The organism is Guyparkeria sp. SCN-R1 (genome assembly GCF_003932495.1).
Classification (GTDB): domain Bacteria; phylum Pseudomonadota; class Gammaproteobacteria; order Halothiobacillales; family Halothiobacillaceae; genus Guyparkeria.
Genome location: NZ_QZMT01000004.1, coordinates 1 through 57,317, shown reverse-complemented (window position 1 = coordinate 57,317; position 57,317 = coordinate 1). Strand labels below are relative to the sequence as shown.

Here is a 57,317-nt window from a genome sequence, read left to right as displayed (position 1 = left end):
CGGGATCTGCTCGAGAAAGCCCGCGCCGGCGATCAGGTCGACCTGGTTGGTGACCGCGGTCGGGAACAACTCCGGATCGTCCAGTGGTTCGTCCAAGTCCGGGATCACCAGAGAGGCGCTCAGGATCGGCGCGTCAAGGGCCTCGAGAATGGCGCGCAAGACCACCTGGGAAGGCACCCGCAGGCCGATCGAGCGCTTCTTCTCGTGCTGCAATCGCCGTGGAACCTCGCGTGTCGCCGGCAGAATGAAGGTATAGGGACCGGGGATGTGGGTCTTGAGAAAACGAAACTGAACATTATCCACCTTGGCATAGACGCCCAGCTCGGATAGATCGCGCACCGACAGGGTCATATGGTGGATGCCATCGTCACGACGAATCTGCCCGATGCGCTCGATCGCGTTCTTGTCCTCCAGGCGGCAGGCAAGCGCGTATCCCGAGTCGGTCGGTACGACCACGATCTTCCCGCGAGCGATCGCGTCGGCGGCCTGCTTGACGAAGCGTGGCTGGGGGGTCTCGGGATGGATGTCGAGCATTTTGGTCATGGCTGACCCTCGTGGCGTCGGATGGCAGTGGCGGCGGGCCCGGTTGATGGCTTGGGGGAGCGGGTCGCCAAACGGCTCGCTCCCCGCGCCCTCACGCCCATGTTAGTGTACTGCAAGCGGCCGCGGGCACGTCCTGCCGCCCTCGATTCCAGGCTCCTTACCGTTACGCGAGACACGATGAAATTCCTGTTCGACTTCTTCCCCATCCTGCTGTTCTTCGGTGCCTACCACCTGGAGGGTATCTATGTCGCCACCGCGGTGGCCATGGTGGCCTCGGTGGTGCAGATCGCCGCCGGCTGGCTGATGTGGCGCAAGGTCGAGCGGATGCACTGGGTTTCGGCCGGGTTGATCGTCCTGTTCGGCGGCATGACGCTGATCCTGCACAACCCGCTGTTCATCATGTGGAAGCCCACCATCCTCAACTGGCTGTTCGCGCTGGTGTTCCTCGGCAGCGCGTTCATCGGCAAGAAGCCGCTGGTCCAGCGGATGATGGAGCACATCATCCAGGTACCCAAGACCATCTGGCACCGGGTCAACTGGGCCTGGGTAGGTTTCTTCGTGTTGTCGGGGTTGGCCAATATCCTGGTCGCCTACCAGTTTTCCGAGGCGTTCTGGGTCAACTTCAAGCTGTTCGGCTTGATGGGCATGACCTTCGTGTTCATGATCCTGCAGGGGCTCTATCTCGGCCTGTATGCCGAACGCCCGGCCGAGGTCGAGGCGGAGACCGGCCCTCAGGACGGTGACGAACGCCCCTGATCGCTCCCGGACGGCAACAGAGGACGCACCGCCAATGCAATGGTTTATGATCGTGGCCAATGACGTGGCCGACAGCGCCCCGCTGCGGGCAAAGCACCGCGACGCCCACCGTGCGCGCATCGAGTCGATGACCAGCGAGGGCCGCATCCTCACCGCCGGCCCCCTGCCGATCGACCCCGCCGACCCCGAACGGGGGCTGTCAGGCAGCCTGATCGTCGCGGCCTTCGAAAGCCTGGATGCGGCTCGCGCCTGGGCCGAGGCCGACCCGTTCCACGCCGGCGGAGTCTACGCCTCGGTCGACGTCCGACCCTACAAGCCGATTTTCGGTGCCACCGGCTAGCGCCAGACGGCACCACCCAACAAAACGAACAACGAACCACACCAAAAAAACCAAAGGACCCTCTCATGGATAGCAACCCGACCACCGATCGCATCCCGCACCGTCGCCACCGCCTCGCGATCGCGCTGAGCGCGGGGCTGTTGCTCAGCGCCGGGGCGATGACCGGCTGCAGCGACGACCGCCCGCAGTCCGCCGAGAAGACCCCGCTGGGCCAGCAGAGCGCTCCGGCCGGCTCGTTCGACACCATCGAAGGAGGCGAGGTGATCGCCCGCATCAACGGCTCACCGCTCTACCGCGAGAACCTCGAGGTGGTGAAGGAGAATCTAGGCGCCGAGGTGCCCGAGGATCGGCTGGTAAGCCGCATGGTCGAACTACGCCTGCTGGCCAACCGCGCCCGCGAACAGGGCCTCGACAGTGACCCGCGTACCCAGGCGCGCGTTCAGAACGCGATCGACAACCAGCTCGCCAACGCCTATCTCATGAACTACATGACCGAGATGGAATTGAGCGAAGCGGACGTCGAGGCCGCTTATGAGCGCGAACTGGAGGCCCTTGGCGAAGAGACCCAGTACCGCGCCATGCACATCCTGGTCGAGGACGAGGAAACGGCCCGCGAGCTGATCGCGGAGCTCGACGAGGGCGGCGATTTCGGCGAGCTGGCCCAAGAGCACTCCAAGGACACCGGTTCGGGTGAGAATGGCGGCGATCTGGGCTGGTTCTCCCTCGACCAGATGGTCGAACCGTTCGCCGAGGCCGTTGGTTCCCTGGAGCCGGGGCAGCGTGCCGAGGACCCGATCGAGACGCGGTTTGGCTGGCACATCGTGCAGCTCGAGGAAACCCGCCCGATGCCCCAGCCGACGCTCGAGCAGATGCGTCCGGAGCTGGAAGATCGGGCCCGGCGTGATGCCATCAACGACATGATCGCCGAGCTGCGTGAATCGGCCAATGTCGAGATTCTCACCAGCGACGTCCGGTCGATGGTCGAGCGCGACGGCAATGAGGCCCAGGTGGACGACGATACCGATGCCGCTGAAGAGGCCGAGGACGACGCCAGCGAAGAGGCCGCGGACGACGCCGAGAAAGCCGGAGATGACGCCGACATGGGCAATCTCCCGGCCGAGCCGCTCAAGGCCATGCCCTGAACCGCGGGCTACGCCCATCCGTCAAACGGCAACAGGAAAGACCATGACGAAACAAGTCGTAAACGGCGAGGAGCTCAAGCAGACCGCGCTGGGCCAGGAACTCAACGATGATCAGTGCCGCCTGCTCGCCAACGTATGCACGCGTCGTGCGGTGGCCAACGGCGAGATACTGTTCGAGGAAGGCCACAGCAGCAACACGCTGTTCGTCGTCGTCCAGGGGCGATTCGCGGTCAGCCGTGATACCGGCCGCGGATTCTCCGACACGCTGCACCTGCTCGAGACCGGGCAACTCGCGGGCGAGTCGGGCTTTCTCGACGGCACGCCGCACAGCGCAACCCTGCGCGCCGTCGGCGACGCGCACGTGGTGATGCTCGACCGGGCTCACCTCGAGTCGTTGCTGGTCGACCATCCGATTCTGGTATACAAGGTGATGCGCGCGATCGTGCACAGCGTGCGCGAGATCATTCGGCGCATGAACCGTCAGCACAGCGAACTGTTGAGCTATATCAACCCGAGCATCGGCCGGTTCTGACCCGGCCGGACATCCGGATGCAGAAAGGGCCGTGATCCGACGATCACGGCCCTTTTTTCTTGTCGGGAGGCGAGCGCGCGCCGAATGTCAGGGGCTGCCGAGCGACTCCCTTAATGCCTCGTCCCACCGCACGGCATCGAGATAGCAGTTCGGGGCCACCTCGTTGAGCGAGGAGACCGCGGTCTCGCCATCGGCCTCGAGCCACTGGCCCTTCTCGTAGAAGCGAACGTACTCGAGCAATTCCCCGAGACTTCCCTGCCCTTCCAGCAGGGCCTTCGCGATGTCGTCGGTCAGCGGCAACTCCTCGATCAACTGCGCGAGTGGCTGGTTGTAAAAGGCATCGAGATTGGAAAACAGCCCGACCAGGAAGGCGGTCGGCGGATTCGCCAGCCGGCTTTGTGCCGCCAGCAGTTCGGCAAAGCGCGCCCGGATCATGGTGTTGTGGATCAAAGCCGGCGGCTTGCCATCCACGCCCGTGAGCGCCGATAGGTAGACCAGGCTGCGCACCGCCTTGAGCCCCAGCAGACGCACCGCCTCCTCGACCGAGTCGACCTGGCGACGCAGGCCGATGGCGGCCGAGTTGACCAGCCGCAACAACCGATAGCTCAAGGCCAGATCGGTGTTGATGCGTTCGACGATCTCGCCCATGGAGGCCTCGTCGTCCTGCAACAGGATCAGCAGCCCCATCAGGTTTGCTTTGGAGGCACGCACGGTCGGCCGCACCACCACCTCGGGCCGGGAGACGAAATGCCCCTGGAAGTAATCCACCCCGGCCTCGCGCAGCCGATCGTAGACGTCCCACTCCTCCACCTTCTCGGCGATGACCTTGACCCCGACCCGGCGCGCAGCGGGCAATGCCGCAATGATCCGGTCAACCCCCACCTCCAGCACGTCGAACTTGACGTAATGGCACTCGGCCACGCAGGGCTTGTCGATCAATTCGGGCGAGAAATCATCCAGGGCGACGCGGTAACCGGCCTTCTTCAGGCGCTTGATGGCCTCGGCAGTCTGCTCATCGCACTCGATCGTCTCGAGGACCTCCAGCACCACCGACGGGGCGACGATCCCTTCCAGCACCTCACTGAAGAGCATCTTCCCCGGCACGTTGATGAATGCCTGCTTGCCACCGACCAGGCTGTCGAGACCGATCTCGCTCAGGGCGTTGAGTACGGTCGACGCCGTCGCCTGGTTCGAATTGCCGATTCGGGCCACCTGGTCCGCATCCGCCGCCCGATAGAGCAGCTCGTACCCGATGGTGTTGAGATCGGCATCGACGATCGGCTGGCGCGCGAGGCGCACCGACTGAACGATCCGTTGGACCGCCTCGTCGCTGGGGGGATTGTGATCGGCCTGTTGTGCCATGACGGTGCTACGACTTGTCTCGTGGGCGCCCGACGTATCGAATTCCGGGCATGATAGCCATCATACCCGCAGCCAACCTATGCGGAGAAACGCATGGTCAGGCGCAGGCGTCCCTGCCGATCGACCTCGAGCAGCTTGACGTTCACCTCGTCGCCCTCGTTGACGATGTCAGTGACCTTCTCCACCCGACCTTCGGCCATCTCGGAGATGTGCAGCAGGCCGTCCTTGCCCGGCGCGATGTTGACGAACGCCCCGAAGTCGACCACGCGCACCACCTTGCCGTGATAGACCTTGCCCACCTCGAGCTCCGCGGTCAGTTCCTCGACCCGGCGGCGGGCCTCTTCGGCGGCCTCGCCGTTGGGCGCGGCGATGGTGACCAGCCCGTCCTCGCTGATGTCGATCTGGGTTCCCGTCTCCTTTGTCAGCGCCTGGATGGTCGAGCCGCCCTTGCCGATCAGGTCGCCCTTGCGCTCGGGATTGATGCGCACAGTGATAAAACGCGGTGCGTGCGAGGACAGATCCGTGCGGGCCTCGACCAGCGCCTCGTTCATGCAGCCGAGGATGTGACTGCGCCCGGCCCGTGCCTCGCGCAACGCCTCTTCCATGATCTCGCGGTTGATGCCCTCGATCTTGATGTCCATCTGCAGGGCATTCACGCCCTCGGCCGTGCCCGCAACCTTGAAGTCCATGTCGCCGAGGTGGTCCTCGTCGCCGAGGATGTCGGTCAGCACGACGAACCGCTCGCCTTCCTTGATCAGGCCCATGGCGATGCCGGCCACCGGCGACTTCATCGGCACGCCGGCATCCATCATGGCCAGCGAGGCACCGCAGACGGAGGCCATCGAGGACGAGCCATTGGACTCGGTGATCTCTGAGACGACCCGGATGGTGTAAGGAAACTCTTCGGCCGGCGGCAAGGCGGCCATCACGCCACGGCGAGCGAGGTTGCCGTGACCGATTTCGCGACGCTTGGGTGCGCCGAAGCGGCCGGTCTCGCCCACGCAGAACGGCGGGAAGTTGTAATGGAACAGGAACGGCTCCTTGCGCTCGCCACCCACTGCATCGATCAGCTGCGCGTCGCGCGCGGTGCCGAGCGTGGTGACCACCATCGCCTGGGTCTCGCCGCGGGTGAACAGCGCCGAGCCGTGGGCACGCGGCAGAAAGCCGGTGCGAATGCTGATCGGTCGGACGGTACGGGTGTCGCGCCCGTCGATGCGCGGCTTGCCGGCGAGGATGTCGCCTCGGACCACGTCGGACTCGATGCCCTTGACCAGGCCATCGATCGTCTTCTCGGTGACCGGCGGCTCGACCGTCTCGTCGACGAACCGCTCTCGGATCTGGCCGCGCAACTGCCCCAAACGCCCACCGCGCTCGGCCTTGTCGGCGATCTGGTAGGCCGACTCGATCTCCGAGCGGAAGGCCGACTCGATCTCGGCGGCCAGCGCCGAGTTGTCGGCCGGCGGGGTCCATTCGATCGTCGGGCGACCGGCCTCGGCGGCGAGGGCCTCGATCGCCTCGATCGCCGCGTGCATCTGCTCATGGCCGAACATGACCGCATCGAGCATGACGTCTTCCGGCAGCTGGTCGGCCTCGGACTCGACCATCAGCACGGCCTTGTCCGTGCCGGCAACCACCAAGTCCAGGCGTGACTCGGTCAGCTGCGCCGGGCTGGGGTTGAGCACGAACTCGCCGTCGATATGCCCGACTCGTGCGGCACCAATCGGGCCGGCAAACGGTGCCCCCGAGAGCGACAGGGCGGCCGAGGCGCCGATCAGGGCCGGAATCTCGGAGTCGACCTCGGGGTCAAGCGAGAGCACCTGAGCGATGACCTGCGTCTCGTGGGTGAAGCCCTTGGCGAACAGCGGGCGCACCGGACGGTCGATCAGGCGTGCAACCAGGGTCTCTCCCTCGGTCGAGCGACCCTCGCGGCGGAAGAAGCTGCCCGGCACCCGTCCGGCCGCGTAGAACTTTTCCTGGTACTCGATCGTCAGGGGCAGGAAATCCTTGGACGGATCCGCGGTCGGCGCGACCACTGCGGTGACCAGCACCACCGTCTCGCCCATGGTGACCATGACCGCCCCGCTGGCTTGCCGGGCGATTTCGCCGGTCTCCAGGGTGACGGTGTGTTGACCGTACTCGAAGGATTGCTTGCTCACTGCCACGCTTGGCTCCTGACGTATCAAATGTATTCGATGGGCGGCGAGACGATCGGCTGACCACCTCGCAAACAAAAAACCCGCCGCAATGCGACGGGTTTAGGGAAACTCTGCACGAATGCCATGCCGCTCTGCGCGTCTTGAGCCGGGCAGATGCAAGGCGTTCGTCCGCCGCGAAAGAGTGATCCTCTTTCCAAGGACGACAACATAGCAGATGTCCGGCTCAAGATGCGCCCTCCGGGGCCTGGCGAGCAGCCCGTGCTCCGCGTTGCGCCGTCTTGACGTGGCCACCGGCACGCCAGCGACGACGCGCCTTGATCACGAACGGCTCGACAGGCCAGAGCGGCATGCCATTCGTGCAGAGTTTCCCCCAGTGTAACCGGGATGCGCTTACTTGCGCAGGCCCAGCTTCTTGATCAAGTCCTGGTAGCGGGTCAGGCTCTTGGACTTGAGGTAGTCGAGCATCTTGCGACGCTGGTTGACCAGCTTGAGCAGGCCACGGCGGGAGTGGTGATCCTGCTTGTGGGTCGCAAAGTGCTCGGTCAGGTGCGTGATCCGCTGGGTCAGCAGCGCGACCTGGACTTCCGGGGAGCCGGTGTCGTTCGCGTCTTTGCCGAACTCGGCAACGATATCAGCGGTAGTCTTTTCGTTCAGGGACATGGGAACTCTCCTATCTGCCTGGGTGAAGCTTTAAAAGTCCATCACGGGTCAGTCGTTCAAGCCTGTTGCCTGAAGGCCACCGTCCCGCAATGCGTTTGGGCGCTTGCGCCCCTTACAACGCCGCGAACAATCGTCGCGGCGCGGTTCGCCCGTCATCCAGCACTTCCCCCATACCCAGGAAGAGGTCGTCAGGTGCATAGAGTCGAAACCACCCGGTTTGTGGCGCGTTGGGCACAAACACCGGATGACCATGGCGAATTGGTGTGACACTGGTCGCGTCCAGCACGACGGCCGGATAGGCGCCCAGCGCCGAATCGATCGGGAGGATAACACGATCGAGGGCCTCGAGCCCGCCCTCGGCGGCGATCGCCTCGAGGTCCTCCAGCCGGTAGGTCGACTGCTCGTCCATCGACCACGGGCCTAGCCCGATGCGGCGCAGTTCGGCGACCACCGCCCCGCAGCCGAGCGCCTCGCCAATGTCCTCGACCAGCGTGCGAATGTAGGCGCCCTTGCTCGAGTGCACCCGCAAGGTGAACTCGGTGGACGAGAGCGCCTCAAGCGTGATCTCGTGGAAATCGATCGTGCGCGCCTTGCGCTCGACCGTCTTGCCCTCGCGGGCCAGTTCGTAGAGGCGCTTGCCCTCGTGCTTGAGGGCCGAGTACATCGGCGGCACCTGCTCGACGCGACCGCGAAAGCGGCCTAGCACCGCTTCCATCGTGTCATTGTCGATGGGCGGCACCTCGCGGGTGTCGATAACTTCACCCTCGAGATCGCCGCTGTCGGTCCGCGTGCCCAAGCGACCGGTCACCCGGTAGGTCTTGTCGGCGTCGAGCAGCAATCCGGAAATGCGCGTCGCCTGACCGAAGCAGACCGGCAGCAGCCCGGAGGCCGCCGGATCGAGACTGCCGGTGTGACCGCCCTTGGCGGCATCGAACAATCGGCGGACGCGCTGCAGCGCCTGGTTCGAGCTCAAGCCCAGGGGCTTGTCGAACAGGACGATGCCATTGATCTCGCGACCGCGACGTTTGCGTGCCATACGACGGACGAGACCGGCTCAGCGCCGGTCGTCTTCCTCGGACCCGTTCCGATCGGCACCATGCTCGTCGGCGCCGTCCTCGGCATCCCCATCCTTGTCGCGCACGGCCCGAATCAGGGCATCCATCTGCATGCCCTGCTCGATCGAATTGTCGAAGATGAAGGTCAGCTGCGGGACGATGCGCAGGCGCATGCGGTGGCCCAGTTCGCCACGCAGGAAACCAGCCGCCTCGTTGAGCCATTGCTCGGCGATCGGCTGTTCATCGGCGTTGAGCACGCTGTAGAAGATGCGCGCGTGGGCGAGATCGCGAGATACCTCGCAGTCCGTGACCGTCAACATGGTCAACGGCGCATTCGCCCCGCTGTCCACGCCGGAATCACGGATCAGTTCGGCGATCTCGCGCTTGATCTGGCCCGCCACGCGTTTGTGGCGCTGAAAACCCTGTGCCATAACGTCTGCCTTACAGGGTCCGCTGGACCTCGAAGCGCTCGAAGACCTCGATCTGGTCGCCGACCTTGACGTCGTTGTAGTTCTTCACGCCGATGCCGCACTCCATGCCGGAACGGACTTCCTGGGCATCGTCCTTGAAGCGACGCAGCGACTCGAGTTCGCCCTCGTAGATGACGACGTTGTCGCGCAGGACGCGAATCGGGTTGTTCCGCTTGACCACGCCCTCGGTGACCATGCAGCCGGCGATCGCGCCCAGCTTCGGCGAGCGGAACACGTCCCGCACCTCGGCCAGACCGACGAACTTCTCCTGGGTCTCGGTGCCCAGCAGGCCGGTCATGGCCGCCTTGACGTCGTCGAGCATCTCGTAGATGACCGAGTAGTAACGGATCTCGACGTCCTGCTCGCCGGCTGTCTTGCGCGCAGCGGCGTCGGCACGGACGTTGAAGCCGATGACGATCGCGCTTGAGGTGGCCGCGAGGTTGATGTCCGACTCGTTGATCCCACCGACGCCGCTCATCAGGACATTGACCTTGACGTCATCGGTCGACAGCTTCTGCAGGCTGTCGCGGATGGCCTCGGCGGAGCCCTGTACGTCCGCCTTGACCAGCACGTTCAGCGACTCGACCTCGCCTTCCTTCATTTGGTCGAACAGGTTCTCGAGCTTGGCCGCCTGCTGGGCCGCCAGGCGCGAATCGCGCTGCTTCGCCTCGCGGAATTCGGCGATCTCACGCGCCTTGCGCTCGTCCTCGATCACCACCAGTTCGTCACCGGCTTCCGGCGTGCCGGACAGACCGAGCACGACCACCGGGATGGACGGGCCGGCCGACTTGACCTGCTTGCCGTTCTCGTCGAGCAGGGCACGCACCCGGCCGTATTCCTTGCCCACGACCACGGTATCGCCCTTCTTGAGGGTGCCGCTCTGAACCAGGATCGTCGCGACCGGACCGCGGCCTTTCTCGAGCGAGGACTCGACGACCGTGCCGATGGCGTGGCCCTCGACCGGTGCCTTGAGCTCCTGGAGCTCGGCCTGAAGGAGAATTGCCTCGAGCAGCTGGTCGATGCCTTCACCAGTGTGCGCGGAGACGTGCACGAACTGCGTATCGCCGCCCCACTCCTCGGAAATCACTTCTTCCTGCGAAAGCTCGGCGCGCACCCGCTCGGGGTCGGCGCCTTCTTTGTCGATCTTGTTGACGGCCACCACCATCGGCACGTTGCCGGCACGAGCGTGGTGGATCGCTTCTTTGGTCTGCGGCATGACGCCGTCATCCGCCGCCACGACCAGCACGACCACGTCGGTGGCGCTCGCCCCACGGGCACGCATGGCGGTGAACGCCTCGTGTCCCGGGGTATCGAGGAAGGTGACGGTGCCGCGCGGCGTGTCGACGTGATAGGCGCCGACGTGCTGGGTGATGCCACCGGCTTCGCCGGCGGTCACCTTGGCGCGACGGATGTGGTCGAGCAGCGAGGTCTTGCCATGGTCGACGTGACCCATGACGGTCACGACCGGCGGCCGCGGCATGGCTTCGCCCTGCTCGACCTGCTCGAGCGCCTCGTCCTCGATCGCGGTCTCGGACTCGGCGTGCGGCGTGTGCCCCATTTCCTCGACCACGAGGATCGCGGTGTCCTGATCGAGCACCTGGTTGATGGTGGCCATCACGCCCATGTTGAACAGGACCTTGACCACGTCGACGCCCTTGACGGCCATGCGCTGGGCCAGTTCCTCGACCGAGATCGATTCGGGAACATTGACGTCGCGAACGACCGGGGCGGTCGGCTTCTCGAAGGTGTGCCGGGTAGCCACGGCCGTCTTAGAGGCCGCGCCCTTCTTGCCTTTCTTGCGGCGACGACCGGCGCCGGCACCGAGGTGCAGTTCTTCGCGGGCATTCTCGCGGGCATGACGGCCCTTGCCGCCATGCTTGCCGCGCTTGGGCTTGCCTTCGTCGGCAGAAACCGGGATGCCCGGCGCCTCTTCCGGCATCGCCACGATGCGCAGACGCGACTTCTTCTTGCCGTCGTCCTTGTCTTCGCCTTCGCCTGCAGCCGCTTCCTCGGCGGGAGCGCTCTCCTCGGCCGCCGGCTCTTCAGCCGGCTTTTCCTCGGCAGAGGGCTCGACCGGCTCGGCAGCCGCCGGCTCCGGCTCGGCAGGCGACTCTTCGCGCTCGACCGGCTCGGCCTCGGCGGTCGTGCTCGGCGCCTCTTCGACCGGCGACGCGGCCTCGGCGACCGGCTGCTCTTCCACCGGTGCTGCCTGGGTCACTTCCTCGGCCGGCTGCTCGGCTTGTTCGGTCTCTTCGGTCGGCTCGACCTCATCACGCGAGACGTAGGTCTTGCGGCGACGGTATTCGACCGCGACGGTCTTGCCGCCACGGGCACCGCCGCCGACCTTTATCTCCTGCTGGGAGCGACGCTTGAGCGTGATGCGCGAGGACGGCGACTTCGCCTCTCCCTCACCCGACGAGCGCGACTTGCGCAGATGGGCCAGCAGCTTCATCTTGTCGTCGTCACTGACACTGGCATCCACGGAGGCGACCGTCACGCCCGCTTCAGCCAGTTGCTCAAGCAGCCGTTCGGGGGTGGCGCCTACCACTTTTGCCAAATCTTTAACCGTGACCTCGGACATTAACGACTCCTGTGGTCCTGCAAACTATCGAATAGAGATTTCACGCCTCGGCACCTGCCGATGGCGACGGGTCGGTCTTCGCCGACCAATTAGGCGAACCAGGGTGCGCGTGCGGCCATGATCAGCCGCCCGGCAAGCTCCTCGTCCACGCCTTCGTATTCCGTCAACTCATCAATGGAAAGCTCGGCAACGTCTTCCGAGTCCTTGATGTTGTTCTCGCGCAGATTGGCGGCCAGTTCGGCCGTCATCCCGTCGAGCTCCTCGAGGGCCAGCGCCTCGCCGGAGGATTCGGTTTCCTCCTCGGCCTCGCCGCCACCGGCAATCGCCATGGTCAGCAATGCATCGCGTGCCCGGTTGCGCAGTTCCTCGACGATGCCCTCGTCGAAGCCCTCGACCTCGAGCAGCTCCTCGGTGGGCACGTAGGCGATTTCCTCGATGGTGGTGAAACCGGCCTCGACCAGCACCTCACCGACTTCCTGGTCGACGTCGAGCGCCTCCATGAACTGCTCGACGATGCGGCGCGTCTCGGTCTCGCCCTTCTCGATCGCCTGCTCTTCGCTCATGACGTTGATCTGCCAGCGCGTCAGCTGGCTCGCGAGCCGGACGTTCTGGCCACCGCGACCGATTGCCTTGGAGAGGTTCTCCTCGCTGACCGCCACGTCCATGCTGCCGGTGTCCTCGTCGACGACGATCGAGACGACCTCGGCCGGCGACATCGCGTTGATGACGAACTGGGCCGGGTTCTCGTCCCAGACGATGATATCAATCCGCTCACCGGAGAGCTCGTTGGTCACCGACTGGACCCGCGAGCCACGCATGCCCACGCAGGTGCCGACCGGGTCGATGCGCGGGTCATTGGAGAGCACCGCGATCTTGGCACGCAGGCCCGGGTCGCGGGCGGCGTTGACGATCTCGATCAGCCCCTGGGAGATCTCCGGCACCTCAAGCTTGAACAGCTCGATCAGGAATTCCGGCGCGGTGCGCGAGACGAAGATCTGCGGGCCGCGCGGCTCGTGGCGCACGTCGGTCACGTAACCTCGCAGGCGGTCGCCGGGACGGACGGCTTCGCGGCCGATCATCTCATCACGCGGGATCATCGCCTCGGCATTGCCGCCCAGATCCAGGATGACGTTGCCGCGATCGATGCGCTTGACCAGCCCCATGATCAGGGTGCCCTTGCGATCTTCGTAGGCTTCGACCACCTGGCGGCGCTCGGCCTCGCGCACCTTCTGCACGATCACCTGCTTGGCGGCCTGGGCGGCGATCCGGCCGAACTCCGCCGACTCGATCTCTTCCTCGATGTAGTCGCCGAGCTGCACTTCCGGGTCGTCCATCTGGGCGGCCTCGAGAATCATTTCGCGCTCGGGATGCTCGGAGGTTTCGCCCTCGACCACCAGCCAGCGACGAAAGGTGCGATAGCTGCCGTCTTCGCGGTCGATCTCGACGCGCGTCTCGATGTCACCGCCGTGACGCTTGCGCGCTGCCTGGGCAAGCGCGGCCTCGATCGCCTCGAAGATCACGTCGCGATCGACGCCCTTCTCGTTGGAAACCGAATCGACGACAAAAAGGATTTCTTTGTTCATGTTGCTAGCCAGATCGCTCTATTTCCGCGCCGTGCGCCGCTTCTTGCGCTTGTTGCGGCCACGCTTGGTGTTGTCGGCAAATTCATAGACGAGGTGGGCCTTCTCGGCTTCCTCGAAACGGAAGACCAGTTCACCCACCTCGTCGACCAGGACCGTGATGTCCTCGCCATCGACGCCCTGAATGACGCCTTCGAACTTCTTCTGCTGCGCCACCGGCTTGTACAGCCGCAGACGCACACGGTGCCCGACGAAACGGGCGAAATCCTCGGTACGGAACATCGGCCGCTCGACGCCCGGCGAGGAAACCTCGAGCCGGTAGGCGCCCGGGAACGGGTCTTCGACGTCGAGTTCGCCCGCCAGGGCACGACTCACGTCGGCACAGTGTTCGAGCGTCATGCCATCCGGGTGGTCGATGTACACGCGCAGCAGGCCAGACGGGCCGCCGCGGAACTCACCGCCGACCCACTCGAAACCGAGGTCCTCGACCACCGGTTTGAGCATGTCTTCGATCGCCGCCGGGATTCTCTGCACGTCTGCCTGCACCCTCTGCTGGTTTTGCCCGCCCTTTTCGCAAGACCGGGAGCCGGGAAAATAAAAAAGCCCCATATGGGGCCCGGCATCACTCTTAAAGCCAATGTTCGCGGGAACCGGAATATAAAGACAACGCCTGCCAAAGTCAATCCGACCCCGGGATACACCATGGCTTCAACGAGCGGCCATGCCGTCCCGTTTCACCCCGGTCCGCGCGAGGCCTCACTTGGACCGAGGGCCCTGGGGCCGGGCCAGACTCAGGGGCCCGTTTTTCCCTGAACGCGGGGTACCCCGCTACCGGCCAACGGCAACGGTCAATCGCCTCGCAGATCGTCGAAGAACCGCTTGACCGAATCCAGGAACGAGTGCTGTCGCGGCCGATGCTTCTTGGCCACGCCGTCGCCCTCGCCGCTGCCCAGTGAGCGCTCGAAGGCCTCGAGGAGCTCACGCTGCTCGTCGTTGAGCTTGACCGGCGTCTCGACATGGACGGTCACCAGCAGGTCGCCCTGCGTGCCGCCGCGCACCGGACGCACGCCCTTGCCGCGCAGCCGGAACACCTTGCCGGTCTGCGTCTCGGCCGGGATCTTGAGGCTCACCTTGCCATCGAGCGTCGGCACCTCGATCTCGCCACCCAGGGCGGCGGTCGTGAAGCTGATCGGCATGTCGCACAGCAGGTCCGCGTCGTCGCGGCGGAACAGCGGGTGCGGCTTGATATCGATCAGGATGTACAGATCGCCCGGAGGACCACCCTTCTCGCCCGGCGCACCCTCACCCGAATGGCGGATGCGATCGCCGGAGTCGACCCCGGCCGGGATCTTGACCGAAAGCGTCTTCTGCGTCTCGATGCGGCCTGTGCCACCACAGTCGGTGCAGGGGTCCTCGATCTTCTGACCCTCGCCGCCGCAGTCCGGGCAGGGCTGCTGGATGGAGAAGAAGCCCTGCTGGATGCGCACCGCGCCCTGACCACCACAGGTCGAACAGGTGGTCTTGCCGGTGCCCGGCTTGGCGCCGCTGCCATCACAAGTCTCGCAGGGCTCGGTGGTCGGGATGCGAATCTCGACGGTGGTGCCGCGCACGGCCTCCTCGAGCGAGAGCCTGAGGTTGTACTGCAGGTCGGCCCCACGCGAGGCACCGCCACGGGCTCGGCCGCCACCAAAGATGTCACCGAAGACGTCACCGAAGATATCGGCAAAGCCGGCACCTCCGCCGAAGCCGCCACCAAAGCCACCGGCACCCTGGCCATCGACCCCGGCATGACCGAACTGATCGTAGGCCGACCGCTTCTGCGGGTCGGAGAGCACCTCGTAGGCCTCCTTGGCCTCCTTGAAGAGGGTCTCGGCCTCCTCGTCGCCCGGATTGCGGTCCGGGTGATGCTTCATCGCCAGACGGCGGTAGGCCTTCTTCAGTTCGTCGGCCGAGGCATTCTTGCTGACCCCCAGCACCTCGTAGTAGTCACGTTTTGCCATGGTCGATCTCTAGGGCTGTCTTCGTTTTCGCCCGCCCGGCAACGCCGTACGGGACTGAATACGGTGACAGGCCGCACCACGAAAGTGGCCGACCCATCTTGGAAACTTGGGTGCCACGCGAACGAATCGCGAGGCACAAAAAATCATCCACCCCGAGGGGCGGATGATCCACTGGTCAGGATGTCGACGACTTATTTCTTGTCGTCGTCCTTGACCTCTTCGAACTCGGCGTCGACGACGTCGTCGTCCTTCTTCGCCTGCTCGCCACCGGCGGCCTGCTCGGCACCACCTTCCTGGCCGGCGCCCTGGGCCTTCTGCATCACCGTGGCGGAGGCCTGGGACAACGCCTCGATCTTGGCGTCAATGTCGGCCTTGTCGTCGCCCTTCATCGACTCGCGCAGCTCGGCGATCGCGTCCTCGACCGGCTTCTTGTCCTCGTCGGTCAGGGCATCACCGGCGTCGGTCATCGCCTTCTCGATGGTGTGGATGATGCCGTCGCCCTGGTTGCGCGCCTCGACCAGCTCCTTCTGCTTCTTGTCCTCGTCGGCATGCGCAGCGGCGTCCTGCACCATACGCTCGACTTCTTCCTCGGACAGACCGGAGCTCGCCTTGATCTCGATCTTCTGCTCGCGACCCGTGCCCTTGTCCTTGGCCGAGACATTCAGGATGCCGTTGGCGTCGATATCGAGGGTCACCTCGATCTGCGGCTGACCGCGCGGTGCCGGCGGGATCTCGGTGAGATCGAAGCGGCCCAGCGACTTGTTGCCCGAGGCCATCTCGCGCTCACCCTGCAGCACGTGCACGGTCACCGCGGTCTGGTTGTCCTCGGCAGTCGAGAACGTCTGGCTCGCCTTGGTCGGGATGGTGGTGTTCTTCTCGATCAGCTTGGTCATCACGCCGCCCATCGTCTCGATACCGAGCGAGAGCGGGGTAACGTCAAGCAGCAGCACGTCGTTGACGCCGCCGGAGAGCACGCCGCCCTGGATCGCGGCACCGACGGCCACGGCCTCGTCCGGGTTGACGTCCTTGCGCGGGTCCTTGCCGAAGAACTCGGCGACCGTGTCGCGGACCTTCGGCATGCGGGTCTGGCCGCCGACCAGGATCACGTCGTCGATGTCGGAGGCCGATACGCCGGCATCCTTGAGCGCCATCTTGCACGGATCGATGGTGCGCTTGATCAGCTCCTCGACCAAGGATTCGAGCTTGGCACGCGTGATCTTGATGTTCATGTGCTTCGGACCGCTCTGATCCGCCGTGATGTACGGCAGGTTCACGTCGGTCTGCTCGGTCGAGGACAGCTCGATCTTGGCCTTCTCGGCGGCTTCCTTCAGACGCTGCATGGCCAGCGCGTCGTTGGAGAGATCTACGCCCTGCTCCTTCTTGAACTCGTCGACCAGGTGATCGATCAGGCGGTTGTCGAAGTCCTCGCCACCCAGGAAGGTGTCACCGTTGGTGGACATGACCTCGAACTGCTTCTCGCCGTCGATGTCGGCCACCTCGATGATCGACACGTCGAAGGTACCGCCACCCAGGTCGTAGACCGCGATCTTGCGATCGCCGCCTTCTTTCTTGTCCATGCCGTAGGCAAGCGCCGCCGCGGTCGGCTCGTTGATGATCCGCTTGACCTCGAGACCTGCAATCTGACCGGCGTCCTTGGTCGCCTGGCGCTGGTTGTCGTTGAAGTAGGCCGGCACGGTGATGACCGCCTCGGTGACTTCCTCGCCCAGGTACGCCTCGACGTCCTTCTTGATCTTCATCAGGATGCGGGCGGAAACCTCCGGCGGTGCCATCTTCTTGCCGTTGGCCTCGACCCAGGCATCGCCGTTTTCCGCCTTGATGATCTTGTAGGGCATCAGTTTGATGTCCTTCTGCACCGCATCTTCGTCGAAGCTGCGGCCGATCAGTCGCTTGACGGCGTACAGGGTGTTTTCCGGGTTGGTGACGGCCTGGCGCTTGGCCGGCTGACCGACCAGGATCTCGCCGTCATTGGTGTAGGCGACCACCGACGGGGTGGTGCGTGCGCCCTCGGCGTTCTCGATTACCTTGCCGGACTTGCCGTCCATGATGGCGACGCAGGAGTTGGTCGTCCCCAGGTCGATACCGATTACCTTACCCATAAATCATGTCTCCAGAGTTCTGTCGTGAATGCGAAATTCGGTTGGCGTGGCCCGCGGCCTCGAAGGCCACCGGACCCGCTCTTGTGCTTGGACTTGCGGGCGAGCCGTGATTTTTCAAGCCACCCGCGGAAAATCCGCCCTCGAACCCCTTACTTGGGCTTCGAAACCACCACCAGCGCCGGGCGCACGACGCGGTCCTTCAAGAGGTAGCCCTTCTGCATCACGTCGACGACGTGGTCCGGCTCGCCGTCGTGCGGCTGCAAGCTCATCGCCTGGTGGTGATCCGGGTTGAAGCGCTCGCCGATCGGATGGACGGCCTGAACGCCGAACTTCTCCAGGGTCTGGATCAGCATCTTGAGGGTCATCTCGTCCCCCTCCTTGATCTTCTCCAGCGTGGCGTTTTCCTTCTCGGTCGCCTGAATACCCAGTTCCAGCGAATCGACGACCGGCAAAAGCCCCTCGACGAAACGCTCCAGGGCGAACTTGCGGGCCGATTCGATATCTCGCTCGGCGCGGTGACGCACGTTCTGCATCTCCGCTGCGATACGCAGGAGCTCCTCTTCCTTCTCGGCCAGTTGCGCCTTGAGTTGCTCGACCTCGCTCTGCTCGCCGGCATCGCCCGCCTGAGCCTGAGCGCCGTCCTCGACGGGCTGCTCCGGCTGTTCCTGGTTCATGTCGTCGTGATCGACCGGCTTGTCCGTCATCGAAACTCTCCTGAAAAGCGGATGGAAATTGGCGCTGAAACCATTGGCTGAAAGCGGCAATGCCCCGGTCGCCGGGGCTGCCACTCCAAGTCAACGGCTTCGATTGATGCCCGGAGTCTTGGGGCATCCGTCATCTTTTCAAGGGGAAGGAGTCCGGCTTGGGGAACGACGATCTGGCTGGGGAGGCTTACTGGCGGGACAACGCGCTCGAGAGCAGGCGCGAGGTGACATCGACGATCGATATCACCCGGTCGTAGGGCATCCGTTTGGGACCGATCACGCCCAGCACGCCGACCACCTCGTCATCGACACCATAAGAGGCCCCCACCACGCCACATTCATCGAAGGTGGGCGAGCCGGACTCGCGGCCGATGAAAATCTTCACGCCCTGGGCGCGCTCGCACTGATCAAGTAGGGAGACTAGTTCGCGTTTCTCGGCAAAGGCATTGAATAGCCGCCGCATGCGATCGACATCGCCCAGCTCGTCGGTGCCCATCAGATTGACCTGGCCGGCCACGGCCACGCCAGCCTCGTCCTCGACCGCCTCGACGGCCGACTCGGCCAGGGTGATCGCCTCGGAGAGATTGCCCTCGATCTGCTCGCGCGTGCTCTTGAGTTCGGCCACCAGCGTCTCGCGTAGCCCCTGGATGGACTGGCCGTTGAGCCGCTCGTTGAGGAAGTTGGCGAACCGCGTCAGCTCGTCCTGACTGTAGGGCTTGTCGGGGTGGATGATGCGGTTCTGCACCCCACCGTCATTGGTGACCAGCACCATCAGCACCCTGCCGGGCGACAGCGAGACGAAGTCGATCTGGCGAAACAGGGCGCGGGCCCGCGACGGAATGGTAACCACGCCGGCGAACTGCGTCAGGCTCGAAAGCAGGTTGGAGGCGGTATCCGCCATCTGCTGCGGGTCATCCTCGGCCGCCTCGCGCAGGATGCGCTCCAGGCGACGGGCATCCACAGGCGCCTTGCCGGGCGCGGTCAGCAACGAATCGACAAACAGGCGATACGCGAGCTCAGTCGGCACACGTCCGGAGGAGGTATGCGGCGCACGCACCAACCCGAGGTCTTCGAGATCGGCCATCACGTTGCGCACCGTCGCCGGGCTGAGATTGAGATCGGACATGCGCGCGAGCGCACGCGACCCGATCGGCGCGCCCTCGTCGGTGTAGCGATCGATCAGTACCCGCAGCAGGGTCTGTGCCCGCTCGGGAAGTGCACTCCAGGCGTCAGTCATACGCGAACTTGAAAACCTCTGGCTTGTTGGCGGCAATCGCGCGGGTCCGCTCAAATGGGTTTCTAAACTAGCACTCGCCCAACCAGAGTGCCAAGCGCGCCGCGCGGCAGTCGGATTCAAACGCGGGTTCCTTTGCTAGACTGGGCCGACTTTCGCATCCCGCCGGCCGATCGCCGGCTCACGACGGACGCGACCTAACGGATTCGAGGATCACACCACGGCATGAACGCCTGGCTCATCTTGTTGGCCGCCGGCCTGTTGGAAATCGTCTGGGCAACCGGGCTGCGCTTTACCGACGGCTTCTCCCGCTTGGTGCCGTCGGTTGTGGTTCTGGTCATCGCCTGGGCCAGTTTCTACCTGCTTGCCCTGGCCATGCGCGAGATTCCCATGGGCACCGCCTATGCGATCTGGACGGGCATTGGCGCGACCGGCGTGGCGATCCTCGGCATCCTCTGGTTCAAGGAACCGGCCTCGCTCGCGCGACTGGGTTTCATCGCCATGATCGTGGTGGGCATCATCGGACTGAAGTGGTCCTCCGGCAATCATTGAGTCGTCAGGCAGAAAGAGCGCACACGCCATGAATCCTTCCTCCTCGTCAGCCAGCGAACAGCCGGACGGTGCCCCCGCCTTCTCGCGTCTGGGCATCATCATCAAGCCCAACGGTGGCGAGGCGCTGGCCGAGGTCTACCGCAACCTGGTCGAGGTCGCCGAAGCTCACGGCGTCGACTGGGCGCTGGAGGAAGACGCCGAAAACCCCGCCCCGTCGATCACGGCGGCGCGCTTTTCGCGCGACCGGATCGATCGCGACCTGATCGTGGTGATCGGCGGCGACGGCACCATGCTCAATGCCGCGCGTTCGCTGTGCCTGCACGACGTGCCGATCCTGGGCGTCAACCTCGGCCGCCTGGGCTTTCTCGCCGACGTCAGCCCGGGCGAGGTGCAGCGCCACCTCTCGGCCATTCTCAAAGGCCGTTACAGCGAGGAACGCCGATTTCTGCTGCAGGGCAGCCTGATGCGCAACGACACGCGCATCATGGAATCGGTCGCACTCAACGACATCACCTTCAAGATGCGTGACCCGGCCCGAATGGTCGAATTCGAGATGTGTATCGACGGCACCCTGGTCAACCAGCAGCGTTCCGACGGCGTGGTGGTCTGCACCCCGACCGGCTCGACGGCTTATGCACTATCGGCCGGTGGCCCGCTGATCGCCCCCGACCTGCACGCGGTCGGGATCGTCTCGATCTGCCCGCACACGCTGAGCTACCGACCGATCGTGGTCGACGCCCGTCACCAGATCGAGATCCGCCCGGTGGCCGGTTCGCGCGGCGGCGGCGTGGTCAGCTTCGACGGCCAGCTCAACCAGCCGCTGGAATGCGGCGACGTACTCGTCATATCAAAATACGAGCACGATATCCGCCTGATCCATCCGGCCGGTCACGACCATTACTCGCTGTTGCGTGACAAGCTCTGCTGGAGCGAGCAGAAGTTCTAGCCCGGATATTTCATGAAATCCACACGCCCTCGCTTGCCTCTTGTCCGTTCAAAGAATTTTCCTCAGTCGGCCGTAATCACCGATACGCCGCTCTTTCGGAAAATCCCTTGTACGATCAATATACTGCGCGATCATCGCGCGGCTTCATGAAACATCCGGGCTAACCGGGCAAAGGAATCCGCCTGACATGCTGACCACCCTCTCGATCCGCCAGATCGCCCTGATCGACCAGCTCGAGCTCGATTTCGCCGCCGGCATGACCGCGCTCACCGGCGAAACCGGGGCGGGTAAGTCGATCCTGATCGACGCGATCGGCTTGCTGCTGGGCGATCGGGCCAACATGAACCTGCTGCGCGCCGGTTGCGATCAGGGCGAGGTCTCCGGCGAGTTCCTGTTGCCGGTGGACAGCCCGGCGGCACACTGGCTCGAGGAACAGGAATTGGGCGAGGAACCGGAAGGCGAGAGGCTGCCGCTGATCGTGCGCCGGGTCCTGTCCCGTGACGGGCGCTCGAAGGCCTGGATCAACGGCCGCCCCGTGCCGGGGCAGACCCTCAAGGGCATCGGCCGGCACCTGATCGACATCCACGGTCAGCACCAGAACCAGCGATTGATGCAGGCGAAGACCCAGCTCGCCCTGCTCGATCATTTCTGCGACCTCAAGGGCCAGGTGGACAAACTCGGCCACCTGAGCCGGCAGATCCACAGCGATGAGGCCCAGCTCGCCAATCACCAGGCCGAGCAGGCCTCGCGGGCCGACCGGCTCGCCTTCCTGGAATTCCAGCTCGAGGAGATCGAGCGCGTCGACCCGCAGCCCGACGAATTCAACCAGCTGCACGCCGAGCTCAAGCGCCTCTCGAGGCTCGACGAATGGCGGCAGGTACTGGCCGAGCAGATGGCCGCGCTATTCGACGAGGACGGCAACGCCCACGACCGCATCGGCGCGGCCGAACAGTCGCTCTCGCGGATTGCCGATCTCGACGAGGCGCTCGGCCCGGTGATCGAGACCCTGCAGTCCGCCGAGATCCAGATCGCCGAGGCGGTCGACACCCTGCGCGACCGGCTGGAATCCTCCGATGCCGACCCGGAACGCCTGGCCACGGTCGAGGCCCGACTCGATACCCTCCACGAACTGGCGCGCAAGCATCGCGTCGCCCCGGAGATGTTCGAGCAGCACGTGGCCGATCTGCGAGAGGAATACGAGCAACTCGAGCAGGCCGGCAGCACGCTGGGCGAGGTCGAGACTCGGCTGGCCGAGAACCGCGCCACCTACGACCGGCTGGCCGCCGAGGTCAGCAAGAAACGCGCAACCGGTGCGAAGAAGCTGGCCGAGCGCCTCAAGGCCTCGATTCGCGAACTGGGCATGCCCAACGGCGAATTCGAGGTGCAACTGACCCAGTCAAAGACACTGGCCGAACGACGCGGCGAGCGCGGCATCGACGAGGTGGTCTTCCTGATCAGCGCCAACCGCGGCCAGCCGGTCGCCCCGCTCGACCAGATCGCCTCGGGCGGCGAACTGGCACGCGTGAGCCTGGCCCTCAAGACGCTGACCGCCGGCGATGACCCGGTGGGCACCTTCATCTTCGACGAGGTCGATACCGGCATCGGTGGGGCCACTGCCGCGATCGTCGGGGCGCACCTGCGCGCACTGGGCGACTCGCGCCAGGTCCTGTGCGTCACCCACCTGCCGCAGGTCGCCGCGCATGGACACCACCAGGCACGGATCGAGAAGGACGAACAGGCCGACTCGACCCGCACCTGGGTGCGTGGTCTGGATGCCGACGAGCGCGTCGAGGAACTCGCGCGCATGCTAGGTGGGCGCGAGGTCACCGAGCAGACACGGGCACATGCCCGCGAGTTGTTGGCAAGCTCCGCCTGACCGCCTCCCCAGCCCGGCACGCTGGGAGCAAAACGCACGACGCCCGCCCGGAGAACCCGGGCGGGCGTCGTCATGTGGCAACCGCGAGTCGCTTACTTCTTGCCGGTCGCCTTGCGGCTGATGCCGTAGATCACCAGCGAGTAATCAGTCAGATCGAAGTCGAGCTGATCGGCGATCATGGCGATCCGCTCCTGGATGATCGGATCGTGGAATTCCTCGACCTGTCCGGTCTTCACGCACACCAGGTGATCGTGATCCCCCTTGGAGATCAGCTCGAACACGGCCTTGCCGCCCTCGAACTGGTGGCGCTTGAGAATGTCGGCCGTCTCGAACTGGGTCAGCACGCGGTAGACGGTCGCCAGGCCGATCTCTTCGCCGCGCGCGAGCAGTTCCTTGTAGACGTCCTCCGCGCTCATGTGCCAATCCGGGTTGGACTCGATGATCTCGAGGATTTTCACCCGTGGCAAGGTGACCTTCAGGCCGGCCTTCTTGAGTTCGCTGGAATCCAAAACTTCTACCCTCGATTGCGTGTGCTTGCGAGATTGTAACCGAAGATGCCGCGCGAACCGGAGCACCACGCGGATAATGAGAGGCGCACAGACCGGTAGGCTGGCATCACCCGTCAGACGGCGTATCATTGGGGCGCATTCGAATGCCCATCCAGACCATCAGGAACAGGTTTTCCAGGATCATGCAGCGCTCACTTCTTACGCTACCGCTCGTCGCCACCCTGCTAGCCGGCTGCTCGTCGGTCTACGTCCCCAGCTTCATCCAGGTCTACCAGCCGGATATCCAGCAGGGCAATATCTACGAGGAGGAGCAGATCGAGCGGTTGCGCGAGGGCATGCCCCAGTCCCAGGTGCGCTCGATCCTCGGCACGCCCAGCCTCAATGACATCTTCCATCAGGGCCAGCGTGATACCTACATCTATTACGACAAGCGCGGCAAAGAGGAAGCCTTCCGTCACACGCTGGTAATCGAATACGACTCGACCGGCCGCGTGGATGCCATCCGCCGTGACGGCATGGACCTGGCTGACGCGCCGTCGATGAACAGCGCCGAGCTGCCCGACGAGGCCGAGGCCGCCTCGCCGAGCAACACCCCGACGAGCTCGGCACCCGGCGCGGAGGGCGGCGACAGCCCCTACGATCTGGAAACGCAGGATGATGGTCAGCCCCTGCCACAGACGCCGCCACCCCAAGATCCGCTCTGATCAGGGACCAATAAAAGCCGTAGCCCGGTTTACCGGGCACCGGCAACAATTTCATGAACCGGCGCGAAGCCTACTCCGCCGGTTTTTTTGTGTCCGCCCACGCTTGATCCTGCTTGGACGACGCCGTTTTTCGCCCAGGCCGGGCTTCATCCTTCTTGGCCCCATCCTTCCGGGCGCCATCTTCTTGCGCGCGCTGACGGCGCGCAGCCTTGGGATCGGCAATCAGCGAGCGATAGATCTCGACGCGATCCCACTCGCGCAATGCCTGCGACAGCGGCGCGACCTTGGCAAATACGCCGACCTTCTGGTTCGACAGGTCGATCTCGGGAAAGCGTTCCAGAATGCCACTGAGGCGGATGGCCTCCTCGACGGTCGCCCCCTCTGCGACATCCACCTCGAGAATCAGCTGCACATCCGGGCGGGCGTAGGCCACCTCGACCTTCACGCCCCGTCACCCCCACCGGATGGCTCGCGCGGATAGACCTGAAAGGCGCGCTTGCGGAAGGCGCCGACGAGGTTCTTGACGATCTCGCGGAACACGGGACCGATCGCCCGTTCGAGCAGCCGGTTGGAGAACTCGAAGCGCATGTCGAGCGTTACCCGCGACCCGCCATCGGGCAGGTCCTCAAAGCCCCAGAAACCATCGAGGTGACGGAACGGTCCATCGACCAGCGTGACCACGATGCGCGAACCCGGCTCGTTGTGATTGCGGGTAACGAAGGTCTTGCGGATCGCGCCCTTCTTCAGGGTGATGCTGGCCTCGACCTCGTCACCCGATGCCTGCAGGATGCGCGTCTGCTCGCACCAGGGGAGAAAGTCGGGATAGGCGTCGATGTCGTTGACCAGCGCGTACATCTGCAGCGCGGAAAACGGCACATCGACCTGTCGCTCGATGGTGGTGCTCATACCGGGGAAGGTCCGCCGTTTGGAGTGCTCAAACCAGCATTCTAGCAAAGCCACCACGCCATCCGGGCGACGGCCGAATCAGCCGAACACGCCCAATCCGTTGAGGAACACCAGCGCCACACCCAGTGGGGCGACGATGGCCGCCAGCCACCACCACAAGCGGTAGCGCCAGCCCGTCAGCCCCAGCTCCTCGGCCGAGTCGGCCCGGGGCATCCGCCAAGCGGCGAAGAGCGCGATCAGCATGCCGCCGGCCGGCAGCAGGATGTTGGCGGTGGTGAATTCGAGCAGGCCGAAGACGTTCTTGCCGAACAGGGTGAGATCACCAAGCAGGTTGAACGACAGGGCCGCCAGCACCCCCAGCGACCAGGTCGCCACGCCCACGGCGATCGCCGAATGCAGCCGGCGGATGCCGAATCGCTCCCAGAGATAGGACACCGCCGGCTCGACCAGCGAGATGGCCGAGGTCCAGGCGGCGATCGACACCAGCACGAACAACACGATGGCGAGCCAGTAACCCCATTCCATCTGCCCCAGCGCCAATGGCAAGGTCTGGAAGATCAGACCGGCACCCTGCTCGGGGCTCATGCCGTTGGAGAACACGATCGGGAAGATCACCATGCCGGCCAGCAGCGCGATACCGGTGTCGAGCACGATGATCCAGATGCCGGCCTGCACGATCGAGGTGCCCCGCGGCATGTACGAGCCGTAGACCATGATCGCGCCCATGCCGAGACTCAGCGTGAAGAACGCGTGCCCGAGCGCGACCAGGAAGGTCTCGGCATTCACCCGGGAGAAATCCGGCGCGAACATGAACTCCATGGCGGGCGCGAACCCCGGGGTGCCGATGTTGTAGCCGAACAGCAGCACCAGGATCACGATCAGCAGCGGCATCATGATTCGCGTCGCCAGTTCCAACCCGCCACGCACGCCACGCGCCACCACCGCCACGGTCATCACCATGGCGACCGTGTGCCAGAACAGCAGGGTCCCCGGATTACCAACCAGGCCGTCGAACAGGCCCTTGATGGCCTCGGGCGAGGCCCCGACGAAGGCGCCATTGGCGGCCTTCTCGACATAGGACAAGGCCCAGCCCATGACCACCGAGTAGAAACTCAGGATGAGAAAGCCGGTGAGCACGCCCATCCAGCCGATCACCTGCCAGCCGCGACTGACGCCGGCCTGATCGGCGAGCTTGCCCATGCCGATGATCGGGTTTGAGCGCGCGCGACGCCCGAGCATCACTTCACTGATCAGGATCGGTGTCGCGACGATCAGCAGGCAGGCGAGATAGATCATCACGAACGCCCCGCCACCGTTGTCGCCCATGATGTAGGGAAACTTCCAGATATTGCCCAGGCCGACGGCCGAGCCCGCAGAGGCGAGGATGAAGGCCAGCCGGCCACTCCATTCCGGATGGTTCTCGAGATGCTGTGCGGACACCGGTCTTCCTCTTCGGTTTGGACGGGCAGGGTTCCTTGTCCCGGGAACCGGGCGAATCGCTGAAAACTACCACCATGGCGCCCCCGCGGCCAAGCAGCGCCACGGGGGCAGCGTAACTGTCGATGGACACCGGGAAGCCATACAGATCCTGCTAGAATGCGCGCATGAGCAAGAACAACAAGCCCACCACCGGCCAGTCCACCATCGCGCTGAACAAGAAGGCGAAATTCGACTTCTTTCTTGGCGATCGCATCGAGGCCGGATTGGTACTTGAGGGCTGGGAAGTCAAGGCCCTGCGCGCCGGCAAGGCCCAGATCGCCGACGCCCACGTCATCATCAAGGACGGCGAGGCCTGGTTACTGGGGGCGGTGATCACTCCGCTGCTCCAGGCCTCCAGCCACGTCCGCCCCGATCCGACCCGCACCCGCAAGCTGCTGTTGCACGAGCACGAGCTCGCGCGTCTGATCGGTCAGGTCGAGCGCAAAGGGTTCACGATCGTGCCCACCGCGATGTACTTCAAGCGCGGCATGGTCAAGCTTGAAATCGCCCTAGGCGAGGGCAAGAAGGCCCACGACAAGCGTGCCACCATCAAGGACCGCGACTGGGAGCGCGACAAGCAGCGCATCGTCCGCCACAGCATGTAGCGGACTTCTACACGATTCGATAACGTCTCTGCGAAACCGCCCCTACGGAGCGTAAGCCAGAAACGTCACCGAATCGTGCAGAGGCCCGCTGGCGGGGCAACAACCAATAGGCGCTCATTCCCCCTCGATCAGCACCTCGCGCACGAAGGGGATGGTCAGCCGGCGCTTGGCGATCATCGACTCGCGATCCAGCCGATCAAGCACCTCCAACAAGGTGCCGACGTCGCGCGGCAGATGGCCCAGCATCCACTGCGCGGTGCCATGCGGCATTTCCAGGCCCCGCGCCTGCGCTCGGGCTCGCAGCAATTCGATTTTCTCGCCGTCACCCGGCAGATGGACGGCCATTACCGCCCCCCAGGTGAGCCGCGAGGCGAGATCCGCCAACTTTACCGGCAGTTCGGTCGGCGGATGCGAGGCAGTCAACAGTAGTGGCACGCCGGCCTCGCGCGCCCGGTTGATCAGGTCGAACAGCATGAATTCTCCCTCGGCCTGGCCGATCACGGCGTCGACGTCGTCGATCACCGCCAGCGCGAAGGCCTCGATCTGCTCACTGGCCGCCGCCAGCTGCCCGCCGAGTTGGCGCAACGGCCAGTAGGCGGCAGGCCGCCCCATCGAACCGGCGTGGTAGCAGGCCGCCTGCGCCAGATGCGACTTGCCCGCCCCGGCCGGTCCGTGAATCAGCACCTGAGCCTCGCCGGCACCAGTCGCCTGCTTGGCCAGGGTCGCCTTGAGCAACAGGTTCTCGTTGCCGATGAACCCCTCGAAGCTCGTCGGGGTCACCAGGTCGAGCGCTAGCGGGATTTGTTGCATCCGGCTCAGTCCCCGGCCCTGTCATCGCCCGGGGGCAGTGCCCGCTCGTCGCCTCCGCGGTAATAACGGCTTTGCTGATAGGACTCCAGGGCGTGCTGACCCAGCACGATGAGTACCGCCGAGACCGGTAGCGCGAGCAGGATGCCGAAAAAGCCGAACAGCTGGCCACCGGCCATGACGGCAAAGATCACCGCCACCGGATGCAGGCCGATCTCGTTGCCGACGAAACGCGGCTGCCAGGCCACCGTCTCCAGCACCTGACCAATGCCGAACACGCCCAGCACCAGCAGCAGCGGCCATAGGCTGTCGGCTTGGATGTACATGGCGATCAGGGCCAGCAACACACCAATGATGGTGCCCAGGTACGGCACGAAGCTCACCAGCCCGGCAAACATGCCGATCGCCACACCGGTGTTCAGACCGATCAGGGTCAGGCCGATGGAGTAGGTCACCCCGTTGGCGATCATCACCGCCAGCTGACCGCGCAGGAAATTGCCCAGCATCCGATCGGACTCGCGCGCCAACCCGACCACCGTGCCGGCACGATGGCGCGGCAGCATCCGCTCGATGCGATCGACTACCCGCGGCCAGTCACGCAAGAGATAGAAGGCGATCACCGGAATCAGCAGCAGGTTCATCATCGCGACGAATACCGCGGTCCCCGTGGTCGAGACGTTCGACAACCCGTCAGCGAGCATCTTGCCGATGGTCTCGCCGTGCTTGACCAGCAGCTCACGCAACTGGCCGACATGCAATTCCACGCCGACGGTCTGGTTGACCCAGGGAATCACCCGTTGCTGAACGATGTCGAGCAACTGCGGGAATACCCGCACCAGACGAGCCGTCTGTTCGATCAGCACCGGGATCAAGGCAATCAGGCCGACGACCAACAGCAGCGCACCGACCAGAAAGATCAGTGACGTTCCCCAGGTTCGCGAGACGCCATGCTGGTCAAGCCGGGTCACCATCGGGTTGAACAGGTAGGCGATGATGAAACCGACCACAAAGGGACTCAGAATCGGCAACAGGAAATACGCCACCAGCAGCAGACCGGCCAGGCCGATCCCGATCATCCAGCGCGTCGTCGAGCTTCCCCTGGTCGTCATGTCGCTCATCCGTGTCAGATGCGCTCGATCCGCAGATCCAGCGCCTTGAGGTCCTCTTCGCGCGACGGACCGGCCAGCACGCCGACCGAGGCCGTTTCGGGCTTGAGATAGGTTTCCGCCACCCGCTTGAGGTCGTCCTGGGTGACATCGAGCACCCGGGCCCGGATCTCGCGCAGGTCGTCGGGCGTGCGCCCGTGCAGCGTGTCCATGAACGCCTTCTTCGCCTCGCCGGCCGGCGAGCCCGGCTTGTCGATCGAGGCGATCACACCAAAGATCGCCTCCTCGACGGTGCGGTCCTCGTGGGTATTGTCCACCACCCAGTCGACCGCGCGATCGAAGTCGTCGAGCGTCTCGCCCAGACGCGGATCGCGGTAGGAGAAGAAGCGGAAGCTGCCGGATTCGGCATCAAACCCGGCCCCGCCGCCGTAGGCGCCACCTTTTTCACGGATAGCCGTGTGCAGAAAGCCGTTGCGCATAAACCCACCCAGCACGGCCAGCGCGGCCGCGTCCGCGTGCTTGGGCGGCACGCAAGCATGCGCCTTGGCGCAGTAATTGACCGCGAGGTTACCGATCCAGGCCTCGCGCACCTGCGTCTCGTGATGCCCCAGCGCAAACGGCTGATCCGTCTGTCCCTGGTGCATGTGCGGGCGCAGGGCCTGGGCCATCTCGGGGAAATGGCGCTGCTCGGTGACCACGTTGTAGTGACGCAGCCCACCCTTGAGCTTCTCGTGCAGTCGCGCCAGCCGCTCGGCCAGGTCGTAGCGGGACTCGGCCTGCTCGAGGCCGTCGTCCATCGCCTTGATGCGACGCACGGCCGAGACCCCGGCGGTATCGTGACGCATGGCCGCGCGAGCCGACATGCCCGAGGTGGCCAACAGCATGGCGTGGACATGACCCCGACCGGAAACGCCCTGCTCGGTGCCGAAGCGCATCTGGCTGACCAGGTCACGAATGCGATCGATCTCGTCGAAGCGCGCGGCATCAAGATGCTGGTGGAACAGGTCGGCCATCGCATCGGCGTGGCGCACCAGCGCCTTGCCCGACAGCAGCCAGAAGCCACTGGTCCGGTGGACATCATCGATGCCGGCGCGCACCGAGGCGCTTGCTGAGAAACCGCCAGTCCTGGCAGTCACCGCCTCGGCCATGGCGACGTAGTCGCGATCACCCGCCCCCAGCTCGGTGAGCAGGCCGGCATAGACCGGCATCAGCTCGAGCTCGTCGCGATCCAGATGCGGCAGGTCGATCGCCAGCTGCAGGTAGCACAGGCCGTTGGTGCTGCGGTTGTACCAACGCTGGCTCGACGGCTGGTGGACGAACTGCTCGGGCTGCGGGATGTCGATGTCTTCAGGGATGTCCTCGCGGGTCACCGTCGGCAGCAGTGACAGGTCGCCCTCCTCGGCCTGGCGGTCGGCCAGCGCCTTGGCCTGATCGACGATGCGCTGCTTCTCGTCCGTGGTGAGCGTGTCCTGCATTGCCGCCAGCCGCGCCTTCTCCGCGGCCTGCTGGCGCGCGGACAGCTCGGTGTCCGGCTTCAATACCAGCCGCACGCGGTGCGGGTTGTCCAGCAGCAGCCGACGAACCAGGTTGGGGATGAACTGCGGGTCGGCGGCCTTGGCACGCAGACGCCCAAGAGCCGGCTCAAGATCGAGCAGATTGATGGGATCGCTGTCGTGGATCGCCGCCGGCAGCGCCTGGACGATCAGATGCAGACCGTAGGGAAAACCATCACCGGTCACTTCACGCTGCTCGAGCTCCAGCTGGTGGAGCACCGACTCGACCATGTCGGGGTCGACGCCCTTTTCCGCCACCTCGGTGAGCGTGTCGAGGATCAGCTTCTCCACGTCTTGCGCGCGGTCGGCCTCGCTACCCTCGAGCCCGGCGACGAACACCATCTGACGCTGCGAGTCTTCCAGGCCCAGCACCGGCGACGGCGCGGCGCCCAGATCGGTGGTCTCCAGCGCGCGCAGCAGCGGCGAGGCACTGTTTTCCAGCAGCACGCCTTCGAGCAGTTGTGCCTCGAGGCGAGCATCGAGATCGGCGCTCTCGTCGAGCATCCAGCCGACATTAACGTGGGTCTTCTCGGCGGTGTCGTCATCGTCGAGTGGGTAGATGTCCTCGACCTGTTTCGGGCCGGCAAAGATCGGCTGGAGCGGCACGGCCGAATCGGGGTCGATCTGCTCGAAACGCGCCAGCGCCCGTTCCTCGAACTCGCGTTGCAGCCGCCCGACCGGCTGGTTGCCGTAGGTCATGAAAACCGCATTCGACGGGTGATAGAAGCGCTTGTAGAACGCCACCATCTGCTCGTAGGTGAGATCCGGAATCCGCTCCGGATCACCACCCGAGTTGTGGTGATAGGTGGTGTCCGGGAACAGCTCGCGCGAGAGCGTCTGCCAGAGCACCGAGGTCGGGTCACTCATCGCGCCCTTCATCTCGTTGAACACCACGCCCTTGAAGGTCAGCGGGGTGGACGGATCGTCCCACTGCTCGAATTCGACCCGGTGGCCTTCCTGGCGAAAATCGAGCTCGTCGATGCGCGAGAAGAACGTCGCGTCGAGATAGACGTCGAGCAGGTTGTAGAAGTCCTTTTCGTTGCAGGAGGCGAACGGGTAGGCCGTCCAGTCGCTCGAGGTGAAGGCGTTCATGAAGGTGTTGAGCGACCGGCGGATCATCATGAAGAACGGGTCGCGCACCGGGAAGCGCTCCGAGCCGCACAGCGCGGTGTGCTCGAGGATGTGCGCCACGCCGGTGGAGTCCTCCGGCACCGTGCGCAGGCCGACCAGAAACACGTTCTGATCGTCGTCGGTGGCCAGGTGGTAGTGCCGGGCGCCGGTCTTGTCGTGCCGATACTCGTCGACGGTCAGGTTGAGCGCCTCGATGGGTACCGAGCGCACCAGGCTGAACGCGGGATGGTGGCCCTTGGCATGGGAACCGTTGGCTTCTGACATGATCGCGGATAACTCCGGGCTGTGCTGAATGAATCGAACGCGTGAGTGTAACGTACCTTAAGGAGCCTCTACGCGGATGCCATGCCACTCTGGCCGGTCGAGCCGTTCGTGATCAAGGCGCGTCGTCGCCGGCGTGCCGGTGGCCACGTCAAGGCGACGCAACGCCGGGCACGGGCGGCTCGACAGGCCCCGCAGGGCGCGCCTTGAGCCGGGCATCTGCTGTGTTGTCGTCCTTGAAAAGGGAACGGCCCTTCCGCGGCGGACGAACGCCTTGCATCTGCCCGGCTCAAGACGCGCAGAGCGGCATGACATCCGCGTAGAGGCTCCTTAACGCCCATGCATGCGGTTCGCCGACACCGACGAAAGGCGATAGAATGCCCGCCGCCGGGCACCCCGCCCGGCCGAGTCCCATCGCGGGTGTGGTGGAATTGGTAGACACAGCAGACTTAAAATCTGCAGGCCGAAAGGCCGTGCCGGTTCGAGTCCGGCCACCCGCACCAGATACCGCTCCGCTGGCCGTCCGGCCACCGGTCGTGGGCCGTCCCGCCCAATCCGGCGCGATCTTTCCTACAGTTGGGTCATCATTCACCACACCCACTTTTATCTTCCGGATCGAGCCCAGCCCATGAAGATCGCCATCCTGTCGCGCAACCCGAAGCTCTACTCCACCCGACGCCTGGTCGAGGCCGCCACCGAACGTGGCCACGAGGTGCGGGTGCTCGACGTGCTGCGCTGTTACATGAACATCACCTCGAACAAGCCCAAGGTGCACTACAAGGGCGAAACGCTCGACGACTTCGACGCGGTCATCCCGCGCATCGGGGCGTCGGTGACCTTCTATGGCGCCTCGGTGCTGCGCCAGTTCGAGATGTTGGGCACCTTCCCGCTCAACGAGTCCGTCGCGATCAGTCGCTCTCGCGACAAGCTGCGCTCGCTGCAACTGCTCTCGCGCAAGGGGATCGGCCTGCCGGTGACCGGCTTTGCCCACCGCCCCGACGACGTCGAGGACCTGATCAAGATGGTCGGCGGCGCGCCACTGGTCATCAAGTTGCTCGAAGGCACGCAGGGCATCGGCGTGGTACTGGCCGAAACCAAGCAGGCCGCGGAGAGCGTCATCGAAGCCTTCATGGGCATGAAAACCAACATTCTGGTTCAGGAATACATCAAGGAGGCCGGTGGCGCCGACATCCGTTGCTTCGTCATCGGCGACAAGGTGGTCGCCGCGATGAAGCGCCAGGGCAAGGAAGGCGAATTCCGCTCGAACCTGCACCGTGGCGGGTCGGCCAGCCTGATTCGCATCACCCCGGAGGAGCGCTCCACGGCCGTGCGCGCGGCCAAGACCATGGGGCTGAATGTCGCCGGCGTCGACCTGCTGCGCTCGAACCACGGACCGGTGGTCATGGAGGTCAATTCCTCGCCGGGGCTGGAGGGCATCGAGGCGGCCACCGGCAAGGACATCGCCGGGACACAGATCCAGTTCATCGAGAAAAAGCTGGCCGAGCGGCGCACCAAGCGCGGCCTGACCCGCACCCGCGGCCAGGGCTGAGCGCATGCGTGAGGCCTTCGAAATCGCCGGGCGGCGCATCGAACCGGGGCGGCGTGCCCTGGTCGATCTGGAAATGCCGCGCCTGAGTTCGCACACCGCGCTGTCCATGCCGGTGCACGTGATCCACGGCCGACGCGACGGTCCGACGTTGTTCGTCTGTGCGGCCATCCACGGCGACGAGCTCAACGGCGTGGAGATCATCCGTCGCGTGCTCAAGACCCGAACGCTGCAGCGCCTGCGCGGCACGCTCATCGCCGTGCCGGTGGTCAATGCCTACGGCTTGATCCACGAAAGCCGCTACCTGCCCGACCGGCGCGATCTCAATCGCTCCTTTCCGGGCTCGGACGAGGGCTCGCTGGCCGCTCGCCTGGCCAACCTGTTCCTCGAGGAGATCGTCAGCCGCTGCAGTCACGGCATCGACCTGCACACCGGGGCGATCCATCGCACGAACCTGCCGCAGATCCGCGGCAATCTCGATGACCCCGAGACCCTGCGGCTGGCGCGGGCCTTCGACGTGCCGGTGCTGCTCAATGCCTCCCTGCGCGACGGCTCGCTGCGTGCGGCCGCCGGGGAACGGGGCATCCCCACCCTGCTCTATGAAGCCGGCGAGGCGTTGCGCTTCGACGAGGTCTCCATCCGGGCGGGCACCCAGGGGGTGCTCAACGTCATGCGCGCGCTGGACATGCTGCCGCCCAACCGGCGCAAGACACCTCGGCCGGAGCCGTTTGTCTCGCGGCGCAGCCTCTGGGTACGAGCCCCGGAAAGCGGCATGCTCGGCACCGTCGTGCGACTGGGCGCACAGGTCTCTCGCGGCGACACGCTGGGTTACGTCGATGATGCCTACAGCGGTCGGCGCGAGTCGATCGTGTCACCCAGCGACGGCGTGGTGATCGGCCGGCTGGAACGCCCGTTGGTCCACGAGGGCGATGCCGTCTATCACATCGCCCGCTTCAAGGGCGACGTCAGCGAGGTCGCCGGCAAGGTCGAGGATTTCCAGGCCAACCACGCCGACGACGAGGACGCCTCGGAGGACTGAACCGCATGACGGATGACAAGGACGACACGACCGAACAACTGACCCGCCTAGGGTGGCGCGAATGGGTGGGGTTGCCCGATCTTGGCATCCGGCGGATCAAGGTGAAGGTCGATACCGGCGCGCGCACCTCCGCGCTGCATGCCTTTGCCGTCGAGCCATTTCGCCGTGACGGAGGCGACTGGGTCCGTATTGGCATCCACCCCATCCAGGGCGACAGCGACACCGTCGTGCACTGCGAGGCACCGTTGCTCGACCGCCGCCAGGTCTCCGACTCCGGCGGGCACCGGGAAAACCGCTACGTGATCGCCACGCGGCTGGTGATCGGCAAGAGCGAGCAGTCGATCGAGCTGACCCTGACGGACCGGGACACCATGCGCTTTCGCATGCTGCTCGGCCGCAAGGCGATGGAGGGACGCTTTCTGGTCGACCCGGCGGCGTCCTATCTCACCGGCAAGCCCAAGATCCCCCCAACTGCCCCACAGGGTTAACCCGCCGGCTCGATCGCCTTGCGCAACAGATCCGCCACGCGGATCACCCCAAGCAATCGTCGGTCGGCGTCGACTACCGGGATGTCCTCGACCCGCCGTTCCATGTGGTGGTGAAACACCTCGCTGATCCGCTCGTCCGGGCGCATGCACAGCACGTGCTCGTCCATGTGCTCGCGTACGGCCCCGGCGGTCACCCGTTCGACCAGTTGCCGCCGGCTGTGGGTCGGCCGCAGGTGCGCGAGCAGCAGGCCAGCGAGTCGACGGAACCCCAGGTGGCCGCAAACCCGCCCCTTCTCGTCGACCACGTAGATGTCGCGCACCTCGGGATGCTCGAGAAACAGGGCCGCCGCCTCCGGCAGTGACGCGTCGGGCGCCACGGTGACCGCCCGAGCGGGATGAGTTTCCAACCAGTTACTTGCCTTCATCGTCGTGCCCCCCGTCATGTCCGCCATTGGCCGCGTTGAGTTCGCCGGCCCGTCTCAGGCCGAACCGGGCGGCCAGCGCACCGATCGACTCGGTCAGCAGCGTGCTCGCCGTAATGATGTTGATTGCCAGGGTCGCCACCTCGGCAAAGCGTGGCTGCCCCTCGAGCATCAACGCCATGCCCACGGCCACGCCACCCTGCGGCAGCATGCCCAAGCCCACGTTGTTCGCGATCGCCGGCGGCGCTCCGCCCAGGCGTGCACCAATCCACGAGCCGATCACCTGCCCCGCGGCCCGAAGCACGAAGAACAGCAGGATCAGCCAGCCGTGCTCGACCGCCACGGACAGGTCGAAGTACAACCCGGCGAAGGTGAAGAACAGCACGAACACCATCTCCTCGAGTTGCTCGACCGGCTCGAACAGCCGTTCGGCATGCACCCCGCCAAACCAGCGCGCGGTGAACCCCAGCGTCATGGCCGCGAGCAGACCGGAGAAGTGCCACGCCTCGGCCAGCCCCACCAGCAGCACGATCGCGCCGATCAGGGCGACCAGGCGCAGTTCGTGTTCGTGCAGCAGGCGGCTGATCCGCTCGATCAGCCAGCCGCCGATTCCACCGATCACCAGCGCCGCGACGATCTCCCAGACCACCAGCGGCAGGGCCGACACCAGGCCGTCGGCGGCCAACAGGGCCAACGCCACGGAGAAGATCACCACGCCAAGGGCGTCGTCCATCGCGACCATGCCCAGCAAGGCCGTGGTCAGCGGTCCACGTGCACGATATTGATGGATGATCGCGACGATGGCGGCCGGGGCAGTGATGGTCGCCAGCGCGGCAAGCACCAGCGGGACGCCCCAGCCCGGCAGATCGGGCACGCTCACACCCATCCAGACAAAACCGGCGAACACCAGCAGGAACGCCCCGGCAACCTTGCCGACGGTCGCCGTGATGATCGACACGCCCAGGCGACGCAGCTGCCCGACAGTGGCCGCCCCGCCGATCAGGTAGGCGACGATGCCCAGCGCGATGGCCACCAGTGGCTGGGTCCAGCGCGCGGCATCCAGGCCAAGGTAGTCGCCCAGCAGGTCCGGTGAGAACAGCATCCCGATCAGGATGTAGCCGACCACCCTTGGGACGCCGAAGTAATGGCTCCCCAGGGTGCCGAAGGCCAAACCGGCCAGCAGCAGGACGCCGATCAGCAGTATTTCCACGCCATCTCCTTATCCATGGACCCGATTCGACACATCCGATCGGGAACCTCGTCGTCGTTGGACTATCCTAGGTACTGCCCGAATGAATCGGCAACGATGTGATCTTCGGCTCAAACCTCCGAGACCTGGCCGGTTCGCTCGGAGCGTCCGTAGGGAACAATGGAAGAGGTATCGGAAAATGATTCACACATTTCTCAAACGGCTTGCGATGCTGATTGCCATGGCAGGCTCGCTTACCCTGCTGGCCGGCTGCAACACGATGGAAGGCCTGGGCCAGGATACCCAGGAACTGGGCGAATCGATCGAAGGTGAGGCCGCCGAGCACGATTGACGCCCTCTGCCATCCGGGCGAACCAAGGCCACGCCCGACATGGTGTGGCTTTTTTTGATCGCGCCGCCCCCGGCGCGGCATTGCAGTACGCGGCGGCATCGATCGGACACTCGCCGACGATGGCCCACACAACGCACACGGAGACTCAGCCATGATCAAACGACTCCTCAGCATCGGCTTCCTCGCCGGCCTGCTGGCCCTGACCGCTGGTTGCAACACCATGGAAGGCCTCGGCGAAGACATCAGAAGCCTGGGCAGCGCCATCGAAGGCTCGGCGAACGAAAACAAGAACGAGGACTGATGGTCAGGGGGTGTTGCCGGCCCCCTGACCGGCGGGCCGCGACACAATCCGTGTCAACGCCTCGGTGAATGCCCCTGGCACCTCCTCCCACGGAAAGTGCACGCATCCCGTTAGCACCTCGACCCGCGCCAACGACAGGTTCGCCTGCAGGGAGTCCAGGCTCTCGGGCATCAACAGGTCGTCCCGACAGCCGATAACATCAATCGGGATGTCCCATTCCCGGATGGTCGCGTAGTCGACCGGGTCGGCCCGGTACGCCCGCCAGCCCTCGATGTTCAATCTCGGCGAGAAATCCGAGTCATCGAACTGCTCGGCATACCGCTGGCCCTGCGCGTAATCGCGAAAATAGCTCGGCAACGACCGCTCGATCTGATGACGGGCGGTCGCCGCCGAGTCATCCCCTCCCCCCATTGGTTGCTCCCAGGCCCGCTCGTCGTCCCAGCTCTCGCCCAATTCCCTCGACCGGCGCCGATCGATCTGCTCGGCGACATCGCGCATCGCGCGGCGCTCCGGGTCGACGGGATTGAGCAGCACCAGGCGATGTACCGCGTCGGGATGAGTACGCGTGTAGAGCAATGCCGTCAATGCGCCCCAGGAATGCCCCAGCAGCACCACCGGCCGCTCGTCGGTCACCGCCCGGCGCAGTGCCTCGATCTGTTCCACCCAGACATCCAGCAGGGCCTGCCCCGTCGGCAACTCCCCGCCGTTGGCATTCTCGCCCACCCCGATCATGTCCATGATGGCCGTTCGGTAGCCCAACTCGGCGAGCCGACGCTGCACCGGCTCGAGGTTCCAGCTGGAAAAGCCGGGCCCGCCGCCCAGCACGATCGCCACCGGCGCCCCTGCGTCCCCCATCAGGTGATACCGCACTTTCTGATCATCAAGCCAGACGGTCTGTGCCGGCGTGGAGTAGTCGGCATGAGCCGATGACAACGTGAGCAGGCAAACCAGTGCGATCGGAATCACCAGCGCATTGGCAACGCGGGCGACGCGCATCAGTCGAAACATGGACACAGCATGGATTCGGGCCTCGGAAAACGTTGCTCGAAGGATAGTCGATCCGACGGATCGGAGACTGCCACGAAATCACGGCGGTCGATCACCCTTCTTATGACGGGCCCCGTGCCTGAAGACACTCGTCTGGTCTTCTAGGCTAGACGCAGGTTTCACACGATCGCTTCTCAAGGAGGCAACCCATGACCGAGCAACTCAACGGTAAACGCGTCGCCCTGCTGGTTGCCGACGGCTTCGAGCAGGTCGAGCTGACCGAACCGAAGCGTGCGCTGGAACAAGCCGGCGCAACCGCCCACATCGTCTCGCCGGCCGACGGCCGGGTAAAAGGCTGGCAGCACACCGACTGGGGTGATGCCTTCGACGTCGACGTGCCGCTGGATTCGGCCAACGGGTCGGACTTCGATGCCCTGGTGCTGCCCGGCGGGGTGATGAATCCCGATGCGTTGCGCCAGAACGAGCAGGCCGTCGCCTTCGTCCGGAGCTTCTTCGATCAGCAAAAGCCGGTGGCCGCGATCTGTCATGGTGGTTGGACGCTGGCCGAGGCCGACGTGCTCCAGGGCCGGCGGGTGACCTCCTACCCCAGCATCCAGACCGACCTGAAGAATGCCGGGGCGGTCTGGGTTGACGAGGACGTGGTCGACGACAACGGCCTGATCACCAGTCGCAATCCCGATGACCTACCGGCTTTCAACGCCAAGTTGATCGAAACGATCGCCGCTGGCTGAGCCCTCGAACCCTTCGATCGCATCGGCCCAACCCAACGAAAGCCCGACATGGCGTCGGGCTTTCCTGCATCTACCCCCTGTCTTACGGTGCCGGCGATGCCAGTGCCTGCTTGACCGCCCGATAGGGCTTTTCCAGTGCTTCACGATCCTCCTGTTCGGCAAAGCTCAGCCAAGCGCCCCGCCGGATCATCTCCGCATGCTGCAAGATTGCCGCCCGATCGGCCGGTCGATGCGCAAAGGCCGTGATCAGCACGAGTGTTTCCATCAGCCGAATACTCACCGCCACGTTCGTTCGGCCGTGTTGCCGAATCTGATCAAAAGCCGCGTCGAGCATGGTCGGGAAACTGGGAGATGGAGCAATCACCCGCAACGTCCCCTCGCTGTCATGGCGATAAGGCGACGGCATTTCTCGAGTGGCCAGACGACATAGCGCCGAACCGAGGCGATCGACGCAAGCAATGGCGGTGAACGGATCGTTGATCCCCGGCGATAGTGCCCGCACGGCGATCTCCACCAGTTCATAGAGGGCAAACTCGATGTCCTGACCGGAGGTGCGCTGATTGCCGAGCGCAAAGGCCGCATTAACCTCTCGGGCAAGCTTGTCGCCCCGCTTGCCGGTGGGCCAGACCCTCAGCAGGGGCCCGCCTGCCACCACGTAATGGCCGGGATGGCACTCAAGACGAACGACCACATCGTCGCGCACGGCGAGGGCCATCAGGGCATCCGCATCGATGAATTGCAGATAGCCGTCGCCCGAGGAGCACACCGGCTCGGCCTCGCGATCGAAACGTCGCAAGAAGGCAGCGTCTGGCGCGGAGGCGGACTCCCCCGCCGGCCCCTGACCGATCGTTTCGGGAAACAAGCGCTCCAGGACATCGATCAGTTCATGACCGACTCGCGCGACAACCTGATTCGCCTGGATCGAGATGGCCACGTGATGGATGAAGTAGATCAACACCCCCAGGCTGATCACCGCCAGCAGCACGCCCAGGGTGACCGACAGGTGCGGCACGAACGCGTCTTCATCACCCCGGCGAATGGTGAGCACCACCAGCACGCAGTAGAGAAACGTGGCCACGAATGTCCCGAGCACGACCTGGGTCGGAGGATCGCGCATGAAGCTGCGCAGCAGACGTGGCCCCAGTTGCGACGAGGCCAGGGAGAGGACCACCAGGGTCATGGAGAACACGACGCCGGCGATCGTGGTCATTGAACCAGCGATAATGCTCAGCACCGCATTGGCCCCATCGGGGCCACCGGTGAACACCCAGCCAGAGGCCAGCCACCCCTCGCCCTTCGCGAGATGATCCGCCTGGATGGCAACCGCCGACAACACCACGGCCCCGAAGACCATGATCGCCGGGATGAACCAGAAACTGGTGCGCAAGGCATCCCAGTACTTGAACAACTGCACTTTCACGATGACGGCACCTCATCCTTTGCCGGCGCATTCCCGGAACGCCCCGACCAGAAGGCCAGGCCGGTCGACGCGCGCCCGGACATCGATCGCCCTTGATCGCGCTGCGTCCACCTTGTTATAGCATCTGCGGATCGACGAGCTGCCATGCCCGTCACAGCCAGGCCCTTGCTAAGGTGTGCCCAGCGACTTTTCCAGGAGCAACCGCATGACCAACCCCAGCAACGATCCGCGCCGCCGTCATTCCGCCCCCGTGGTCGATGGCATCAACAAGTCCGCCAGCCGGGCGATGCTGCGCGCGGTGGGCTTCACCGACGCCGACTTCAAAAAGCCGCAGGTCGGCATCGCCTCGACCTGGAGCCAGGTCACCCCCTGCAACGCCCACATCGACAAGTTAGCCGACGCCGCTCGCACCGGGGCGGATTCCGCCGGCGGCAAGGGCGTGATCTTCAACACCATCACCATCTCCGACGGCATCGCCAACGGCACCGAGGGCATGAAGTACTCGCTGGTCTCGCGCGAGGTGATCGCCGACTCGATCGAGACGGTCGCCGGCTGCGAAGGGTTCGACGGGCTGGTGGCGATCGGCGGCTGCGACAAGAACATGCCCGGCTGCCTGATCGGCATGACGCGCCTCAATCGACCGTCCGTGTTCGTCTACGGCGGCACCATCCTGCCGGGCAAGTGCCACACCGACATCGTCTCGGTTTTCGAGGCCGTCGGCGCCTACACCCAGGGTGAGATCGACCTGCCGCGCCTGGAGGACATCGAGAAGACCGCCATCCCCGGCCCCGGCTCCTGTGGCGGCATGTACACGGCCAACACCATGGCCTCGGCGATCGAGGCACTCGGCATGAGCCTGCCGGGCAGTTCGGCGCAGAACGCGGTCTCCGAGGAGAAGCGCGCCGACAGCGAGGCGGCCGGCGCGGCGGTGCTCGATCTGCTGGCGCGTGACATCAAGCCGCGCGACATCATGACCCGGAAGGCCTTCGAGAACGCCATCACGGTAACGATCGCCCTGGGCGGCTCGACCAACGCCGTACTGCACCTGCTGGCGATGGCGAACGTGGTCGACGTGCCGCTCACGCTGGATGATTTCACCGAGATCGGCCGGCGCGTTCCGGTGCTCGCCGACCTGCGCCCCTCCGGGCACTACATGATGAGCGAGCTGGTCGAGATCGGTGGCATCCAGCCGATGATGAAGATGCTGCTCGATGCCGGGCTGTTGCACGGCGACTGCCTGACCGTCACCGGTCGGACGCTCGCGGAAAATCTGGCCGATGTCACGCCCTACCCCGACGATCAGCAGATCATCGCGCCGCTAGATCAGCCGCGGAAGGCCGACAGCCACTTGCGCGTGCTCAAGGGCAATCTCGCCCCCGAGGGCGCGGTGGCCAAGATCACCGGCAAGGAAGGCACGCGCTTTTCCGGCACCGCGCGGGTGTTCGGCTCCGAGGAGGAAGCCCAGGCGCGCATTCTCGACGGCACCGTCGGCGCCGGCGACGTGGTGGTCATCCGCTACGAAGGCCCGCGCGGCGGACCGGGCATGCGCGAGATGCTCTCGCCCACCTCGGCGATCATGGGCCGCGGGCTCGGCAAGGAGGTCGCCCTGATCACCGACGGGCGCTTCTCCGGCGGCAGCCACGGCTTCGTCGTCGGCCACATCACCCCCGAGGCCTTCGACGGCGGCCCGATCGCGCTGGTCGAGGACGGCGACACCATCACCATCGATGCGGTGGCCGACACCATCGAGGTGCACGTAGACAGCGACGAACTCGAACGCCGCCACGCCAACTGGCAACGCCCCAAGCCCCGCTACCCGCGCGGCGTGCTGGCCAAATACGCGAAGACCGTGAGTTCGGCCTCCACCGGCGCGGTCACCGACCTGCCCGATTGAATCGAACAAGGAGAAACACCATGAGCCTGACCGTCTACCTGTCCGGCGAGATCCACACCCCAGGAACCTCGGGGTGGATCGAACGGCCTCTCTGCGCACCTTGAGCCGGGCAGATGCAAGGCGACCGTCCGCCGCGGAAGGGTGATTCCCTTTCCAAGGACGGCAACGCAGCAGATGGCCGGCTAAAGGTGCGCCCGAAGGGGCCTTGCGAGTGCCCCGCCTTCTTCGTTGCCATGTCTCGCCGTGCCCCCCCGGCACGCCATCGACATGGACGCCTTGAAGGCGGACCACTCGCAAGGCCAGAGAGGCCGTTCGATCCACCCCGAGGTTCCTTACGCGCGAACAGATCGAGCAGGGCGCACACGATGCCGGTCTGGATATCACCTTCACCCGCCCGGTCACCGATCACGCCGCCAGCGATGCCGCCGGCGACCTGCTCGGTGACGAGTCCAAGCAGTTCTGGCGCGACCACAAGTCCGCCAAGGTCAACGCGATTCGCATCAAGACCCTGATCGAACAGGCCGACGTCGTCGTGGTGCGCTTCGGCGACAAGTACAAGCAATGGAACGCCGCCTTCGACGCCGGTTACACCGCGGCGCTGGGTACGCCTTACATCACTCTGCACGACGAGGAGATCGTCCACCCGCTCAAGGAAGTCGACGCCGCCGCCATGGCCTGGGCGACCACCCCCGAACAGGTGGTCGGCATTCTCAAGCACGTGATGCGCGACTGACAGTCCCGCCCTCGGGCTGTGCTAACAGCAAAAAGAAACCCCGCACGAGGCGGGGCAACGAGGAGCAAGTAAGAAATCACCAAGTGAGAGCGGTGCGGCCGGGCGCTTCGAGGAAGCCCGCTTCCGCTCATGGCCGGCAAACCGATCGGCAAGCCGTCGACCGGGCCAGCCACATGACCACTGTGCCGCTGCGATGTGACATGGATGTGTACAGGGAGCTACCGGCGCAGGCTTCAGCGCTCCGTGGCCGTCCACCCGATGGCATCGATCAATGTCGCTCCAAGCTCATGCAGCGACCGCTGAGCGGGAGGCCTCGAAAGCCCCGGCTCGGTCCGCCACACGAGGTAATCGGTGGAGCGACCCGGGTAACCGTGGCGCGCGTAGACAGCCGGCAGGATCGGGGGGTGATCACCGAACCAGCACAAGGCACCCGGCCGCTCGTCACCCTTGAGGGCAGCGGCAAGACGCCCCAGCATTCGATCCGCATTCGCCAGGTGACGCAGGTAGATGGTCGCATCGGGGTCGGTGCTTGCCTGCCCGCGAACGAAGTAGTCCTCCGACTCGCCGGGGCGCGGGGTTTCCAGGTGCAGCGGGCCATGATTCTCCATGGTGATCACGAACACGAACACCGGCTGATCCGACTTACCCAAACGCCCGATCACCCAGTCGGCGAGGGCTTCATCGTCGACGTACGGACTCTCACCCCGGGCGTGGGCAAAGTGCGAGATATCGACAAACTCGTCGAACCCAAGCAACGGCATGACCTGCTCCCGGCGATAGAACCCCCCATGGTAGGGGTGCACACACACTGTCCGATATCCCGCCTCGCGAAAAGCGGATGCCAGCGTCGCGTCCAGAAATCCGGACTGCACGAATCGATAGGGACTGAACTGTCGATGACCGAGCTCGCCGCCCGCCACACCGGAAAGAAATGCGAACTCGCTGCGAATCGTGTTGGCACCAAACGCCGGCACATCAAGTTTGCCGGAAAGGCCTTCCCGAGCGAGGCGGTCGAAATGCGTCAACACATCCGGCCGAATCCCGGGAAGGCGATACCTGGGGTCAAAGAAGGACTCGCTCTGCACCGCGACGACGTTTGGTAGGCCCGGTTTCGGCGAAGGAGACAGGCGCCTGCGCCGCCATGGCATGGAGGGCTCAGGGCACGCTTGCCGGGCCGCTGCCTGAAACGCCAGGTGCGCGATCAGCCCATACCGGCGATGGTCGATGCCGGGGCGAAACGTGAGCTCCGCCGCCCCGCGACGGGCCGACAGCCCCACGACCACCGCCCCGGCGGCAAACAAGCCGGTGGCAACCGTGATTGCATCAACACTGCGCGCCCAGGCCGGCTCCAACCACCAGCCGGCAACGACGACGCCGATCGACACGACGATGATTGCCACCCCCTTGGCTCCGCCGAGGAACGGCAGGAACAGGCGGGGATGGCGAACGGCGTCCAGAAAATAGTCGTAATCGTCGAACAGGAACGGTTCTCTGAGCACCCGCTCCTTCGCGTTGTTGACCATCACCAGGGCGAACCAGAGCGCCCAGCCGATGCCCAGCGCGAAGACGGGCCGGGCCAGCACGATCACCAATAGCGAGAACAGGGCCGTCCAGACCCCGGCGTGGGTCACAACCGCCGCTGTTTGCCGGCGACTGGGAGGAAGCGCTCGAGGACGCTGAAACGACTCGATCATCAACGCCCCGATAAATCCAACCACCCCCAGGGCGGGGATACCGAGGGCTGTGATCACGATGTGCCGTCCATCATGTCACCGCGACCGCCACGAGCTATTCGCCCAAAGCCGGCCATTGATTGACATGACGCCCGAAGGCAAGAAAGTGCGGATTGAGCACCTCGGACGTGTCGGCGTAACAGAGCACGTCGCCAGACGACTCAATCACCTGGCCCCCAGCCGCCTCCACCACGGCCTGGGCCGCACCGGTGTCCCAGAGGCTGGTCGGCCCCAGACGGGGGTAGACGTCGGCCGCCCCCTCCGCGACGAGGCAAAGCTTCAGCGAACTGCCCATGGGAACCATTTCGTGCTCGCCAAGCTCGGCCAGCCAGTCGGCCATCTTCGGACTGGCGTGGGAGCGACTGCCCACCACGCGCCACGGCCCGTCGTGCTCGCCGGCCACCGTGATCGGCCGCGTCCCGTCGCCATCCACACGCCAGGCGCCTTCCTCCGGCCAGCCGATGTAGGTCCGGTCCAGGTCCGGGGCGTGGACCACGCCCAGTATCGGCCGGCCGCTCTCAATCAGCGCGACGTTGACCGTGAACTCGCCGTTCTTCTTGATGAACTCCTTGGTGCCGTCCAGCGGGTCGACCAGCCAGTAGCGGCCCGCGGCGTCCGCCCCCGGGAATCCCTCCACATCCTCTTCCGAGAGGATGGGGATGCCCCCGAGCAGCGGCACGAGCCGCTCGCTGATCAGGTCGTGTGCCGTCTGGTCGGCCTCCGTCAGCGGGCTCTTGTCGGCCTTCTCCTCGACCGAAAAGTCCCGCGCGTAGATCGTCATGATGGCCCGCCCCGCCTCCTCGGCGATGGCGACCACTTCGTCCAGTAATGCCTGGTTGATTGTCATCATGTCACCTCGCTTCAAGCTGCCGGAATCATGCCGCGCTCGGCGAGCAGCACGAGGATTCGGTCCGCCGCCTCGTCAGCCGAGAGTTCGGCGGCCTTGATGTGCAGATCGGGGTTTTCCGGCGCCTCGTAGGCCGAGTCGATACCGGTGAAGTTCTTCAATTCGCCGCGACGGGCCTTCTTGTACAGACCCTTGACGTCACGCTCTTCGGCCACCTCGAGCGGCGTGTCGACGAAGATCTCGATGAACTCGCCTTCCTCAAGCATGCCGCGCGCCATCTCGCGCTCGGAGCGGAACGGCGAGATAAACGAGGTCAACACGATCAGGCCGGCGTCGGCCATCAGCTTGGCCACCTCGGCCACTCGACGGATGTTCTCCACCCGGTCGGCGTCGGTGAAGCCCAGATCCCGGTTGAGACCGTGGCGAACGTTGTCACCATCCAGCATGTAGGTGTGCTGTCCGGCCGCGGCGAGCTTCTTCTCGAGCGCGTTGGCGATGGTCGACTTGCCCGCCCCGGACAGCCCGGTGAACCAGAGCACGCCCGGCTGCTGCGCCTTGAGTTCGGCCCGGCGCGCCTTGTCGACGTCGACATGCTGACGGTGGATGTTCTGGCTGCGACGCAGCGCGAAGTGGAGCATCCCGGCACCGACGGTGTTGTTGTTCATCCGGTCGATGAGGATGAAGCCGCCGGTATCCTGGTTCTCGGTGTACGGGTCGAAGGCGATCGGACGGTTGATCGACAGGGTGCACACGCCGATGCCGTTGAGCCCCAGCTGCTTCGCGGCGGTGTGCTCGAGCGTGTTGACGTTCACCTCGTACTTGATGTCGGTGACCGTCGCGCTGACCGTCTGGGTGCCGATCTTCATCAGATACGGACGGCCCGAATAAAGCGGCTCGTCATGCATCCACACCAGCGAGGTCTCGAACTGGTCGGCCACCTGCGGCGGGGCGTCGGTCGTCGAGATGACATCACCACGAGAGATATCGATCTCATCCTCGGTGGTAAGCGTGATTGACTGACCGGCCACCGCCTGATCGAGGTCACCATCGAAGGTGACGAGACGTTCGACCCGGCTGGTCTGGCCAGAGGGCAAGACGCGGATCTCATCGCCGGGACGGATCACGCCGCTGCCGATCGTGCCGGAAAAGCCACGGAAATCGAGGTTGGGCCGGTTGACCCACTGGACCGGCAGCCGGAACGGCTTGCGCTGGAGCCGATCGTCATCCACCTCGACCGTCTCGAGAAAGCCCATCAGAGTGGTGCCGTGATACCACGGCATCCGATCGCTGTGATCGACGATGTTGTCACCCTTGAGCGCGGACATCGGAATGAAGGTGACTTCGTCGATCCCGATCTCGTCGGCAAACGCGCGGTAGTCGGCCACGATTCGATCGAAGACCTGCTGCGAGTAGTCCACCAGGTCCATCTTGTTGATCGCGACCACGACGTGGCGGATGCCGATCAGGTGCATCAGGAAGCTGTGCCGGCGTGTCTGGGTCAGCACGCCCTGCCGGGCGTCGACCATCAGGATCGCCGCATCGGCGGTCGATGCACCGGTGACCATGTTGCGCGTGTACTGCTCGTGGCCCGGGGTGTCGGCGACGATGAACTTGCGCTTGTCGGTGGAGAAAAACCGGTACGCCACGTCGATGGTGATGCCCTGCTCCCGCTCGGCCGCCAGGCCGTCGACCAGCAGGGCAAAGTCCATGTCGCCACCCTGGGTGCCGTACTTCTTCGAGTCGGCCTCCATGGCGGCGAGCTGGTCCTCGAACAGCAGCTTCGATTCGAACAGCAGCCGCCCGATCAGCGTACTCTTGCCGTCATCCACGCTGCCGCAGGTGATGAACCGCAGCAGCCCCTTGTTCTCGTGTGATTTCAGGTATCCCTCGATATCCGAGGCGATCAAGTCCGATGCGTGTGCCATATGCCAAAAACCTTTTCTTTATCTGATCGTGAGCGCCAATCCGGGCCGTCGGGGCCCTGGAGGTCGAAGTCGCTTTAGAAGTAGCCTTCCTGCTTTTTCTTCTCCATCGAGGCGGCCGAATCGTGATCAATCACGCGGCCCTGGCGCTCGGAGGTGTTGGTCAGGAGCATCTCCTGGATGATGTCGGTGAGCGTGTCCGCCTCGGACTCGATCGCCCCGGTCAGCGGGTAGCAGCCGAGCGTGCGGAAGCGGACCTTCTTCATCATCGGCACCTCGCCCTCGTTGAGCGGCATGCGATCGTCGTCGACCATGATCAGCGTGCCGTCACGCTCGACCACCGGACGCTCCGCGGAGTAGTACAGCGGCACGATCGGGATGTTCTCGAGGTAGATGTACTGCCAGATGTCCAGCTCGGTCCAGTTCGACAGCGGGAACACCCGAATCGACTCGCCCTTGTGCTTGCGGGCGTTGTAGAGCTTCCACAGCTCGGGGCGCTGACCCTTCGGGTCCCAGCGGTGCTGCGCGGTGCGGAACGAGAACACCCGCTCCTTGGCACGGGACTTCTCCTCGTCGCGGCGTGCCCCGCCGAAGGCGGCGTCGAAGCCGTACTTGTCGAGTGCTTGCTTGAGCCCTTCCGTCTTCGTGATCTCGGTGTGCAGCGCCGAGCCGTGCGTGAAGGGATTGATGTCCTTTTCGATCGCTTCCGGGTTGACGTGGACCAGCAGGTCCATGCCCACTTCTTCGGCCATCCGGTCGCGGAATTCGTACATCGCCCGGAATTTCCAGCGCGTGTCGATGTGCATCAGCGGGAACGGCGGCGGGCCCGGCGCGAATGCCTTGCGGGCCAGGTGCAGCATCACTGCCGAGTCCTTGCCGATCGAGTACAGCATGACCGGGTTCTCGGTCTCGGCCACCACCTCACGCATGATGTGAATGCTCTCGGCTTCGAGCCGTTGCAGGTGTGTCAGTGTCGTCATGGTGTCATTCAACCTTTTCGCCTTGCTTATCAATTCGTTGTGCTGACGAGCCGACGTCGGCCCGCCTGCCCTGAGTCCGACGCAAAGCCGGCCTCGTCGATTGTTTCGCGCCTCACGCAGAACCGGCGTTTTCCTCAACCCGTCGCGGCACTGGCGCCACACGGCCCATTGGGGCTTTCGCTCGGGTCATCGCGCCTCTCTCGCCCTTCGGATCGCCAACGGTGGACGGCCAACGAGACCGGGAAGTTCAACCGCGAGCACAACGGGGATCTCCCTGCGGCCCATCGCCGTGCCACCCGCCTTTCCGGGCGACCGACAAAACGGGGGCTCACCCCCGCCATCGCGGCGCTCACCCCTCCCAGCCGCAAAGGCGGCACCTCGGGGCGTGCAGAGTTCGACAGGACGCGGCAGAAAAAGTTTTATACTTTTTTAATCTGTATCACGTTGTTTTTATTAATTTATAATGACATCCATACACAAGAAGTGTCCGAATTTATTCGACAGTGTATTGAACCAGCCCCTAGAATCACAATCCATATCCTCACGCTTTAACCACGTGACACCGTCACCCCAACCGGCCGAGGAAATCCGATCATGAGCGCCTGGCTCGTACTTCTCGCCATCGCCGCCCTACTGGCCGTACTCGCCAGCGGCCGCGCCTCACCGGCAGCGGCCTTTGCCTTCACCGCCGTCGCCTTTGTGCTGACCGGACTGGTCGCACCCGCCGAGATGCTCACCAACTTCACCAACCCGGCGCTGGCCACACTGACCCTGCTACTGCTCGTCTCCCTGGCGCTCGAGCGCTCCCTTTTCCTCGACAGCATTGCCGAACGCCTGGTCTCCGGTGGGGAAGGCCTGGCGCGTTTCAAGCTGATTGGCACCACGGCCCTGCTTTCCGCATTTCTCAACAACACCGCGGTGGTCGGCACGTTCCTCGGCGCGATCTCCCGGCAGAAGCGCATCACCCCGTCGCGCCTGTTGATCCCGCTCTCCTACGCCTCGATTCTCGGCGGCGTCACCACGCTCATCGGCACGTCGACCAACCTTGTCGTCAGCTCCTTCGCGGTCAATGCCGGCCTCCCCGAACTGACGATGTTCCAGTTCAGCCTGGTCGGTGTGCCGGTGGCCCTGCTCGGGCTGGCCGTGCTGTGGTGGCAGGCCCGCAGCCTGCCGCACAACGAGCGAGAAGGCGGCGGTGAAGCGATGTCCTACTTCCTCGCCGCCGAGGTCCGTCCTGACTCTCCCCTGATTGGAAACAGCATCGAGGCCAATGGCCTGCGCCAGCTCGAAGGTCTTTATCTGTTGGAAATCGAACGCCAAGGGCGCCTGATCACGCCGGTCGGCCCCGACGAAGTGCTCGCCGCCGGCGATGTGCTGGTCTTTACTGGTGAAGTCGACAAGGTTCAGGCCCTGCAACGATTCCCCGGCCTACAGTTGTTCGGCCATCGCGCCGACGACCTGCTGGCCACCAACCTGGTCGAGGTAGTCGTTTCCAACCAGTCGGAGCTGGCCAACCGCACACTCCAGGAAGTGGATTTCCGCAGCATGTTCAACGCGGGCGTCGTCGGCATTCGTCGGGGGAACGAACGGATTCGCGGTCAACTCGGACGGGTGCCGCTGAGGGTGGGCGATTGCCTGCTTCTGGCTACCGGCGCGGACTTCCGGCAGCACCGCAACATCGATCGCAACTTCCATGTGCTGAGCGGCAGCTTTCAGCGCCCGCGACTCGGGGCAAAACAGAGCGGATTCGCACTCGGCGGTTTTTTCGCGGTCGTGGCGGCCGCCGCCGCGGGCTGGCTTTCGCTGTTCGAGGGGCTCTTGCTGCTGCTGGGTGCCCTGCTGGTCAGCCGCATTCTCACGGTCGGAGAGCTAAGGCGGCGCTTCCCCTTCGAGATCGTGGTGATCATCGGTTCGGCACTGACGCTGGCCGAGGGATTGGAAAACGCGGGTGGTGCCGCCTTGATCGCGGATCTCATGCAAGCGACATTCAATGGGCATGGGGTCTTCGCCGCGTTTGTCGGCGCCTACCTGCTGACGGTGGTCCTGACCGAGACCGTCACCAACAACGCGGCCGCTGCCCTGGTATTCCCGGTCGCCTACGCCACAGCCCAAGGGTTCGGCGTGGATCCGATGCCCTTCGTGATGGCCGTGGCATTCGGGGCAAGCGCCTGCTTTCTGATTCCGTTCGGCTACCAGACCCACCTGATGGTGTATTCATCCGGACGTTACCGAATGGGCGATTACCTCCGCACCGGTCTGCCACTCACCCTGGTGTACTCGGCGGCCGTCATCATCCTGATCCCGCTGGCGTTCCCTTTCTAGGAAGACGTTGCGCGGGGCATTAACAGCGACCAACACGGCCGGCCATGCCGGTCAGGGCGCGCGATAACCCAGCCGACGCAATAGCGTCAGTGCCCAATCGACCGGCATCAGTCCAAGCCAGCGCGTCCCCAGCGACAACCAGAACGGGAAGGCGATCCGGCCTCGGTTTCGCGACAGACCGCGACGAATCCGCCGCGCCGCCTGCTCGGGAGAAACAAGAAACGGCTTGGGGCCGGGCATGGCATCGCACATCGGTGAACGCACGTACCCGGGCATGATGACGCTCACGCGGACACCCCGAGGGGCGAGCGCCCCGCGCATGGCCTCACCATAGGCCTTGACCGCCGCCTTGCTGGCCGAATAGGCCGGCGTCGGTGGCAGCCCCATGTCGGCAGCCAGCGAGCTCACCAGGGCAATCTGCCCGTTTCCCCGCGCGAGCATGGCCCGTGCCACGCGGTCGAAAAGCCGCTGGGTCATCATCATGTTGAGGGTCAACAGGGCTTCCGCCTCGCCAGCCGCCTCGATGGCCTCGCCGGGGGGCGCGTGCACGTTCATGCCAGCATTCAGCACGACAAGGTCCGGTGTCATGTCGGCAAGGTGACGCTCGATGAATGCCAATGCCGACGCACGCTCAAGCAGATCGACACCCTCGACGATCACCTCGCTGCCCGCCCGCCGGCACGACTTTGCCACTTGTTCGAGCGCGTCGAGATTGCGCCCCTGCAGGACCAGGGTTCGTCCCGGCTCGGCATACGCTTGCGCCAGCGCTGCACCAATGGCGCCACTGGCCCCGGTAATCAGGACACGACAGGGGTCAACCGACGGCATCAAGCAACTCCTCAAGCACCGAACGCTCGGCCTCCAGACGCGGAACCGCGTTCTCCACGGCCCAGGCAATGCCTTCACGGCAGTAAAACCCGCCCGGGACCTGCGCGGCATGACGAACCACCCGCTCGAAGGCGGCAAACAACCGGCTGTCCGGCGGTTGCGGGTCTGACCAGAAGTGACGCATGCCGGCCTGGTGCGTCAGCCCCGGCAGTCGGTAGATCGACTCCCCGAGGGCGATCGTCGGGCAACCCAGACCGAGCGAAACCAACCCGACGGTGCTATTGACGGTCACCACCCCGCGGGAGGCCTTGATCAACTCCTCCAGCGGCCCGCTTTCGAGAAACACCACCCGGTCGCGGATGCCCAACTCGTCGGCTATTCGTCGCGCCTGCCGTTCGTGGGATGCCACGCCGGGATCGAGCGGGTGATTCTTGATCACGAGCCAGTGGGACGGGTCCGCCTGCTCGGCGAACGACCGCATCACCGAGCACAACACCCCGCTCATGCCATCAAACGGCGAGTGATTCCGGATCTGGGCATCGCCGTCGAGTTGCAGCGGCAGAAGAAAGAACGTCCGCCCACCACCGAGCAGGGTTTGCACCGCCGCCTTGTCCTGCCGACGGCGCACGAGCAGGCGCGCAAACCGCCACAGGTAGGCGCTGTATTCCAGCGGGGCGTTGTAGATCTGATGGTTACGGTAATGCGGATACAGCACCGGATTGAGCAACCCGGCCACGTGATACCGCACATCGTGATACGCCCGAGCGCGGAACACCTTCGTCATCTGGCACCCCGTGGGCTCGTCCGGGCACAGCGCGGCGGCCTTGAGGTACCAGTCCGGATCCCGCGGCAGACGTGAATGCCGGTTCACCCCAAACCGCTCCAGGGTGATGCGATTGGGGCGGAAATACCCTTCCTCGAAGACGTGAACCCGCAAACCGGCGGCCTCGGCACGGTCGATCACCGGCCGGTGTATCGACCGGCAATCGCCGAACAGCACCAGATCGGTCACGCCATGGCGGGTCATCACGTCATCGGCGAAATCCGGCAAGGCCGCAAGCCGTCCACGGAAAGCCACCCCGCCATGCGACCAGTAAAGCTGGTCGCCCGGGTTGAAGAAAATGCGCGTCACCGTGTGCCCGCGGGCCTTGAGGGCCCTGCCAAGCACATCGAAAAACGGCGACGCGGAACCCTGCAGGAACAAGAACGACGACATGGCGGTCCCGTGTCGGGAAGAGCAAAGGCTGGCTTTGTTCTCTCGGTAGGTTTGTTTCATTCGACGCCCACGCGGACTACCGCAGGCACGTACACACGCACCAGGGGCCACATGAACCGTCTACAGAATGCTGGTTTGACACCGCAGGATCGAACCGTTCATTGAACCAGGCCCAGAGTGTCTGGACCCTCACCCGATGGCATCGACCACCGGTACCGTGGCTTGGTGCCCGTGAACGATCGGGTGGGCTTTGACCCCTTGCCGCTGGACGGCTCTCGCCTCAGCGGCCGGTGCCGAGGAATCCCCATTTCAGGCTCGAGGCGACTTCATCGGCCCAGGAGGTGACGCAGGCGCGCGGCGAACCCCATCGGCGGGCAATTCGTCTCCAGCCACTGCCGGATGAATGCGCCCTTGGGACGGATACGGGCGGCCAACTTCATGTAGGAGGCGGCCCCCGCAGGATCCCGCGTCTCCCGCTCCACGGCCGCGTCGCGCAAACGCACGGCACACTCGTCGAACCCTTTGAACCGGTTGGCCTTTTCACCCAGGGCGTCGGACAGATTCAGTGCGCGAGAAACCAGTGTCAGTTGCTTCGCAGACAGGTCCATGCGCCGCCCGGCCTGACGATCATCGTTCTTGCCCAATGGAGCGAAAAGGGTCTCCCGATCCGGGAACCACCGTTCGCGCAATGCCCCATTGATCTCGTCAAACCGGCTCTGAAGCGCACGTGCCTCTTCCGTCGGCAAGGTGGCCCCTTTGCCGGCAAACACCCGCACCACCTCACGGCGCAACATCTGCAGGTCCTCGGCGAGGCGGCCCTCATCCCCGGCTCGATGCGCCAACTGGTTAAGCCCGCGCAAGAGCGCCTGGCCCATGGGCGTGAGCGACTCGTTCAGTCGCGGGCGCACCGGGCGCGACAACGCGGCCCTATCGATGGACAACAGCGAAAGGAAATCCTCGATCACCCCGTCGCCCTGACGGGTTGGTCGAATAAAGAGCCGGGGGCACAGCGTCTCTTCACCGAACACGTCGCCCCATAGCTCGAGCACTTGGCGGTAGTTGAAGTAATGATTCCCCGGCCGGCACATTTTCCCGGCCGCCTCGAGCAACGTCCGCGTGCCCCCGTTCTTGAGCTCCGTCGAATAGAACGAGTCCATCACGTCGACCTGGCGGCGCAGATAGCAAACTACCCGGAATTCGGAACCCCACGGGCTCAACAAATCCGCAAGCCGCTTGAGTTCCTCGGGACGCCTGAGACGGGAATGCAAGTGCTCGCTGGAAACCACCACGGTATGTATGTGCGCAGGGAGACCCTCGAGCTGTGCACGCCATTCGGCCAGGGTTTTCTCGCGAAACACCCGGCGAGCGTTCTCCCCGTCCACACCGAGAAACCGCAGATAGTCGTCCGGCAGGTTTTCATCAAGCACGGCAGCCGTCAGCCCGCGTGCCTCGGCCCGCCCCGGCGTCGACAGGTAGGCGACGCCATGTCTGGCCAGCGTCTCCCGATTCGCGTGGAGCAACGCTTGCAAGGACGTCGTGCCTGTTTTTTCCGTTCCGATGTGAAGAACGATACGGCGCTCCGGTCTCATTGCCGTGAGAGCCTCTCCAGCACGTGGGCGACCAGGGCTTCTGCCTGTTCTGGTTGAGCCGACTCCGCGTAACAACGCAATTCAGGCGCATTCCCCGACGGACGCAAGTGAACGATATCCCCGTTGGCCAGGACGGCACGCAGCCCATCGGTATCGTCGATGCGAGAAACGGCGGCTTCCAGGCCCAGGGCTTGCTGCATGGCCGTCAGGTCTTCACGCCACTCGGCCAGCAGTGCCCGGCTGCGTTCCGTGGGAAACTCCTTGAGACGATCGCTGGCGGTATAGCGTGCAGGCAGCCCATCCACCAAGGCGGAAAGCGGCCCGCCCTGGCGTGCGGCGGCCACCATCAACGTCAGGGCCGGCAACAGCGCATCGCGGGTCGGTAACGGGTCCAGTCGGCGATCACCCTCCTCGACCGGGGTGCCAAGAAGAAAACCGCCGTTTGCCTCGAAGCCGGCGACCCGGGCATGTTTCCCGGCCAACTCTTCCATGCCCGCCAGGACGTAGGGCGACCCGATGCGGGTGCGCAGTACTTCATCAAACGCACCACTGGCTTCAATGGCGGTATTGCAACTGACCGGCACGGCCAGTGCCTGTATGCCCAGCTCACGTGCGCACAGCAGCCCGGTGATATCACCGCGCAGCCATTCACCTCGTTCGTCGGCCAGCAGCGGGCGGTCACCGTCGCCGTCGGTCGTCAACAGCGCGTCCAGCCGGTGCTCGGTCGCCCACTGGCGGGCGCGAGTACGGTCCTCGTTGCTGACGGCCTCGGTATCCACCGGGACGAACTCCTCGCTCCGGCCCAGGGCAATCACCTCCGCACCCAGCCCCTCAAGCACCTCCTGGCTCAGGTCACGTCCAGCCGCGGAGTGCTGATAGAGCCCAATGCGCCGGCCCGCCAACGGCTGGCCCGCAAACCACTCGGTATACCGGGAGAAATAGCGCCGATTGGCGGCATCGTTGACCGGTTCGCGCTTGCTCGTGCCAAGCGCCGGCAACTCGGCCGACACCGTCATGATCGCCTGTTCATCCGCCTTGGATATCTCTCCTTCCGGGCGATAGAACTTGATGCCGTTGCGATCGAACGGGATATGACTGCCGGTGATCATGATGGCCGGCATCCCATCGGCCATGGCCTGCAACGCCAACGCCGGGGTGGGCAGCACCCCGTAATCGACCACGTCCACCCCCAGGGCCCGGGCAGCTGTAGTGCACGCCGCCGCCATCGCCGGGCTGCTCGGGCGCCGATCCATGCCGATCGCTACGCGATTAATATCGCCCTGCTCGCGCATCACGACAAGAAACGCAGTCGTGAAAGCTGCACACACCTCGTCGGTGAACTGTTCGACCAGACCGCGCGCACCGCTGGTGCCGAACTCGATCTGACTCTTCCCGAGAATCGCCTGAACATTAGATTCGTCGTGCAAAATACAACTCCCAGATAACGATAGTTTTAATAAATAACAGCGACCTGAATCGACAAGTGACGTCCCGTCACCCTCCGCAAACGGCTACCCGCGGCCGAATTCGGCCAGGTTCTCGTGCGTGGTGATCTGTTTGGACGCAACCCACTCTTCCCATCCAGACACTTCGGTCCAGCCGCTCAGGAAAACGAAGTCGAAACCAGCGGCGCTGGCCGCTTCGTGGTCATATTTACTGTCACCCAGGAACAGCGCCGGCTGCCGAATCACCTGCGTGTCGAGTTCGCGCGCGAGAATCTCGTCCTTGGTGTCCGGGCTGCCGAAAATCCCGCCATCGAACAGCTCTGACAAGCCGCGATCGGCAAATACGTCACGCAGCTCGTTCTGATCACCACCGGACACGATCAGCCAGCGGGCGTCGGGGGTCTTTTCGCGCAGCGCACGCAGACCAGGCGCAACCTCGCAACGCATCAGTTCCTGGCGAACTTCGCTGGCGTAGTTTTCCAGCAGGCCATCCAGATCGGGGCCGGCAGAGTGGGCCGCGTGTCGCGGGGCGATCTCCTCGAGGAAGTAGGCAAACTTCGTGTAGCGAGATATCCCGCCATTGGCCCGGTGGTAGTCGACCATCGCCTTGGCAGCCGCCTCGCCGTAGGGCAACGTTGCCTGATAAAACGCGTCGGTCTTGCAGCGATTGGAGTTCAACACGACGCCATCGCAGTCGAACACCAACGTTCGGTAGGTTGAATACGACATCGAATTACTCAAAAGTAGCCCCACTGACCCAGATCCAGGTCGAGCATCTTGGAGAAATTCTGATTGGAACGACGGTAGTGATCCTGGATCAGCTTTTCCGTCTTGGGAGAAAGCGTCAGTTTCCCGGGGACAAATTCCTCTTTTTCCTTGACCCACAGACCCCAGGACCGTTCCCCGGATGACTTCTTGTTTACCCGCTTATTCGGATCGACCCCCTCACCCAACTCCAGAATCCCGGTGAACTCTCGCATCCGGTTGAGGTTGTCAGGCGTCATGAACTCCTCGTAGGGGAGTGCCAGCACTCGGCGGCGCCCGACACTCTGGCAAAGCCTTTTATAGAGCAGGTCATACTTGATCACGTGGTCACCGTGCTGATACGGGTTGTTGACCATCTGCTCGATGCGCTCGTCGAAGTCCTTTTGACTTGCGGCGTTCAACGGCCTGCTCATTTCGCTGTACATCGACGCAAGCCACTCAGGCTGTCGTCGGAAGAAGAACAGCACCTGAAGGTCCATGCCGAATTCCGCCAGCACGTCGCCGATGGCGTCGAGATGGCGAAGAAAGGCATCCGGCTCGACCCCAGCCACGCCTCGATCCACGTTGTTCTTGAAGATCTTCGCTCGATACAGGTTCTCGGCCGTGTAAAGGCTTTTGCCAACGAAAAGCTGCTTGAGAATCTCTCGCCCGCCTTTGGTATCCCAAAACAGGGGCGAGCTATGCATGAAGTGACTTTGAAACTCGCGCTCTTGCTTGTGCGGGGTGATGTGCATCCCGGCGCACACCCCCGTCTCGCGGAAAACCGCCTTCTGCAAGAAAGTCGTACCGGTTTTCCACAACCCCATATGGAGAGTTACTTTCTTCGGGTATACGGATTTAATGGTTGATGGGGCACCTTCACCCCATCAATCTGATACCA

54 protein-coding genes and 1 tRNA gene (1 of these 55 running past the window's edge) are annotated in these 57,317 nt (G+C 64.5%); 20 read left to right on the top strand and 35 right to left on the bottom strand.

Features of this window, described 5'->3' with window-relative positions; genetic code table 11:
- Positions 1 to 534, bottom strand: the 5' portion of a protein-coding gene (locus D5687_RS03185) for an L-threonylcarbamoyladenylate synthase (protein ID WP_204742132.1). The gene continues 84 nt to the left of window position 1, outside the view; the window shows 534 of its 618 coding nt (coding positions 1–534); the start codon lies at positions 532 to 534; its stop codon lies beyond the left edge, outside the window.
- A 186-nt stretch (positions 535 to 720) separates the two neighbouring features.
- Between D5687_RS03185 and D5687_RS03180 the strand changes: the two genes are divergently transcribed.
- The 4 genes from D5687_RS03180 (at position 721) to D5687_RS03165 (ending at position 3,313) form a co-directional block, all read left to right on the top strand.
- A complete protein-coding gene (locus D5687_RS03180; RefSeq protein WP_125198326.1) occupies positions 721 to 1,299 on the top strand; it encodes a septation protein A in 579 nt (192 codons plus the stop codon).
- A gap of 34 nt (positions 1,300 to 1,333) precedes the next feature.
- Positions 1,334 to 1,639 carry a YciI family protein gene (locus D5687_RS03175; protein WP_125198325.1) on the top strand — a complete coding sequence of 102 codons (306 nt, stop codon included), beginning with the start codon at positions 1,334 to 1,336 and terminating at the stop codon, positions 1,637 to 1,639.
- Positions 1,640 to 1,704: 65 nt separating this feature from the next.
- Positions 1,705 to 2,781 (top strand): peptidylprolyl isomerase, encoded by a 1,077-nt coding sequence (locus tag D5687_RS03170; protein WP_125198324.1) that lies wholly within the window; start codon positions 1,705 to 1,707, stop codon positions 2,779 to 2,781.
- Positions 2,782 to 2,824: 43 nt separating this feature from the next.
- A complete protein-coding gene (locus D5687_RS03165) occupies positions 2,825 to 3,313 on the top strand; it encodes a Crp/Fnr family transcriptional regulator (RefSeq protein ID WP_158611727.1) in 489 nt (162 codons plus the stop codon).
- Positions 3,314 to 3,400: 87 nt separating this feature from the next.
- Here the strand turns inward: D5687_RS03165 and D5687_RS03160 are convergent, their stop codons facing one another.
- The 13 genes from D5687_RS03160 to hrcA all read right to left on the bottom strand — a co-directional run bounded on the left by D5687_RS03160 (position 3,401) and on the right by hrcA (position 19,235).
- On the bottom strand, positions 3,401 to 4,675 hold the full coding sequence (locus D5687_RS03160) for an EAL and HDOD domain-containing protein (protein WP_125198322.1): 1,275 nt from the start codon (positions 4,673 to 4,675) through the stop codon (positions 3,401 to 3,403).
- 77 nt (positions 4,676 to 4,752) lie between these two features.
- Complete coding sequence (gene pnp, locus D5687_RS03155; protein ID WP_370271295.1) at positions 4,753 to 6,831, bottom strand: polyribonucleotide nucleotidyltransferase; 2,079 nt, start codon at positions 6,829 to 6,831, stop codon at positions 4,753 to 4,755.
- A gap of 223 nt (positions 6,832 to 7,054) precedes the next feature.
- Positions 7,055 to 7,180 carry a hypothetical protein gene (locus D5687_RS11475; RefSeq protein ID WP_255410295.1) on the bottom strand — a complete coding sequence of 42 codons (126 nt, stop codon included), beginning with the start codon at positions 7,178 to 7,180 and terminating at the stop codon, positions 7,055 to 7,057.
- A gap of 41 nt (positions 7,181 to 7,221) precedes the next feature.
- Entirely contained in the window at positions 7,222 to 7,491 is a 270-nt protein-coding gene (gene rpsO, locus D5687_RS03150) for a 30S ribosomal protein S15 (RefSeq protein WP_125198320.1), read from the bottom strand.
- A gap of 112 nt (positions 7,492 to 7,603) precedes the next feature.
- Positions 7,604 to 8,527, bottom strand: coding sequence for a tRNA pseudouridine(55) synthase TruB (gene truB, locus D5687_RS03145; protein ID WP_125198319.1), 924 nt, complete (start codon positions 8,525 to 8,527; stop codon positions 7,604 to 7,606).
- A gap of 18 nt (positions 8,528 to 8,545) precedes the next feature.
- Positions 8,546 to 8,977: a 30S ribosome-binding factor RbfA gene (rbfA, locus tag D5687_RS03140; RefSeq protein ID WP_125198318.1), complete on the bottom strand. Its 432-nt coding sequence runs from the start codon at positions 8,975 to 8,977 to the stop codon at positions 8,546 to 8,548.
- Between the two features lie 10 nt (positions 8,978 to 8,987).
- Positions 8,988 to 11,597: a translation initiation factor IF-2 gene (gene infB / locus D5687_RS03135; protein WP_125198317.1), complete on the bottom strand. Its 2,610-nt coding sequence runs from the start codon at positions 11,595 to 11,597 to the stop codon at positions 8,988 to 8,990.
- Between the two features lie 89 nt (positions 11,598 to 11,686).
- Complete coding sequence (nusA, locus tag D5687_RS03130; RefSeq protein ID WP_125198316.1) at positions 11,687 to 13,180, bottom strand: transcription termination factor NusA; 1,494 nt, start codon at positions 13,178 to 13,180, stop codon at positions 11,687 to 11,689.
- 18 nt (positions 13,181 to 13,198) lie between these two features.
- On the bottom strand, positions 13,199 to 13,711 hold the full coding sequence (gene rimP, locus D5687_RS03125; protein WP_240031401.1) for a ribosome maturation factor RimP: 513 nt from the start codon (positions 13,709 to 13,711) through the stop codon (positions 13,199 to 13,201).
- Between the two features lie 314 nt (positions 13,712 to 14,025).
- Positions 14,026 to 15,177 carry a molecular chaperone DnaJ gene (gene dnaJ / locus D5687_RS03120; protein ID WP_125198314.1) on the bottom strand — a complete coding sequence of 384 codons (1,152 nt, stop codon included), beginning with the start codon at positions 15,175 to 15,177 and terminating at the stop codon, positions 14,026 to 14,028.
- A gap of 191 nt (positions 15,178 to 15,368) precedes the next feature.
- Entirely contained in the window at positions 15,369 to 17,294 is a 1,926-nt protein-coding gene (dnaK, locus tag D5687_RS03115) for a molecular chaperone DnaK (RefSeq protein WP_125198313.1), read from the bottom strand.
- A 149-nt stretch (positions 17,295 to 17,443) separates the two neighbouring features.
- On the bottom strand, positions 17,444 to 17,968 hold the full coding sequence (gene grpE, locus D5687_RS03110) for a nucleotide exchange factor GrpE (RefSeq protein ID WP_370271299.1): 525 nt from the start codon (positions 17,966 to 17,968) through the stop codon (positions 17,444 to 17,446).
- A 217-nt stretch (positions 17,969 to 18,185) separates the two neighbouring features.
- Positions 18,186 to 19,235: a heat-inducible transcriptional repressor HrcA gene (hrcA, locus tag D5687_RS03105; protein ID WP_125198311.1), complete on the bottom strand. Its 1,050-nt coding sequence runs from the start codon at positions 19,233 to 19,235 to the stop codon at positions 18,186 to 18,188.
- 222 nt (positions 19,236 to 19,457) lie between these two features.
- Between hrcA and D5687_RS03100 the strand changes: the two genes are divergently transcribed.
- The 3 genes from D5687_RS03100 (at position 19,458) to recN (ending at position 22,606) form a co-directional block, all read left to right on the top strand.
- Positions 19,458 to 19,784: a multidrug efflux SMR transporter gene (locus tag D5687_RS03100; protein ID WP_125198310.1), complete on the top strand. Its 327-nt coding sequence runs from the start codon at positions 19,458 to 19,460 to the stop codon at positions 19,782 to 19,784.
- Positions 19,785 to 19,812: 28 nt separating this feature from the next.
- A complete protein-coding gene (locus D5687_RS03095) occupies positions 19,813 to 20,730 on the top strand; it encodes an NAD(+)/NADH kinase (protein ID WP_125198309.1) in 918 nt (305 codons plus the stop codon).
- 187 nt (positions 20,731 to 20,917) lie between these two features.
- Positions 20,918 to 22,606, top strand: a complete 1,689-nt coding sequence (gene recN / locus D5687_RS03090) for a DNA repair protein RecN (RefSeq protein ID WP_125198308.1) — start codon at positions 20,918 to 20,920, stop codon at positions 22,604 to 22,606.
- A 92-nt stretch (positions 22,607 to 22,698) separates the two neighbouring features.
- On the opposite strand, the gene fur is transcribed toward recN, so the two are convergent.
- Positions 22,699 to 23,115, bottom strand: a complete 417-nt coding sequence (gene fur / locus D5687_RS03085) for a ferric iron uptake transcriptional regulator (protein ID WP_125198307.1) — start codon at positions 23,113 to 23,115, stop codon at positions 22,699 to 22,701.
- Positions 23,116 to 23,297: 182 nt separating this feature from the next.
- Between fur and D5687_RS03080 the strand changes: the two genes are divergently transcribed.
- A complete protein-coding gene (locus D5687_RS03080; RefSeq protein WP_158611726.1) occupies positions 23,298 to 23,819 on the top strand; it encodes an outer membrane protein assembly factor BamE in 522 nt (173 codons plus the stop codon).
- A 70-nt stretch (positions 23,820 to 23,889) separates the two neighbouring features.
- Here the strand turns inward: D5687_RS03080 and D5687_RS03075 are convergent, their stop codons facing one another.
- The 3 genes from D5687_RS03075 to D5687_RS03065 all read right to left on the bottom strand — a co-directional run bounded on the left by D5687_RS03075 (position 23,890) and on the right by D5687_RS03065 (position 26,165).
- On the bottom strand, positions 23,890 to 24,264 hold the full coding sequence (locus D5687_RS03075; protein ID WP_125198305.1) for an RnfH family protein: 375 nt from the start codon (positions 24,262 to 24,264) through the stop codon (positions 23,890 to 23,892).
- The gene (locus D5687_RS03070; RefSeq protein WP_125198304.1) at positions 24,261 to 24,725 is read right to left on the bottom strand and encodes a type II toxin-antitoxin system RatA family toxin; all 465 of its coding nucleotides are present in this window, start codon (positions 24,723 to 24,725) and stop codon (positions 24,261 to 24,263) included. The genes D5687_RS03075 and D5687_RS03070 overlap by 4 nt, the downstream gene beginning before the upstream one ends.
- 78 nt (positions 24,726 to 24,803) lie before the next feature.
- On the bottom strand, positions 24,804 to 26,165 hold the full coding sequence (locus D5687_RS03065) for a sodium-dependent transporter (protein ID WP_192894150.1): 1,362 nt from the start codon (positions 26,163 to 26,165) through the stop codon (positions 24,804 to 24,806).
- Between the two features lie 164 nt (positions 26,166 to 26,329).
- Here D5687_RS03065 and smpB point away from each other — a divergent pair, with 164 nt between their 5' ends.
- Complete coding sequence (smpB, locus tag D5687_RS03060; protein ID WP_125198303.1) at positions 26,330 to 26,809, top strand: SsrA-binding protein SmpB; 480 nt, start codon at positions 26,330 to 26,332, stop codon at positions 26,807 to 26,809.
- A gap of 114 nt (positions 26,810 to 26,923) precedes the next feature.
- Here the strand turns inward: smpB and hda are convergent, their stop codons facing one another.
- Genes hda through D5687_RS03045 form a run of 3 tightly spaced genes read right to left on the bottom strand, consistent with a single transcriptional unit; the run spans position 26,924 to position 31,670 of the window.
- Positions 26,924 to 27,619 (bottom strand): DnaA regulatory inactivator Hda, encoded by a 696-nt coding sequence (gene hda / locus D5687_RS03055; protein ID WP_125198302.1) that lies wholly within the window; start codon positions 27,617 to 27,619, stop codon positions 26,924 to 26,926.
- A 5-nt stretch (positions 27,620 to 27,624) separates the two neighbouring features.
- Positions 27,625 to 28,725 (bottom strand): AI-2E family transporter, encoded by a 1,101-nt coding sequence (locus D5687_RS03050; protein WP_158611725.1) that lies wholly within the window; start codon positions 28,723 to 28,725, stop codon positions 27,625 to 27,627.
- 14 nt (positions 28,726 to 28,739) lie between these two features.
- On the bottom strand, positions 28,740 to 31,670 hold the full coding sequence (locus tag D5687_RS03045) for an insulinase family protein (protein ID WP_125198300.1): 2,931 nt from the start codon (positions 31,668 to 31,670) through the stop codon (positions 28,740 to 28,742).
- Positions 31,671 to 31,751: 81 nt separating this feature from the next.
- Between D5687_RS03045 and D5687_RS11470 the strand changes: the two genes are divergently transcribed.
- The 5 genes from D5687_RS11470 (at position 31,752) to D5687_RS03025 (ending at position 34,740) form a co-directional block, all read left to right on the top strand.
- Positions 31,752 to 31,877, top strand: a complete 126-nt coding sequence (locus D5687_RS11470; RefSeq protein ID WP_255410294.1) for a hypothetical protein — start codon at positions 31,752 to 31,754, stop codon at positions 31,875 to 31,877.
- A gap of 206 nt (positions 31,878 to 32,083) precedes the next feature.
- Positions 32,084 to 32,170, top strand: a tRNA-Leu gene (locus D5687_RS03040).
- 125 nt (positions 32,171 to 32,295) lie between these two features.
- A complete protein-coding gene (gene rimK / locus D5687_RS03035; protein WP_125198299.1) occupies positions 32,296 to 33,216 on the top strand; it encodes a 30S ribosomal protein S6--L-glutamate ligase in 921 nt (306 codons plus the stop codon).
- A 4-nt stretch (positions 33,217 to 33,220) separates the two neighbouring features.
- On the top strand, positions 33,221 to 34,252 hold the full coding sequence (locus D5687_RS03030; protein WP_125198298.1) for a succinylglutamate desuccinylase/aspartoacylase family protein: 1,032 nt from the start codon (positions 33,221 to 33,223) through the stop codon (positions 34,250 to 34,252).
- 5 nt (positions 34,253 to 34,257) lie between these two features.
- Positions 34,258 to 34,740, top strand: coding sequence for an ATP-dependent zinc protease (locus D5687_RS03025; protein ID WP_125198297.1), 483 nt, complete (start codon positions 34,258 to 34,260; stop codon positions 34,738 to 34,740).
- Here D5687_RS03025 and D5687_RS03020 read toward each other — a convergent pair.
- Together D5687_RS03020 and D5687_RS03015 are read right to left on the bottom strand one after the other, a co-directional pair.
- Entirely contained in the window at positions 34,737 to 35,165 is a 429-nt protein-coding gene (locus D5687_RS03020) for a CBS domain-containing protein (protein ID WP_158611723.1), read from the bottom strand. The genes D5687_RS03025 and D5687_RS03020 overlap by 4 nt on opposite strands.
- Positions 35,152 to 36,372, bottom strand: a complete 1,221-nt coding sequence (locus D5687_RS03015; RefSeq protein WP_125198295.1) for a cation:proton antiporter — start codon at positions 36,370 to 36,372, stop codon at positions 35,152 to 35,154. The genes D5687_RS03020 and D5687_RS03015 overlap by 14 nt, the downstream gene beginning before the upstream one ends.
- A 178-nt stretch (positions 36,373 to 36,550) precedes the next feature.
- Here D5687_RS03015 and D5687_RS03010 point away from each other — a divergent pair, with 178 nt between their 5' ends.
- Positions 36,551 to 36,703 carry an entericidin A/B family lipoprotein gene (locus tag D5687_RS03010; protein ID WP_204742117.1) on the top strand — a complete coding sequence of 51 codons (153 nt, stop codon included), beginning with the start codon at positions 36,551 to 36,553 and terminating at the stop codon, positions 36,701 to 36,703.
- A 151-nt stretch (positions 36,704 to 36,854) separates the two neighbouring features.
- Entirely contained in the window at positions 36,855 to 37,004 is a 150-nt protein-coding gene (locus tag D5687_RS03005) for an entericidin A/B family lipoprotein (RefSeq protein WP_125198294.1), read from the top strand.
- Positions 37,005 to 37,007: 3 nt separating this feature from the next.
- Here D5687_RS03005 and D5687_RS03000 read toward each other — a convergent pair whose 3' ends face one another.
- A complete protein-coding gene (locus tag D5687_RS03000; RefSeq protein ID WP_240031412.1) occupies positions 37,008 to 38,012 on the bottom strand; it encodes an alpha/beta fold hydrolase in 1,005 nt (334 codons plus the stop codon).
- 188 nt (positions 38,013 to 38,200) lie between these two features.
- Here D5687_RS03000 and D5687_RS02995 point away from each other — a divergent pair, with 188 nt between their 5' ends.
- A complete protein-coding gene (locus D5687_RS02995; protein WP_125198292.1) occupies positions 38,201 to 38,743 on the top strand; it encodes a type 1 glutamine amidotransferase domain-containing protein in 543 nt (180 codons plus the stop codon).
- 82 nt (positions 38,744 to 38,825) lie between these two features.
- Here the strand turns inward: D5687_RS02995 and D5687_RS02990 are convergent, their stop codons facing one another.
- Entirely contained in the window at positions 38,826 to 40,163 is a 1,338-nt protein-coding gene (locus D5687_RS02990) for a DUF2254 domain-containing protein (RefSeq protein ID WP_125198291.1), read from the bottom strand.
- Between the two features lie 205 nt (positions 40,164 to 40,368).
- Here D5687_RS02990 and ilvD point away from each other — a divergent pair, with 205 nt between their 5' ends.
- The gene (gene ilvD / locus D5687_RS02985; RefSeq protein WP_125198290.1) at positions 40,369 to 42,057 is read left to right on the top strand and encodes a dihydroxy-acid dehydratase; all 1,689 of its coding nucleotides are present in this window, start codon (positions 40,369 to 40,371) and stop codon (positions 42,055 to 42,057) included.
- A 346-nt stretch (positions 42,058 to 42,403) separates the two neighbouring features.
- Positions 42,404 to 42,790, top strand: a complete 387-nt coding sequence (locus D5687_RS02980; protein WP_125198289.1) for a YtoQ family protein — start codon at positions 42,404 to 42,406, stop codon at positions 42,788 to 42,790.
- A 233-nt stretch (positions 42,791 to 43,023) separates the two neighbouring features.
- Here D5687_RS02980 and D5687_RS02975 read toward each other — a convergent pair whose 3' ends face one another.
- From D5687_RS02975 to cysD, 4 genes are all read right to left on the bottom strand, one after another.
- Positions 43,024 to 44,541: an LTA synthase family protein gene (locus D5687_RS02975; protein WP_125198288.1), complete on the bottom strand. Its 1,518-nt coding sequence runs from the start codon at positions 44,539 to 44,541 to the stop codon at positions 43,024 to 43,026.
- Between the two features lie 37 nt (positions 44,542 to 44,578).
- Positions 44,579 to 45,373: a 3'(2'),5'-bisphosphate nucleotidase CysQ gene (gene cysQ / locus D5687_RS02970; RefSeq protein WP_125198287.1), complete on the bottom strand. Its 795-nt coding sequence runs from the start codon at positions 45,371 to 45,373 to the stop codon at positions 44,579 to 44,581.
- A gap of 11 nt (positions 45,374 to 45,384) precedes the next feature.
- Positions 45,385 to 47,295 (bottom strand): sulfate adenylyltransferase subunit CysN, encoded by a 1,911-nt coding sequence (gene cysN, locus D5687_RS02965; protein ID WP_125198286.1) that lies wholly within the window; start codon positions 47,293 to 47,295, stop codon positions 45,385 to 45,387.
- Between the two features lie 74 nt (positions 47,296 to 47,369).
- Complete coding sequence (gene cysD, locus D5687_RS02960; protein ID WP_255410293.1) at positions 47,370 to 48,284, bottom strand: sulfate adenylyltransferase subunit CysD; 915 nt, start codon at positions 48,282 to 48,284, stop codon at positions 47,370 to 47,372.
- Between the two features lie 582 nt (positions 48,285 to 48,866).
- On the opposite strand from cysD, the gene D5687_RS02955 reads away from it, so the two are divergent.
- On the top strand, positions 48,867 to 50,594 hold the full coding sequence (locus D5687_RS02955) for an SLC13 family permease (protein WP_125198284.1): 1,728 nt from the start codon (positions 48,867 to 48,869) through the stop codon (positions 50,592 to 50,594).
- 51 nt (positions 50,595 to 50,645) lie between these two features.
- Here D5687_RS02955 and D5687_RS02950 read toward each other — a convergent pair whose 3' ends face one another.
- The 6 genes from D5687_RS02950 to D5687_RS02925 all read right to left on the bottom strand — a co-directional run bounded on the left by D5687_RS02950 (position 50,646) and on the right by D5687_RS02925 (position 57,213).
- Positions 50,646 to 51,422 (bottom strand): SDR family oxidoreductase, encoded by a 777-nt coding sequence (locus D5687_RS02950; RefSeq protein ID WP_125198283.1) that lies wholly within the window; start codon positions 51,420 to 51,422, stop codon positions 50,646 to 50,648.
- Positions 51,409 to 52,638, bottom strand: coding sequence for a capsule biosynthesis protein (locus D5687_RS02945; protein WP_125198282.1), 1,230 nt, complete (start codon positions 52,636 to 52,638; stop codon positions 51,409 to 51,411). The genes D5687_RS02950 and D5687_RS02945 overlap by 14 nt, the downstream gene beginning before the upstream one ends.
- A gap of 326 nt (positions 52,639 to 52,964) precedes the next feature.
- Entirely contained in the window at positions 52,965 to 54,167 is a 1,203-nt protein-coding gene (locus tag D5687_RS02940; protein WP_125198281.1) for a hypothetical protein, read from the bottom strand.
- 56 nt (positions 54,168 to 54,223) lie between these two features.
- Positions 54,224 to 55,654 (bottom strand): phosphomannomutase, encoded by a 1,431-nt coding sequence (locus D5687_RS02935; RefSeq protein ID WP_125198280.1) that lies wholly within the window; start codon positions 55,652 to 55,654, stop codon positions 54,224 to 54,226.
- Positions 55,655 to 55,738: 84 nt separating this feature from the next.
- Entirely contained in the window at positions 55,739 to 56,401 is a 663-nt protein-coding gene (locus D5687_RS02930; RefSeq protein WP_125198279.1) for an HAD family hydrolase, read from the bottom strand.
- 8 nt (positions 56,402 to 56,409) lie between these two features.
- Positions 56,410 to 57,213 (bottom strand): hypothetical protein, encoded by an 804-nt coding sequence (locus D5687_RS02925; RefSeq protein WP_125198278.1) that lies wholly within the window; start codon positions 57,211 to 57,213, stop codon positions 56,410 to 56,412.
- Positions 57,214 to 57,317 lie beyond the last annotated feature (104 nt).

Bases quoted from the DNA above. Each gene is read 5' to 3' on its own strand.
- D5687_RS02955 (WP_125198284.1), top strand. From the start codon at position 48,867: ATGAGCGCCTGGCTCGTACTTCTCGCCATCGCCGCCCTACTGGCCGTA.
- D5687_RS03010 (WP_204742117.1), top strand. From the start codon at position 36,551: ATGATTCACACATTTCTCAAACGGCTTGCGATGCTGATTGCCATGGCA.
- D5687_RS03100 (WP_125198310.1), top strand. From the start codon at position 19,458: ATGAACGCCTGGCTCATCTTGTTGGCCGCCGGCCTGTTGGAAATCGTC.
- rimK (WP_125198299.1), top strand. From the start codon at position 32,296: ATGAAGATCGCCATCCTGTCGCGCAACCCGAAGCTCTACTCCACCCGA.
- rpsO (WP_125198320.1), bottom strand. From the start codon at position 7,491: ATGTCCCTGAACGAAAAGACTACCGCTGATATCGTTGCCGAGTTCGGC.
- D5687_RS03070 (WP_125198304.1), bottom strand. From the start codon at position 24,725: ATGAGCACCACCATCGAGCGACAGGTCGATGTGCCGTTTTCCGCGCTG.
- recN (WP_125198308.1), top strand. From the start codon at position 20,918: ATGCTGACCACCCTCTCGATCCGCCAGATCGCCCTGATCGACCAGCTC.
- D5687_RS03000 (WP_240031412.1), bottom strand. From the start codon at position 38,012: ATGTTTCGACTGATGCGCGTCGCCCGCGTTGCCAATGCGCTGGTGATT.
- infB (WP_125198317.1), bottom strand. From the start codon at position 11,597: ATGTCCGAGGTCACGGTTAAAGATTTGGCAAAAGTGGTAGGCGCCACC.
- rbfA (WP_125198318.1), bottom strand. From the start codon at position 8,977: ATGGCACAGGGTTTTCAGCGCCACAAACGCGTGGCGGGCCAGATCAAG.
- D5687_RS02945 (WP_125198282.1), bottom strand. From the start codon at position 52,638: ATGTCGTCGTTCTTGTTCCTGCAGGGTTCCGCGTCGCCGTTTTTCGAT.
- D5687_RS03050 (WP_158611725.1), bottom strand. From the start codon at position 28,725: ATGACGACCAGGGGAAGCTCGACGACGCGCTGGATGATCGGGATCGGC.
- cysQ (WP_125198287.1), bottom strand. From the start codon at position 45,373: ATGATGACAATCAACCAGGCATTACTGGACGAAGTGGTCGCCATCGCC.
- D5687_RS03080 (WP_158611726.1), top strand. From the start codon at position 23,298: ATGCAGCGCTCACTTCTTACGCTACCGCTCGTCGCCACCCTGCTAGCC.
- D5687_RS03160 (WP_125198322.1), bottom strand. From the start codon at position 4,675: ATGGCACAACAGGCCGATCACAATCCCCCCAGCGACGAGGCGGTCCAA.
- D5687_RS02950 (WP_125198283.1), bottom strand. From the start codon at position 51,422: ATGCCGTCGGTTGACCCCTGTCGTGTCCTGATTACCGGGGCCAGTGGC.
- grpE (WP_370271299.1), bottom strand. From the start codon at position 17,968: ATGAACCAGGAACAGCCGGAGCAGCCCGTCGAGGACGGCGCTCAGGCT.
- D5687_RS02930 (WP_125198279.1), bottom strand. From the start codon at position 56,401: ATGTCGTATTCAACCTACCGAACGTTGGTGTTCGACTGCGATGGCGTC.
- D5687_RS03170 (WP_125198324.1), top strand. From the start codon at position 1,705: ATGGATAGCAACCCGACCACCGATCGCATCCCGCACCGTCGCCACCGC.
- D5687_RS03165 (WP_158611727.1), top strand. From the start codon at position 2,825: ATGACGAAACAAGTCGTAAACGGCGAGGAGCTCAAGCAGACCGCGCTG.
- D5687_RS11475 (WP_255410295.1), bottom strand. From the start codon at position 7,180: ATGCCGCTCTGGCCTGTCGAGCCGTTCGTGATCAAGGCGCGTCGTCGC.
- D5687_RS03005 (WP_125198294.1), top strand. From the start codon at position 36,855: ATGATCAAACGACTCCTCAGCATCGGCTTCCTCGCCGGCCTGCTGGCC.
- D5687_RS03030 (WP_125198298.1), top strand. From the start codon at position 33,221: ATGCGTGAGGCCTTCGAAATCGCCGGGCGGCGCATCGAACCGGGGCGG.
- ilvD (WP_125198290.1), top strand. From the start codon at position 40,369: ATGACCAACCCCAGCAACGATCCGCGCCGCCGTCATTCCGCCCCCGTG.
- D5687_RS03025 (WP_125198297.1), top strand. From the start codon at position 34,258: ATGACGGATGACAAGGACGACACGACCGAACAACTGACCCGCCTAGGG.
- truB (WP_125198319.1), bottom strand. From the start codon at position 8,527: ATGGCACGCAAACGTCGCGGTCGCGAGATCAATGGCATCGTCCTGTTC.
- D5687_RS03180 (WP_125198326.1), top strand. From the start codon at position 721: ATGAAATTCCTGTTCGACTTCTTCCCCATCCTGCTGTTCTTCGGTGCC.
- cysN (WP_125198286.1), bottom strand. From the start codon at position 47,295: ATGGCACACGCATCGGACTTGATCGCCTCGGATATCGAGGGATACCTG.
- hda (WP_125198302.1), bottom strand. From the start codon at position 27,619: ATGCAACAAATCCCGCTAGCGCTCGACCTGGTGACCCCGACGAGCTTC.
- D5687_RS03175 (WP_125198325.1), top strand. From the start codon at position 1,334: ATGCAATGGTTTATGATCGTGGCCAATGACGTGGCCGACAGCGCCCCG.
- nusA (WP_125198316.1), bottom strand. From the start codon at position 13,180: ATGAACAAAGAAATCCTTTTTGTCGTCGATTCGGTTTCCAACGAGAAG.
- D5687_RS02995 (WP_125198292.1), top strand. From the start codon at position 38,201: ATGACCGAGCAACTCAACGGTAAACGCGTCGCCCTGCTGGTTGCCGAC.
- D5687_RS03095 (WP_125198309.1), top strand. From the start codon at position 19,813: ATGAATCCTTCCTCCTCGTCAGCCAGCGAACAGCCGGACGGTGCCCCC.
- D5687_RS03020 (WP_158611723.1), bottom strand. From the start codon at position 35,165: ATGAAGGCAAGTAACTGGTTGGAAACTCATCCCGCTCGGGCGGTCACC.
- dnaJ (WP_125198314.1), bottom strand. From the start codon at position 15,177: ATGGCAAAACGTGACTACTACGAGGTGCTGGGGGTCAGCAAGAATGCC.
- D5687_RS11470 (WP_255410294.1), top strand. From the start codon at position 31,752: ATGCCACTCTGGCCGGTCGAGCCGTTCGTGATCAAGGCGCGTCGTCGC.
- dnaK (WP_125198313.1), bottom strand. From the start codon at position 17,294: ATGGGTAAGGTAATCGGTATCGACCTGGGGACGACCAACTCCTGCGTC.
- smpB (WP_125198303.1), top strand. From the start codon at position 26,330: ATGAGCAAGAACAACAAGCCCACCACCGGCCAGTCCACCATCGCGCTG.
- D5687_RS03045 (WP_125198300.1), bottom strand. From the start codon at position 31,670: ATGTCAGAAGCCAACGGTTCCCATGCCAAGGGCCACCATCCCGCGTTC.
- hrcA (WP_125198311.1), bottom strand. From the start codon at position 19,235: ATGACTGACGCCTGGAGTGCACTTCCCGAGCGGGCACAGACCCTGCTG.